Annotated in this window: 47 protein-coding genes; 21 read left to right on the forward strand and 26 right to left on the reverse strand. The window is 71.6% G+C overall.

What is annotated here, in order from left to right; all coding sequences use genetic code 11:
- Window positions 1–9: 9 nt before the first annotated feature.
- Window positions 10–465 carry a hypothetical protein gene (locus tag ASG05_RS03720; RefSeq protein WP_056257419.1) on the reverse strand — a complete coding sequence of 152 codons (456 nt, stop codon included), beginning with the start codon at window positions 463–465 and terminating at the stop codon, window positions 10–12.
- Window positions 466–634: 169 nt separating this feature from the next.
- Here ASG05_RS03720 and ASG05_RS03725 point away from each other — a divergent pair, with 169 nt between their 5' ends.
- Window positions 635–883, forward strand: a complete 249-nt coding sequence (locus ASG05_RS03725) for a WhiB family transcriptional regulator (protein WP_043594001.1) — start codon at window positions 635–637, stop codon at window positions 881–883.
- A 115-nt stretch (window positions 884–998) separates the two neighbouring features.
- Here the strand turns inward: ASG05_RS03725 and ASG05_RS03730 are convergent, their stop codons facing one another.
- Window positions 999–2,492 (reverse strand): sensor histidine kinase, encoded by a 1,494-nt coding sequence (locus tag ASG05_RS03730; protein ID WP_056257421.1) that lies wholly within the window; start codon window positions 2,490–2,492, stop codon window positions 999–1,001.
- A 164-nt stretch (window positions 2,493–2,656) separates the two neighbouring features.
- Between ASG05_RS03730 and ASG05_RS16805 the strand changes: the two genes are divergently transcribed.
- Complete coding sequence (locus ASG05_RS16805) at window positions 2,657–3,220, forward strand: Rv3235 family protein (protein WP_235491374.1); 564 nt, start codon at window positions 2,657–2,659, stop codon at window positions 3,218–3,220.
- 61 nt (window positions 3,221–3,281) lie between these two features.
- Here ASG05_RS16805 and secA read toward each other — a convergent pair whose 3' ends face one another.
- From secA to mtrA, 6 genes are all read right to left on the reverse strand, one after another.
- Entirely contained in the window at window positions 3,282–6,128 is a 2,847-nt protein-coding gene (gene secA, locus ASG05_RS03740; RefSeq protein ID WP_056257424.1) for a preprotein translocase subunit SecA, read from the reverse strand.
- Window positions 6,129–6,329: 201 nt separating this feature from the next.
- Window positions 6,330–7,034, reverse strand: coding sequence for a ribosome hibernation-promoting factor, HPF/YfiA family (gene hpf, locus ASG05_RS03745; protein WP_056257426.1), 705 nt, complete (start codon window positions 7,032–7,034; stop codon window positions 6,330–6,332).
- Window positions 7,035–7,256: 222 nt separating this feature from the next.
- Window positions 7,257–8,015: a phosphoribosyltransferase family protein gene (locus tag ASG05_RS03750; RefSeq protein ID WP_157490037.1), complete on the reverse strand. Its 759-nt coding sequence runs from the start codon at window positions 8,013–8,015 to the stop codon at window positions 7,257–7,259.
- 101 nt (window positions 8,016–8,116) lie between these two features.
- Complete coding sequence (locus ASG05_RS03755; RefSeq protein WP_162240625.1) at window positions 8,117–9,817, reverse strand: LpqB family beta-propeller domain-containing protein; 1,701 nt, start codon at window positions 9,815–9,817, stop codon at window positions 8,117–8,119.
- Complete coding sequence (gene mtrB, locus ASG05_RS03760) at window positions 9,810–11,564, reverse strand: MtrAB system histidine kinase MtrB (RefSeq protein WP_235491375.1); 1,755 nt, start codon at window positions 11,562–11,564, stop codon at window positions 9,810–9,812. Before mtrB ends, ASG05_RS03755 begins: the two co-directional genes overlap by 8 nt.
- A 16-nt stretch (window positions 11,565–11,580) precedes the next feature.
- Window positions 11,581–12,261 carry an MtrAB system response regulator MtrA gene (gene mtrA / locus ASG05_RS03765; protein ID WP_056257433.1) on the reverse strand — a complete coding sequence of 227 codons (681 nt, stop codon included), beginning with the start codon at window positions 12,259–12,261 and terminating at the stop codon, window positions 11,581–11,583.
- A 149-nt stretch (window positions 12,262–12,410) separates the two neighbouring features.
- Between mtrA and ASG05_RS03770 the strand changes: the two genes are divergently transcribed.
- From ASG05_RS03770 to ASG05_RS03790, 5 genes are all read left to right on the forward strand, one after another.
- Window positions 12,411–13,673, forward strand: coding sequence for a hypothetical protein (locus ASG05_RS03770; RefSeq protein ID WP_157490039.1), 1,263 nt, complete (start codon window positions 12,411–12,413; stop codon window positions 13,671–13,673).
- Complete coding sequence (locus ASG05_RS03775; protein ID WP_056257439.1) at window positions 13,670–14,326, forward strand: DUF4129 domain-containing protein; 657 nt, start codon at window positions 13,670–13,672, stop codon at window positions 14,324–14,326. Before ASG05_RS03770 ends, ASG05_RS03775 begins: the two co-directional genes overlap by 4 nt.
- A complete protein-coding gene (locus tag ASG05_RS03780) occupies window positions 14,323–15,519 on the forward strand; it encodes a DUF4350 domain-containing protein (RefSeq protein WP_056257442.1) in 1,197 nt (398 codons plus the stop codon). Before ASG05_RS03775 ends, ASG05_RS03780 begins: the two co-directional genes overlap by 4 nt.
- 76 nt (window positions 15,520–15,595) lie before the next feature.
- Entirely contained in the window at window positions 15,596–16,549 is a 954-nt protein-coding gene (locus ASG05_RS03785) for a MoxR family ATPase (protein WP_056257443.1), read from the forward strand.
- A 2-nt stretch (window positions 16,550–16,551) separates the two neighbouring features.
- On the forward strand, window positions 16,552–17,844 hold the full coding sequence (locus ASG05_RS03790) for a DUF58 domain-containing protein (RefSeq protein WP_056257445.1): 1,293 nt from the start codon (window positions 16,552–16,554) through the stop codon (window positions 17,842–17,844).
- Window positions 17,845–17,862: 18 nt separating this feature from the next.
- Here the strand turns inward: ASG05_RS03790 and ASG05_RS03795 are convergent, their stop codons facing one another.
- Window positions 17,863–18,858: a stage II sporulation protein M gene (locus ASG05_RS03795; RefSeq protein WP_056257447.1), complete on the reverse strand. Its 996-nt coding sequence runs from the start codon at window positions 18,856–18,858 to the stop codon at window positions 17,863–17,865.
- Window positions 18,859–18,876: 18 nt separating this feature from the next.
- On the opposite strand from ASG05_RS03795, the gene ASG05_RS03800 reads away from it, so the two are divergent.
- Complete coding sequence (locus tag ASG05_RS03800) at window positions 18,877–19,764, forward strand: RDD family protein (RefSeq protein ID WP_082486327.1); 888 nt, start codon at window positions 18,877–18,879, stop codon at window positions 19,762–19,764.
- A 4-nt stretch (window positions 19,765–19,768) separates the two neighbouring features.
- Here ASG05_RS03800 and ASG05_RS03805 read toward each other — a convergent pair whose 3' ends face one another.
- From ASG05_RS03805 to ASG05_RS03815, 3 genes are all read right to left on the reverse strand, one after another.
- Entirely contained in the window at window positions 19,769–20,083 is a 315-nt protein-coding gene (locus ASG05_RS03805) for a metal-sensitive transcriptional regulator (protein WP_056257451.1), read from the reverse strand.
- 92 nt (window positions 20,084–20,175) lie between these two features.
- Window positions 20,176–21,597 (reverse strand): phosphomannomutase/phosphoglucomutase, encoded by a 1,422-nt coding sequence (locus tag ASG05_RS03810; RefSeq protein WP_056257453.1) that lies wholly within the window; start codon window positions 21,595–21,597, stop codon window positions 20,176–20,178.
- Entirely contained in the window at window positions 21,587–21,799 is a 213-nt protein-coding gene (locus ASG05_RS03815) for a DUF3499 family protein (RefSeq protein WP_056257455.1), read from the reverse strand. Before ASG05_RS03815 ends, ASG05_RS03810 begins: the two co-directional genes overlap by 11 nt.
- 69 nt (window positions 21,800–21,868) lie before the next feature.
- Between ASG05_RS03815 and ASG05_RS03820 the strand changes: the two genes are divergently transcribed.
- Window positions 21,869–22,318 (forward strand): metallopeptidase family protein, encoded by a 450-nt coding sequence (locus tag ASG05_RS03820; protein ID WP_043594324.1) that lies wholly within the window; start codon window positions 21,869–21,871, stop codon window positions 22,316–22,318.
- A 67-nt stretch (window positions 22,319–22,385) separates the two neighbouring features.
- Here the strand turns inward: ASG05_RS03820 and ASG05_RS03825 are convergent, their stop codons facing one another.
- From ASG05_RS03825 to manA, 5 genes are all read right to left on the reverse strand, one after another.
- The gene (locus tag ASG05_RS03825) at window positions 22,386–23,801 is read right to left on the reverse strand and encodes a DUF5719 family protein (protein ID WP_157490040.1); all 1,416 of its coding nucleotides are present in this window, start codon (window positions 23,799–23,801) and stop codon (window positions 22,386–22,388) included.
- Entirely contained in the window at window positions 23,794–26,625 is a 2,832-nt protein-coding gene (locus tag ASG05_RS03830; RefSeq protein ID WP_056257461.1) for a glycosyltransferase family 2 protein, read from the reverse strand. Before ASG05_RS03830 ends, ASG05_RS03825 begins: the two co-directional genes overlap by 8 nt.
- A 223-nt stretch (window positions 26,626–26,848) precedes the next feature.
- A complete protein-coding gene (locus ASG05_RS03835) occupies window positions 26,849–27,181 on the reverse strand; it encodes a WhiB family transcriptional regulator (RefSeq protein ID WP_200936693.1) in 333 nt (110 codons plus the stop codon).
- A 184-nt stretch (window positions 27,182–27,365) separates the two neighbouring features.
- On the reverse strand, window positions 27,366–28,325 hold the full coding sequence (gene galE / locus ASG05_RS03840) for a UDP-glucose 4-epimerase GalE (RefSeq protein ID WP_056257463.1): 960 nt from the start codon (window positions 28,323–28,325) through the stop codon (window positions 27,366–27,368).
- Between the two features lie 64 nt (window positions 28,326–28,389).
- The gene (gene manA, locus ASG05_RS03845; RefSeq protein ID WP_056257468.1) at window positions 28,390–29,556 is read right to left on the reverse strand and encodes a mannose-6-phosphate isomerase, class I; all 1,167 of its coding nucleotides are present in this window, start codon (window positions 29,554–29,556) and stop codon (window positions 28,390–28,392) included.
- A gap of 155 nt (window positions 29,557–29,711) precedes the next feature.
- Between manA and ASG05_RS03850 the strand changes: the two genes are divergently transcribed.
- The 3 genes from ASG05_RS03850 (at window position 29,712) to ASG05_RS03860 (ending at window position 33,596) form a co-directional block, all read left to right on the forward strand.
- Window positions 29,712–30,908, forward strand: coding sequence for an acyl-CoA dehydrogenase family protein (locus ASG05_RS03850; protein WP_056257471.1), 1,197 nt, complete (start codon window positions 29,712–29,714; stop codon window positions 30,906–30,908).
- 64 nt (window positions 30,909–30,972) lie between these two features.
- Complete coding sequence (locus ASG05_RS03855; RefSeq protein ID WP_056257473.1) at window positions 30,973–32,292, forward strand: O-antigen ligase; 1,320 nt, start codon at window positions 30,973–30,975, stop codon at window positions 32,290–32,292.
- Window positions 32,289–33,596: an O-antigen ligase family protein gene (locus ASG05_RS03860; protein ID WP_056257483.1), complete on the forward strand. Its 1,308-nt coding sequence runs from the start codon at window positions 32,289–32,291 to the stop codon at window positions 33,594–33,596. The genes ASG05_RS03855 and ASG05_RS03860 overlap by 4 nt, the downstream gene beginning before the upstream one ends.
- 64 nt (window positions 33,597–33,660) lie before the next feature.
- Here ASG05_RS03860 and ASG05_RS03865 read toward each other — a convergent pair whose 3' ends face one another.
- On the reverse strand, window positions 33,661–34,485 hold the full coding sequence (locus ASG05_RS03865; protein WP_056257486.1) for a polyprenol monophosphomannose synthase: 825 nt from the start codon (window positions 34,483–34,485) through the stop codon (window positions 33,661–33,663).
- Window positions 34,486–34,643: 158 nt separating this feature from the next.
- On the opposite strand from ASG05_RS03865, the gene ASG05_RS03870 reads away from it, so the two are divergent.
- Both ASG05_RS03870 and ASG05_RS03875 read left to right on the forward strand, forming a co-directional pair.
- Window positions 34,644–35,381 carry a glycosyltransferase family 2 protein gene (locus ASG05_RS03870; RefSeq protein WP_056257489.1) on the forward strand — a complete coding sequence of 246 codons (738 nt, stop codon included), beginning with the start codon at window positions 34,644–34,646 and terminating at the stop codon, window positions 35,379–35,381.
- Complete coding sequence (locus ASG05_RS03875; RefSeq protein ID WP_056257491.1) at window positions 35,378–35,773, forward strand: DUF2304 domain-containing protein; 396 nt, start codon at window positions 35,378–35,380, stop codon at window positions 35,771–35,773. Before ASG05_RS03870 ends, ASG05_RS03875 begins: the two co-directional genes overlap by 4 nt.
- Window positions 35,774–35,823: 50 nt before the next feature.
- Here the strand turns inward: ASG05_RS03875 and ASG05_RS03880 are convergent, their stop codons facing one another.
- From ASG05_RS03880 to ASG05_RS03905, 6 genes are all read right to left on the reverse strand, one after another.
- Window positions 35,824–36,297 carry a GtrA family protein gene (locus ASG05_RS03880; protein WP_056257496.1) on the reverse strand — a complete coding sequence of 158 codons (474 nt, stop codon included), beginning with the start codon at window positions 36,295–36,297 and terminating at the stop codon, window positions 35,824–35,826.
- A 140-nt stretch (window positions 36,298–36,437) separates the two neighbouring features.
- Entirely contained in the window at window positions 36,438–38,921 is a 2,484-nt protein-coding gene (locus ASG05_RS03885; RefSeq protein WP_157490041.1) for a hypothetical protein, read from the reverse strand.
- Window positions 38,922–39,044: 123 nt separating this feature from the next.
- On the reverse strand, window positions 39,045–40,031 hold the full coding sequence (locus tag ASG05_RS03890) for a glycosyltransferase (RefSeq protein WP_056257503.1): 987 nt from the start codon (window positions 40,029–40,031) through the stop codon (window positions 39,045–39,047).
- A 133-nt stretch (window positions 40,032–40,164) separates the two neighbouring features.
- Entirely contained in the window at window positions 40,165–42,222 is a 2,058-nt protein-coding gene (locus ASG05_RS03895; RefSeq protein WP_056257505.1) for a hypothetical protein, read from the reverse strand.
- 61 nt (window positions 42,223–42,283) lie between these two features.
- Window positions 42,284–44,359 (reverse strand): hypothetical protein, encoded by a 2,076-nt coding sequence (locus ASG05_RS03900; protein WP_056257508.1) that lies wholly within the window; start codon window positions 44,357–44,359, stop codon window positions 42,284–42,286.
- Window positions 44,360–44,495: 136 nt separating this feature from the next.
- Entirely contained in the window at window positions 44,496–45,527 is a 1,032-nt protein-coding gene (locus tag ASG05_RS03905) for a glycosyltransferase family 2 protein (protein ID WP_056257510.1), read from the reverse strand.
- A gap of 98 nt (window positions 45,528–45,625) precedes the next feature.
- On the opposite strand from ASG05_RS03905, the gene ASG05_RS03910 reads away from it, so the two are divergent.
- The 7 genes from ASG05_RS03910 to ASG05_RS03940 all read left to right on the forward strand — a co-directional run bounded on the left by ASG05_RS03910 (window position 45,626) and on the right by ASG05_RS03940 (window position 54,539).
- Window positions 45,626–48,184, forward strand: coding sequence for a glycosyltransferase (locus ASG05_RS03910; RefSeq protein WP_056257513.1), 2,559 nt, complete (start codon window positions 45,626–45,628; stop codon window positions 48,182–48,184).
- Window positions 48,185–48,256: 72 nt separating this feature from the next.
- Window positions 48,257–49,162 carry an ABC transporter permease gene (locus tag ASG05_RS03915; protein WP_056257516.1) on the forward strand — a complete coding sequence of 302 codons (906 nt, stop codon included), beginning with the start codon at window positions 48,257–48,259 and terminating at the stop codon, window positions 49,160–49,162.
- Between the two features lie 26 nt (window positions 49,163–49,188).
- A complete protein-coding gene (locus ASG05_RS03920) occupies window positions 49,189–50,427 on the forward strand; it encodes an ABC transporter ATP-binding protein (protein WP_056257519.1) in 1,239 nt (412 codons plus the stop codon).
- Window positions 50,428–50,429: 2 nt separating this feature from the next.
- The gene (locus tag ASG05_RS03925; protein ID WP_056257522.1) at window positions 50,430–51,554 is read left to right on the forward strand and encodes a glycosyltransferase family 1 protein; all 1,125 of its coding nucleotides are present in this window, start codon (window positions 50,430–50,432) and stop codon (window positions 51,552–51,554) included.
- Window positions 51,551–52,405: a glycosyltransferase family 2 protein gene (locus tag ASG05_RS03930; RefSeq protein WP_082486444.1), complete on the forward strand. Its 855-nt coding sequence runs from the start codon at window positions 51,551–51,553 to the stop codon at window positions 52,403–52,405. The genes ASG05_RS03925 and ASG05_RS03930 overlap by 4 nt, the downstream gene beginning before the upstream one ends.
- Window positions 52,406–52,443: 38 nt before the next feature.
- A complete protein-coding gene (locus tag ASG05_RS03935; RefSeq protein ID WP_056257524.1) occupies window positions 52,444–53,595 on the forward strand; it encodes a glycosyltransferase family 2 protein in 1,152 nt (383 codons plus the stop codon).
- 29 nt (window positions 53,596–53,624) lie between these two features.
- On the forward strand, window positions 53,625–54,539 hold the full coding sequence (locus ASG05_RS03940) for a glycosyltransferase family 2 protein (RefSeq protein WP_157490042.1): 915 nt from the start codon (window positions 53,625–53,627) through the stop codon (window positions 54,537–54,539).
- 33 nt (window positions 54,540–54,572) lie between these two features.
- Here the strand turns inward: ASG05_RS03940 and rfbA are convergent, their stop codons facing one another.
- Complete coding sequence (rfbA, locus tag ASG05_RS03945; protein ID WP_056257531.1) at window positions 54,573–55,436, reverse strand: glucose-1-phosphate thymidylyltransferase RfbA; 864 nt, start codon at window positions 55,434–55,436, stop codon at window positions 54,573–54,575.
- On the reverse strand, window positions 55,433–56,050 hold the full coding sequence (locus tag ASG05_RS16535; protein WP_056258399.1) for a dTDP-4-dehydrorhamnose 3,5-epimerase family protein: 618 nt from the start codon (window positions 56,048–56,050) through the stop codon (window positions 55,433–55,435). Before ASG05_RS16535 ends, rfbA begins: the two co-directional genes overlap by 4 nt.
- Window positions 56,051–56,106 lie beyond the last annotated feature (56 nt).

Genomic DNA, 56,106 nt, shown 5'->3' on the forward strand with positions numbered 1-56,106 from the left:
CCTGGCGGGTCAGTAGACGTGGGGCTCCTGGTCGCGGGCCGAGGTGGCGGCGACGACCGACGGCACGAGCAGGAGGGCCACGACGGCGACGGCCGGCACGATGAGTGCGACGCCGATGGTCGGGTTGGCGAAGACCCCTTGCAGGCTGCCGATGCCGACGGCGAACTGCAGCACCTGCCAGACGATCGCGGCCCCGCGGATCCAGGCCCGGCCGCGCAGCGCTCCCAGCACGATCGAGGCGAGCCATGCGGTGGCGAGCAGCGTCAACACGACGATCGCGACGGCCGACGGGTACGAGTCGGGGCGGGCGACGAGCAGCTCGACGAGCAGGAAGACCGCGGTCGCCGCGATGAGCAGGAACTCGCCCACGAGCAGGACGATCACGACCCAGAGCAGGGCCGGTCGACGCGTCTCGGCAGACCGACCGGTCTCGTCTCGGGGGCCGTCGGTGCCTGCTGTCGTCACGTGTGAGCCTCCCGGAGATCCCTTGATTTGGCGGTATCAGTATGCGACCATATTCGAGGTCGAAGTGACGTGCACATTGCGGTGCGCGCCTCCCGAATTCTTTTCTTTCCCCACCACGAACCAGGCGCCTCGACGTGCCTGGTTCTGCATCTTTAAGGAGTACCCATCGATGGATTGGCGTGACAAAGCCGCTTGCCTGCAGGCTGACCCGGAGCTCTTCTTCCCCGTCGGCAACACCGGCCCCGCCGTCGACCAGATCGACAAGGCGAAGGCCGTGTGCGGACGCTGCACCGTCACCGAGACCTGCTTGCAGTACGCGCTCGAGACCTCGCAGGACTCGGGTGTCTGGGGTGGCCTGAGCGAAGACGAGCGCCGCGCCCTCAAGCGTCGTGCCGCTCGCGCGCGCCGCGCCAGCTGATCCACCGTCGCCCGGACCCCGGTCGGGCGACACCCGGCCTCGTGGCCGATGACGAAGCCCGGCACCTGATCCCAGGTGCCGGGCTTCGTCGCGTCCGGGCCGGGTCGAGACCGGCTCAGGGCTGGGTGAGCCAGCGGAACGGGATCTCGATGGTGACCTCGGTGCCGTTGCCGACGAGGGTGTGCCAGTCGATCGTGCCGCCGAGCTCGCCCTGGATCAACGTGCGGACGATCTGGGTGCCGAGGCCCGAGCCGACCTTGCCCTCGGGCAGCCCCACGCCGTTGTCACGCACCTTGACGGTGAGTTCTTCGGCACGGCGGTCGGCGACGATCTCGACCTCGCCGTCGCGACCGTCGAGCCCGTGCTCGACCGCGTTCGTGACGAGTTCGGTCAGGGCCAGGGCCAACGGCGTCGCGTACTCGCTCGGCAGGGCGCCGAAGCTGCCCGTCATGGTGGGCCGCACCGTGGTGTTGTGGCTCGACGCGACCTCGGCGATGAGCATGAGCACCCGGTCGAAGACGGTGTCGAAGTCGACGTTCTGGCTGAGCCCCTCCGACAGGGTGTCGTGCACGACGGCGATGGACTGCACCCGTCGCATGGCCTGCGTCAGCGCCTCGCGGGCGACGTCGGTGCGCGTGCGTCGAGCCTGGATGCGGAGCAGCGACGCGACCGTCTGCAGGTTGTTCTTGACGCGGTGGTGGATCTCGCGGATCGTCGCGTCCTTGGTGATCAGCTCGCGCTCCTGGTGGCGCAGCTCGGTCACGTCGCGGCAGAGCACGATCGCCCCGACGCGCTCGCCCCGGTCACGCAGGGGGATGGCCCGCAGCGACACGGTGACCCCTCGGGCCTCGATGTCGGTGCGCCACGGGGCCCGGCCCGTGACGACGAGGGGCAGCGACTCGTCGATGACGAGCTTGCCGGCGAGCAGCCCCGTCGTGACCTCGGCCAGCGACTCGCCTTCGAGCTCGCCGGCGAACCCCATCCGGTTGAAGGCCGACAGCCCGTTGGGGCTCGCGAAGGTCACCATGCCGTCGACGTCGAGACGCAGCAACCCGTCGGAGGCGCGGGGTGCGCCCCGTCGCGGACCCGTCGGTGCCCCGAGGTCGGGGAAGTCGCCGGCGGCGATCATCGCGAAGAGGTCGTTGGAGCACTGGTTGAAGGTCAGCTCTTGGCGGCTCGGGGTGCGGGCCTCGCTGAGGTTCGTGTGCCTCGTGATGATCGCGATCGGGGCGTCGGTGACGTCGGGACGGCTGGCCCCGAGGCGCCGCAGCACGGGGACGGCCCGGACGCGCGTCGGCGTCTCTTCGTACCAGTCGGGAGCGGCGGAGTCGACGATGCGGGTCGTGGTGAACGCCTGCTCGATCTGGTCACGCCACTCGGTGCGCACTTCCTGCCCGACGAAGTCGCGGTAGAAGAGCGTGGCCGAGCTGGACGGCCGGGCGTGCGCCACCGCGACGAAGCTGCCGGTCTGCGTGGGCACCCAGAGCACGATGTCGGCGAAGGCCAGGTCGGCGAGCAGCTGCCAGTCCCCCACCAGCAGGTGCAGCCACTCGACGTCCACCTCGCTCGAGAGGCCCTGGGCGAGAACGAGATCACTGAGCGTCGACACCCGTTCAGTCTAGGTCGACGGTCGGAGCCGTGACGCCCGCGGCCCCCGCGCAGCCGCGGCGCCAGGACGGGTTCTCCACAGACCGTCGAGTCGGTCTGGTTTCGCCATCTCACATGTCATATCTTCGGAACATGCCCGGATGATCGTGAACAGGAAGACTGCCGATGCCCTCGAACAACCACGCCCTCGCCCTCGTCGAGCCCCTCGTCGACCCCCTCGTCCCCGAGACGCCGTCGCGACCGCACCTCCGGCCCGTCCCGCCTCTCGAGAGCGCGCCCCGCCCGAGCGACGACGTCGCGCACGACGCCGCCGCCGACGCCGGGGCATCCGACGACGTCACCCCGGCCGCCGGTCGACGGGCGAACAGGGCACCGGCCTCGTCACCGTTCCCCGACGACCCCGCCTTGCTCGTCGAGAACCTCGTGCGGTGCGTCGTCGAGATCCTCGCCGGAGCCCGAGATCTCGACCAGGTCTCGCGCTGGGTCACCGAAGACGTCTACCGCACCCTGCACACCCGCGTCGTCCTGGCCGCCCGGGCCCGGTCGGCGCACGGGACCCGGGTGCAGCGTCCGGCCTTCACCGTCGGCGGCATCCGACTCAGCTCCCCGGTCGAGGGGGTCGTCGAGGCCGTCGTCGTCCTGCACGGACGGGCCCGCAGCCGGGCGGTCGCCGTCCGACTCGAGACCTACGACCGCCGCTGGCGGGCGACGGCCGTCCACGTGCTGTGAACGAGCGACGCGCCCCCGACCGGTGTCGGGGGCGCGTCGTCGTCGCGGGGTGGGTGTGGAGTCAACGACCCTTCTTGCCCGAGGCGCGTCGCTCGGCGCGGTTCACCGGGGCGTCACCGCCACCGGTCTTCTGCCCGAAGGCACCGACGGTGCCCTCGTCGGCCTCGCGTGCCGCCGGGCCGCCAGCGGCCCGTGCCGCGGCGATCTCGGGCGACGTCGACCGTTCGGCCTCGTCCTGCGCCTTCTGGGCCTTGGCGGTCGCGCCCTTCTCGAGCTGGCCGCGCTGGTTGCGGACCTCGACCTCACCGTCGATGTTCGGAGCCGAGTAGGCGAGCTGCGCCTGCGGCTGCTTCTCGGCTTCGAGGCCCTTGGCCGCGATGACGGGTGCCTCGGTGGCACCGACCTGCCCCTGCACCTCGACCTCGAGGTTGAAGAGGAAGCCCACGGTCTCTTCGCGGATCTGCCCCATCATGCTCTGGAAGAGCGCGTAGCCCTCGCGCTGGTACTCGACCAGCGGGTCGCGCTGGGCCATGGCCCGGAGGCCGATGCCGTCCTTCAGGTAGTCCATCTCGTAGAGGTGGTCGCGCCAGCGACGGTCGATGACCGAGAGCACGACGCGGCGCTCGAGCTCGCGCATCGCGGACTCGCCGAGGGCCTCGGTGCGGGCCTCGTAGGCGACCTTGGCGTCGGACAGGATCTCTTGACCGAGGAAGGCCCGCGTGGCCTTGCCCTTCGAGCCGGCCTCGGTGATGACCTCGTCGATGGTGATCGAGATCGGGTACAGGGTGCCGAGCTCGGTCCAGAGGGCGTCGAGGTCCCAGTCGTCGGGGCTGCCGTCGCCCGTGTGCTGGTCGATGACCTCGTTCACGACGTCCTCGAGGAACTTCTGGCTGCGGTCCTTCAGGTCGTCGCCCTCGAGGATGTGCCGACGGTCGCCGTAGATGGCCTCGCGCTGGCGGTTGAGGACGTCGTCGTACTTCAGGACGTTCTTGCGGATCTCGGCGTTGCGCGACTCGACCTGCGACTGCGCCGAACGGATCGCCCGCCCGACGATCTTGTTCTCGATGGCGAGGTCGTCGGGGACGTTGCCGCGGCCCATCAGCGATTCGGCGGCGCCCGAGTTGAACAGGCGCATCAGGTCGTCGGTCAGCGAGAGGTAGAACCGGCTCTCGCCCGGGTCGCCCTGGCGACCGGAGCGACCACGCAGCTGGTTGTCGATGCGCCGCGACTCGTGGCGTTCGGTTCCGAGGACGTAGAGACCGCCGGCCTCGATGACCTTCTCGGCCTCTTCTTGCACGGCGGCCTTCTTCGCGGTGAAGACGTCGTCCCAGGCGGCCTCGTACTCGTCGGGGGTGTCGACCGGGCTGAGACCCTTGGAGTTCATCTCGGCGACGGCGAGGAACTCGGCGTTGCCGCCGAGCATGATGTCGGTGCCACGGCCGGCCATGTTGGTGGCCACGGTCACGGCACCGGCCCGACCGGCCTGCGCCACGATCGCCGCCTCGCGCGCGTGGTTCTTGGCGTTCAGCACCTCGTGCTTGACGCCCTTCTTGGCGAGCAGGCGCGAGAGGTACTCGCTCTTCTCGACGCTCGTCGTGCCGACGAGAACGGGCTGACCCTTCTCGTGCCGCTCGACGATGTCTTCGACGACCTGGTCGAACTTGCTCGTCTCGTTCTTGTAGACGAGGTCGGTCTGGTCGAGGCGCTGCATCGGCCGGTTGGTCGGGATGGGCACGACGCCGAGCTTGTAGGTGCTCATGAACTCGGCGGCCTCGGTCTCGGCGGTGCCGGTCATGCCCGAGAGCTTCTTGTACAGCCGGAAGTAGTTCTGCAGCGTGACGGTCGCGAGGGTCTGGTTCTCGGCCTTGACCGACACCCCCTCTTTCGCCTCGATGGCCTGGTGGATGCCCTCGTTGTAGCGGCGGCCGCTGAGGATGCGGCCGGTGTGCTCGTCGACGATCAGCACCTCGCCGTTGATGACGACGTAGTCCTTGTCGCGCTTGAAGAGCGCGTCGGCCTTGATCGCGTTGTTCAGGAACGAGATGAGGGGGGTGTTCGCCGACTCGTAGAGGTTGTCGATGCCGAGGTAGTCCTCGACCTTCTCGATGCCGGGCTCGAGGACGCCCACCGTGCGCTTCTTCTCGTCGACCTCGTAGTCGGTGCCCGAGACGAGGCGACGCGCGATGGTCGCGAACTCGGTGAACCACCGGTTGGCTTCGCCGGACGACGGGCCCGAGATGATCAGGGGGGTGCGGGCCTCGTCGATGAGGATGGAGTCGACCTCGTCGACGACGGCGAAGAAGTGGCCGCGCTGCACCATGTCCTGGGCCTGCCAGGCCATGTTGTCGCGCAGGTAGTCGAAGCCGAACTCGTTGTTCGTGCCGTAGGTGATGTCGGCGGCGTACATCTCGCGACGCTCGGCCGGGGTCTGGCCCGACAGGATGCACCCGGTCGTCATGCCGAGGGCGCGGAAGACGCGACCCATGAGCTCGGACTGGTAGCTCGCGAGGAAGTCGTTGACCGTGATGACGTGGACGCCGCGCGAGGCGATGGCGTTGAGGTACGCCGCCGTGGTCGCCACGAGGGTCTTGCCCTCACCGGTCTTCATCTCGGCGATGTTGCCGAGGTGGAGGGCTGCCCCGCCCATCAGCTGCACGTCGAAGTGGCGGAGGCCGAGGGTGCGCTTGGACGCCTCGCGCACCGCGGCGAAGGCCTCGGGCAGCAGGTCGTCGAGCGACTCGCCCGAGGCGTAGCGCTCGCGCAGCTCGACGGTCTCGTTGCGCAGCTCGTCGTCGGTCAGGGTCGTGAAGTCGTCTTCGAGCTCGTTGACCGCCTTGGCGTAGGCCTTGAGCTTGCGCAGCGTGCGGCCCTCGCCGACGCGGAGGACCTTCTCGAGGACGTTGGCCACTGGTGTGCTCCCATGTGTTCGGTCGAACCCGCGGAACGCTCCGCGGTCTCGCTGAGGTGATCCGCATCGGAGCACCGAGATGTCGACGGTCCGTCCTGGACCGGCCCACGATCGTAGCAAGCGTAGTGGCCGACCCCCTGGGAGGCGGCAAGGACGTGCCCTGCGCCTCCCGGGGCGTCGACCACCGGGCGTGTCAGACGGTCAGCTCACGAGTCCCGCCCGCAGTGCCGTCGCGGCCTCTTGCAGGTCGGGCGAGTCCTGGTCGAGCCCGATCACGCCGTAGTCCCAGCCCTTCCGGCGGTAGACGACGCTCGGTCGCTCGGTCTCGGAGTCGATGAACAGGTAGAAGTCGTGCCCGACCAGCTCCATGTAGTAGAGCGCGTCGTCGACCGTCATGGGCGTCGACGCGAACACCTTGGTGCGGATGACCACGGGGCAGTAGTCGTCCTCGAACTCGTCGGCGGGGGCCTCGTCGCCCACCACCGGCACGGCCCCGGTGCGCACGAGGTCGAGCGTCTCGGCCGCGGCCGGCGTCACGCCCACCCCGCTGAAGTCGGCCGTCGAGGCCTCGCGCAGCGACGTCGGCCGGTGTTGCCCGCGATGGATCTTCTGTCGGTCCTTCGCCCGTCGCACCCGTTCGAGGAGGCGCCCGATCGCGAGGTCGAAAGCCGCGTACTTGTCGCCTGCCGTGGACTCGGCGCGCACGAGGGGGCCGGGGCCGACGAGCGTCAGCTCGACCCGGTCGTCGCCCGCCTGGCCGCCGGACTTCTCGTGGTGACGCGAGACCTTGACCTCGAGCGCCAGTGCCTTGGTGGCGAGGACGGCGACCTTGTCGGCCTTCTCGGTGGCGTACTCGCGGAAACGATCGGTGATGCCGACGTTTCGACCCGTGACGGAAATTTCCATGACGACCTCCTGTGGCTATCGACGTGCCGCCTGTCAGCCAGGCGGATGTCCTTTCACGCCTTTCGCCCCACCGTAGCCATGCGGACACCCCCGTGTCACGCATCGTTCACCCTGGCGCGGCGGATCGACAGGTGCGGCACGACCGCTGCCACCCTCCGCCGTGCCCGTCCGCCCCTCCCCCGTCGGCCCGTCGGCCCGTCGGCCCGTCGGCTCGTCGGCTCGTCACGCCGTCGACCCCGACCACGACGGCGTGGCGGCCAGACACGCCGCACCGACGACCACCGCACCCCGGGCCCTGACGGCACGACACGCCTCGAGCAGGGTGCCGCCCGTCGTCACGACGTCGTCGACCAGCACGACGTGCATGCCACCCAGGTCTCGCCGGCAGCGCAGGCTGCCCTCGCGGGCGCGCAGCCGCTGCTGTCGGTCGCGGCCCTTCTGGCCTCCCCCCGCCGTCGCCGTCGGCACGAGCACCCGCCGGCCGACGGTGAGGCCGAGCCGCCGCAGGACGAGGTCGACCGGGTCGTAGCCTCGCCGCCGTCGCCCCCGGCGGGACGGCGGGACGGGAACCACCAGCACGGGGAGGTCGGGCGGGGCGTCGGCGCCGGCGTCCGCCCTCTCGGCCTCGGCCGTCACGACCCGGGCGCAGGCCTCGAGGGCGGCCGCCAGGGCCGGGGCGAGCGCCTCGGCGAGGCGGACGCGGCCGCCGTTCTTGAACGCGAGCACGACGCCCCGCACCTCGAACGCGTAGGCGAGGCCGGCGAAGACGGGCAGCCCGTCGGGCAGGTCGACCCGGGTGACCTCGGGGACGAGACGGCGGCGGCAGTCGTCGCAGAGCGCGACGTCGGGCGCCCGGCAGCCCGCGCACGACACGGGAGAGACGACCGACAGTGCCTCGCGCGTCGCCCGCCCGAGCGCACTCCGCCAGGCGACCGCCGGTCGAGGGCGCGGGCCGAGGCGGGGGCGGGACGACTGAGGCACCCCGACAGCGTGACGTGCGCCGGCGGCCCTCACCGCGCCTCCCAGGGCCGACCGGGGACGACGGGTGGCCCGGCCGGCCTGGGGAGGAGCCGACGCCCTCGTCAGCGCTGGGTGGCCAGCAGGTCGGCCGTCAGCCCGGTCGCCTGCCAGCTGCTGCCGCGGGGCTCGAGGACGTCACCGTCGGCGCTCAGCACGAGCAGGCGGTCGAGCCCGTTGCCGCCGACGACGGCCACCGCCTCGCCCGACGGCCGCCCGGCGCTCGACGAGTCGCCGCCCACCTCGGACGTGGTCACGCGGGACGACTCGCCCACGGTGGTCAGCACGGCCACGGTGAGCTGGTCGGCCCAGGTCGCGTCGACCGGGGCGCCGTCCGGGGCGGACAGCTCGAGCGGTGGGCCCAGGCGGATCGGGACGCCGTCGGAGTCGCGCACGATCGCGGCCACGAGGAGGCGCGAGGCACCCTGGTCGTCGAGCAACAGCAGGGCGCGGGTCCCGTCGCGCGAGACGCGGAAGGTGATCGCCCTCGGCCCCGTCGGCAGCGACGTCGCCACCGGGTGCGCCGTGCCGTCGGACGAGTACGCCCTGAGGCTCGTCGGGTCGTCGGCGACGAGCGACCAGACGAAGCCCGCACCGTCGAGCGAGGGGGCCACGAGTCCCGACCGACCGTCGACCAGGCGCGCACCGCCCGAGGCCGAGACGGCGTACGCACCCGACGCCGTGCCCACGGCGGCGGAGCCCTGGTCGGAGGCCAGTTCGATCGACCGGGGGCGCAGGTCCTCGATCGCCGCCGACAGCCCCGGCAGCTGACTCGTGGCACTCGCCGTGGCGAAGCCCAGCACCCCGTCGGCCAGCACGAGGGGCCGGGCGTCGACCGCGGGGTCGCGGACCGGTGCGGGCTGTTGCATCGCCGGGACCGACAACGGGGCACCCTCGACGCTCAGCTCGACGGCGGTCACGGTCGCCAACGTCGAGAAGCTCGCGAGCAGCTGCGCCTGCATGCGGGCCCGCGCGTCGGGGGTGGCCTCGAGGGCGTCGGCGGTGAGGTCGACCCTGGCCGTGCCGTCGTCGACCGTGATGGCCGTCAGCGACAGCTGGGTGCCCTCGGGGAAGGCCGAGACGACGGCGCCCTGCAGCCAGTCGGAGGGGCCGTCGAGCAGCGCGGTGGCGAGGCGCGTGCTGGTCGACGACCTCGCGAGGAACCACCGCTCGTCGGGCACGAGGTAGGTGAAGGTCGGGTCGTAGAAGTAGGCGGCGTGCGCCCGGAAGACCGAGTCGAAGGTGGCCGGTGAGAGGACGATGCCGTCCGGGGCGTCGCTGATGCGCCACTCGTCGCCCTCTTCGACGAACGAGAACGCGAGGGTCGTCGTCGTGGACGACGTGGCCGGGGTGTAGTGCCCCGCCGAGTCGACGGTCGCCGACCCCACGAAGGCGTAGTCGAGGGTGGACGCACCGACCCGCGTGGTGGACCCCACGCCGGGGCGGATGGTCACGCTCGCCCGGGGCTCCCACTCGTCGGCGAACCCGGCGCTGAGGAACTCCCGGGCGACGCCGTAGTTGTCCTGCGAGCCCGTCCCTGCCGAGAGGAAGTCCCGCAGCAGTCGCTCCTGCGAGCTGCCCGCGACCGGGCCGTTGGGCCGGAACACGAAGTCGCTCACGACGTCGTCGCTCACGACGTCGCCCTGCTGCACCTGACCGCCGTCGGGGATGCCGACGCAACCGGTCAGCGCGACGAGGGCGACCACGAGGAACGCGAGGGCCGCCGAGGCACGGCCCGCCCGCCGGGCCGGTCGGCGCTCAGACATCGGCACCCCTCGTCGTCGCCGTCGAGACGGCATCCGTCTCGGAGGTCGGCACCGAACCCGTCCAGGGCTCGCCGGTCACGGGCACGGTCGTCTCGCCCCGACGGTCCGGCGGCACCACCGGCAGGGGCGAGCCCTCGAGGCGACCGCCGGCCACCCGGGGCAGGGTGACGACGAAGCGACTGCCCGACCCCGGCTCCGACCACACCTCGAGCCGCCCGCCGTGCAGGGCGGCGTCCTCGAGGCTGATGGCCAGTCCGAGACCCGTCCCCCCGATCGTGCGTCGACGCGACGGGTCCGCCCGCCAGAACCGGTCGAACACCCGCGCCGCGTCGTCGGGGCTCATGCCCACGCCGTGGTCGCGCACGGCCACCGCCACCGCCGAGGCGTCGCTGTCGACCTCGACCTCGATCGGGCGCCCCTCGCCGTGCTCGATGGCGTTGCCGAGGAGGTTGCGGAGGATGCGCCGCAGTCGGCGGGGGTCGACCTCGGCCTCGAAGTACCCACCGCTGGCGACGACCGACACGACGCTGCCGGACTCGGCCGCCAGCGGACCGAACTCGTCGACGCCGTCCTCGACCAGCCGCACGACCGTGACCGGCTCGGTCTCGAGCTCGACGGCCCCGGCGTCGAACCGCGAGATCTCGAGCAGATCGGCCAGCAGCAGCTCGAAGCGGTCGACCTGCGTGTGCAGCAGCTCGGCCGTCCGGGCGGCCGACGGCGTGAACGAGGTGCGCTGGTCGTAGAGCACGTCGCCCGCCAGGCGGATCGTGGTGAGCGGCGTGCGGAGTTCGTGCGAGACGTCGCTGACGAACCGTTGCTGGACGCGCGAGAGCTCGGCCAGCTGCGAGATCTGGCGCTGCATGGCGTCGGCCATGCCGTTGAACGACCGCCCCAGGGTCGCGACGACGTCCTGACCCTTCTCGGGGATGCGCTCCTCGAGGTGGCCGGCCGCGATCTTCTGGCTCGTCTCGGCCGCGGTGCGGATGGGCCCGACGACGAGACGCACCACGAGGTACGTGATGGCCCCGATCAGCAGCACGAGCGCGAGCGACCCGATGCCGAGCGTCCGCTGCATCAGGTCGAGGGTGGCCTGCGCGTCGCTGAGGTCGTAGACGAGGTAGAGCTCGTACTGGCCCGCGGTGGGCACCTGGAGGGTCGACCCGACCGCGATGCCGGGAGACCCGCCGCCCTGCGACGTCGGCGGCAACGACACCGACTGCGTCGAGAGGCGGCCGTCGTCCGTGGCCACGGCCTCGCGCAGGGCCGGCGAGATGACGGAGTCCGGGAAGTCGGGGCTGGCGATGTTCTGGATCGTCTGCGGGCTGTTCTGCCCCGGGGTGCGCAAGATGGCGATGCTCGTGCCGCCGGGGCTCGAGGTCGACCCGAGGATGGCCGTCTGCGCCTCGTTCTGCAGCGCGTCGAGCTCGACCTGGTTGGCGTCCTCGGTCGCGGTCGCCGAGTCGAAGATGCTCTGCGCCAGCAACGTCGCCCGGACGCTCTCGGCCTCGACCTGTTCGCGACGCTGGTCGTAGAGGCTCGTGCCGATCGTCACCGAGATGAGCGTGCCGATGATCGTCACGGCCACGGTCGAGAGCACCACGGTGAGCGCCACCGTGCGGAACGACAGGGACGACCGCCAGAACCCGACGACCCGGGTCGGCCAGGTGCGCCACGCGGGCGGCCGCCAGGCCGCCACCCCGCCCGACCGCAGGGGCCGGCCCTGCTCGGGCCTCTCCGCCGCGGACACGAGCGTCACCGCCGGGCTACGAGCCCGCGCCGGCGCGGTAGCCCACGCCCCGCACGGTCGTGACGATGCGCGGCGCGTCGGGGTCGTGCTCGACCTTGGCCCGCAGCCGCTGCACGTGGACGTTCACGAGACGCGTGTCGGCCTTGTAGTGGTAACCCCAGACCTGCTCGAGCAGCATCTCTCGCGTGAAGACCTGCTGCGGCTTCGAGGCGAGCGCGAGCAGCAGCTCGAACTCGAGGGGGGTCAGGGCGATGGGCGTGTCACCTCGTCGCACCTCGTGGGCGGCGACGTCGAGGCGCAGGTCGCCGACCGTGAGCACGTCGTTGGTGGGCTCGGTGGCCGGACGAAGCCGGGTGCGGATGCGGGCGACGAGCTCTTTCGGGTTGAACGGCTTGACGACGTAGTCGTCGGCCCCGCTCTCGAGCCCCCTGACCACGTCGGCGGTGTCGCCCTTGGCGGTCAGCATGATGATCGGGACGCCGCTCTCGGCACGGATGAGGCGACAGACCTCGATGCCGTCGAGGCCGGGCAGCATGAGGTCGAGCAGCACGAGGTCGGGCGTGGCCTCGTGGAACGCCTCGAGGGCGCCGCTGCCGTCACCGCAGAAGTGGGGGTCGAACTCGTCGGCGCGAAGGACGATGCCGATCATCTCGGCGAGCGCCGGGTCGTCGTCGACCACGAGGATGCGCGGGTTCATGTTCTCCGTCGGGGCTGGGCCGCTCGGGAGGCGGCACGTCAGGACAGATTAGTCCAGGAGGCGCTCGTCGGCTGGCAGCGCTGCGTCCGGTGTGGAAACATGAACGCACCCGTGAGGACGACCTCACGGTCAGGACGACCAGGGGGACCATGAGCGATCCGAACGCCTGGAGCACGCCAGGAGGCGACGCGTCGCCTCCGCGCTGGGGTGAGCGGGTCGCACCGCCGACTCCTGGCTCGGGGCCCTCCGGTCCGCTGCCCGGTGGTCCGCTGCCCGGCGGCCCGTTCTCCGCCGGACCGGCGTCCGCTCCGCCGCCGCCCTCGGCGGGCCTGCCCCAGCCGGCCGGCTGGACGCCCCCGCCCAAGCCGGGGCTCGTGCCGCTGCGTCCCCTGACGTTCGGCGAGATCCTCGGCGCCTCGTTCCAGGTCTTCCGGCGCAACCCGCGCACCACCTTCGGGACGGCGCTGCTGTCGCAGGTCGTGCTGCTGGTGGTGACCGTGCTGATCACCGGCGGCAGCGCCTTCCTCGCCTTCGGCCGCGTCGAGCAGGCCCTGCCCCGTGATCGCGACGCGGTCCTCGCCGGGGCCGTCGCCATCGTGGCCGCCTCGGCCCTCGTGCCGATCGCCCTCCAGGTGGTCGTCACGGCCCTGCTGCAGGGCCTGTTCGTCCTCGAGACGGCCCGTCAGACGCTCGGCGAGAAGCTGCGGCTCGGGGGGCTCTGGGCCCTGGCCAAGGGTCGCCTCGGCACCCTCGTCGCCTGGTCCGCCCTGCTCACCGCCGCGTACGTCGTCGCCCTGGCGCTCGTCGCCGGGGTCGTCGTCGTGGGCGTCGCCGTCGGCACGGGTCCGAGCATCGGCATCGGCATCGGCGTCGCGGTCCTGCTCGGCCTGGGACTCCTCGTCCTCGGGGTGTGGGTGACCGTGAAGACCAGCCTCGTGCCGAGTGCGATCGTCCTCGAACGGTTGGCCCTGCGCGCCGCGGTGAGGCGCTCGTGGTCGCTGACCCGCACCTCCTTCTGGCGGACCTTCGGCGTGATCGCGCTCGTGTTCTTGATGGTGCAGATCGCGTCGCAGGTCGTCGCGACGCCCTTCTCGGTGCTGTTCAGCGTCCTGACCGGCACGCTCGCCCCCACCGGCGACGTCACCGACCCGACCTTCGTCGCGTTGACCGCCGGCACCTACGCTGTGACCCTCGGCATCACGGCGGTCATCGGCGCCATCGGCTCGGTGCTGCAGGCGGCGTCGGCCGGTCTCGTCTACGTCGACCGTCGCATCCGCACCGAAGGGCTCGACCTCGAGCTGGTGCGCTACGTCGAACGCGGTGGACGCACCGCCGACGGGCAGCCGGACCCCTACCGCACGCCCGACGCCCCGGTCGTCCCGACGAGGGCCCCGGAAGCACCGCGCTGGTGACCGGGCTGCCCTTCGCCGCCGGGCCGCCGCTGAGCCCCGGCGCCGACGACGCGCGACGCGACGTCCTCCGCGAGCTCACGAAGCCCGAGTACGTGGCCGCGCAACCGTCGTGGCTCGACCGTGCGGCGCAGGCGTTCTGGGACTGGCTCGGCTCGATCCGCTTCGGGGGCACCGAGGGCGCCCCGGCCGTCGCGTTGATCGTCCTGCTGGCGGTCGTCGTGGTGGTCGTGGTCGTCGTGCTGCTCGTCTACGGCGTGCCGCGGCTCAACCGGCGGTCGACCCGCGCCCCGGTCCTCTTCGGCGACGACGACGTGCGCGACAGCGAAGCGATGCGCGCCGCCGCCCGTGCCGCAGCCGCCCAGGGCGACCTCACCCTCGCCGTGGCCGAGTCGTTCCGGGCGATCGCCCGCGCGCTCGACGAACGGGGCGACGTGGCGGTCTCGCCCGGCACGACCGCGAACGACGTGGCGCGGCGGGCCGGTGACGCGTTCCCCGACCTGCGTGACGCGTTCGCCGAGGCCGCGTCGGCCTTCGACGGCGTCCGCTACCTCGACCGGCCGGGCACCGACGAGGCCTACCGCGCCGTCGTCGACCTCGACCGACGCGTCACGACGTCTCGACGGGTCACCGCGTCTCGACGGGTCGAGGCGTGACGACCACGGCACCCGACGGTGCGACCGGCACGGTCACGACGCCCACGCTCGGGGCCACCCTGCGACGCGCCCGGTTCTGGGTCGCCCTCGCCGTCGTGCTGGCGCTCGGGGTCGCGGCCGCCCTCGTCGTCGGGTCGGGTTCGGGTGAGGGGCGCCCCCTCGGGCCCGCCAACGCCGCCCCCGGCGGGGCGAAGGCGCTCGTCGAGGTGCTCGGCCGCGAGGGTGTGGACGTGACGGTGACGACGGGCTTCGAGGCGACCCTCGACCGGCTCGGCGGCACGGGCGACCCCGGCGGCGGAACGGTGGTCGTGGACGACGCCGACGGGTTCCTGGTCGCCGACCAGTGGCGCCGGCTCGCCACCGAGGCCTCCCACCTCGTCCTGCTCGCACCCGGTCCCACGGCGCTCGAGAGCCTGACCGACGACGTCCGCGCGACCGCCCAGGTGTCCGACGGGACGGCGTCCCCCTCGTGCGCGCTGCCCGCCCTGCGACAGGCGTCCCGCGTCGACGTCACGGGTGTGGCGTACGACTCCGACCGGTCGGGAGCCGTCCGCTGCCTGCCGAGCGACGACGGCTACGGCCTGGTCGAGGTCGAGGACGGCGACACGAGGGTGACGGTCGTGGGAGCGACGGGCGCACTCAGCAACGGCTCGATCGCGTCGGACGACGACGCGGCCTTCGCGCTCGCCCTGCTGGGCGAGTCCTCCGAACTGACCTGGTACCTGCCCTCCGCCGACGACCTGCCCCAGGGTTCCGGGACGCTCGCGACGCTGACGCCCTCGTGGGTCACCCCGTCGCTCGTCGTGCTGCTGCTCGCCGGCGTCGCCGCCATGGTCTGGCGCGGCCGACGGCTCGGCGCCCTCGTCGTCGAACGACTGCCGGTGACCGTCCGGGCGTCCGAGACCACCGAGGGCCGGGCCCGGCTGTACGAGAGGTCGGGGCAGCGTGGTCACGCCCTCGACCAGCTCCGCATCGGCACGCTGGGGCGCCTCGCCCGGGTGACGGGCCTGTCGTCGACCGCCTCGGTCGACGAGATCGTCGCGCGCGTCGCCGCGCTGACGGCCGCCGACCCGAGGGGCCTCCGCCACGTCCTGGTCGACGCCGATCCGGTCGACGACCGAGAGCTGGTGGCCCTCAGCGACAGCCTGCTCGACCTCGAACGCGCGGTGCGCCGGGCGGTGGCTCCGTCGTGACCCGCCCCGCGCCTCCTGCGCCCGCCCCCGCCGCCCTCGTCCCCGCACCGATCCCCCACCCGGAGAAGACCACCAGATGAGTTCAGAACTGCAGCAGACCTTCGCCCGCGTGCGCACCGAGGTGGGCAAGGCGGTCGTGGCCCAGGACGGCGCCGTCACGGGCCTCATCGTCACCCTGCTGGCGCAGGGGCACGCCCTGCTCGAGGGCGTCCCCGGGGTCGCGAAGACCCTGCTCGTCCGGGCCCTCAGCCACTCGCTGTCGCTCGACACCGCCCGGGTCCAGTTCACCCCCGACCTGATGCCCGGCGACATCACCGGGTCGCTCGTCTACGACGCGAAGTCGGGCGAGTTCGAGTTCCGGGCGGGCCCGGTGTTCACGAACGTCCTGCTCGCCGACGAGATCAACCGCACGCCGCCCAAGACCCAGTCCGCCCTGCTCGAGGCGATGGAGGAGCGCCAGGTCTCGGTCGACGGCGTCAGCCGCCCCCTGCCGACGCCGTTCCTCGTCGCCGCGACCATGAACCCCGTCGAGTACGAGGGCACCTACACGCTGCCCGAAGCCCAGCTGGACCGCTTCCTGATGAAGCTCACCCTCGACCTGCCGCCCCGCGACGCCGAGGTCGAGGTGCTCTCGCGTCACGCCGCGGGCTTCTCGCCGCGCGACCTCCGGGCCGCGGGGGTCACCCCCGTGCTCGGCCCCGACGACCTGGCCCGCGCCCAGGCCGAGGTGGCCCGGGTCGGGGCCTCCCCCGACGTCCTGGCCTACATGGTCGACCTGGCGCGTGCGACGCGCGAGAGCCCGTCGGTCAAGATCGGCGTCAGCCCCCGGGGGTCGACGGCCCTGCTCGCGGCGTCGAAGGCGTGGGCCTGGCTGACCGGCTTCGACCACGTCACCCCCGACCACGTGCAGGCCATGGCGCTGCCCGTGCTGCGACACCGCCTGCAGCTGCGCCCCGAGGCCGAGCTCGAGGGCGTCGACGCCGACGGCATCGTGCGTTCGGTGCTGCAGCAGGTCCGGGTGCCGCTCTAGCCATGGCGATCACCGGGTGGTTCGTCGCGCTCGTCGCGCTGGGGGTCGTGCCCGTCGTCGCGACGGGCAGCGGCTGGGCGATCGTGGGGTGGCTGGGGGTCGTCGTCGTCCTCACGGTGCTCGACGTGGCCCTCGCCGCGTCCCCGCGTGCCCTCTCGCTGCGCCGTGAGCTGCCCGGCGCCGTCCGCCTGGGCGAGAGCGCACCGGCCCGGTTGATCGTCGTCAACGAGGGCCGACGCACGCTCCGCGGCCTGCTGCGCGACGCGTGGCAGCCGTCGGCCGGTGCCACGCCGACCCGCCGCCGCGTGACGTTGCGACCCGGCCGCGCGACGACCCTCACCGCCACGCTCACCCCGTTCCGACGAGGCGAGCGCCGTGCCGGCGGGGTCACCGTCCGCACGATCGGCCCGCTCCGGCTCGCCGGGCGCCAGGCGACGCACGACGTGCCGGGTGCGGTGCGGGTGCTGCCGCGCTTCTCGTCCCGCAAGCACCTGCCGTCGCGGCTGGCCCGCCTGCGCGAGCTCGACGGACGCACGAGCGTGATGATCCGGGGACAGGGCACCGAGTTCGACAGCCTGCGCGAGTACGTGCGCGGTGACGACGTCCGCTCGATCGACTGGCGGGCGACGGCTCGCCGCGACGACCTCGTCGTCCGCACGTGGCGCCCCGAGCGCGACCGCCGCGTCGTCGTCGTGGTCGACACCGGGCGCACCTCGGCGGCCCGCATCGACGACGAGCCCCGCCTCGACACCGCGTTCGAGTCCGCCCTGCTGCTCGGGGCCCTCGCCTCCCGGGCCGGCGACCGCGTCGACTTGGTGCTCTTCGACCGACGCGTCCGGGGTCGGGTGCAGGGCACGACCGGACCCGCCCTGCTCTCGTCGATGGTCGAGACCATGGCCCCCGTCGAACCCGAACTCGTCGAGACCGACTGGGCCGCCGTACCCGCCCTGGTCCGGTCGATGACCTCGCGGCGGGCGTTGGTCGTGCTCGCCACGACGGTGGACAGCCCGGGCGCCTCGCGCTCGCTGCTGGCGGCCATCCCCCAGCTGACGCGCCAGCACCTCGTCGTGGTGGCGTCGGTCACCGACCCCGCGCTCGACGAGACCGTCCTGCGGCGGGCTGACCGCGACGAGGTCTACCGGGCCGCCGCCGCCGAGCGGGCCCGCCTCGACCAGCGCCGCGTCGCCGCGGCCCTCCGCCAGGTCGGCGCCGACGTCGTCACCGGCGCACCGGCCGACCTGCCGCCGGCCCTCGCCGACCGCTACCTGGCGCTGAAGGCGGCCGGCCGGCTCTGATCGCGCCGACGCCTCGGGTCAGTCGGCGACGAGCTGGGTCGCCCCCGCCTCGAACTCGTCGAGGTCGCCGGTCTGGCCGGCCCGGTGGGCCCGGCCCCCGAGCACCCACTGGTAGGCCAGGAATGCCAGCAGGGCCACCGTCCCGATGCCGATCTTGATCGGCCACGGCCACGCCTGCCGCGTGACGAACCCCTCGATGACCCCCGAGACCAGCAGCGACAGCATCAGGCCGACGGCGATCGTCACGAGCGCCCGACCGTCTTCCGCCAACGCCTGACCGCGGGTGCGAGCACCGGGCGCGACCCACGACCAGAAGATCATCAGGCCAGCCGCCCCGGCGACGAAGATGCTGTAGAGCTCGAGCTGGCCGTGGGGCGCGATGTACAGGAAGAACTGGTCGAGTCGACCCTGGTCGGCCATCAGTCCGGCCGAGATGCCGACGTTCATCGCGTTGCTGAGGATGGCGTACGGCACCCACACCCCGGTGATGCCGAACGCGACGCACTGGGCCGCGATGTAGGCGTTGTTCGTCCAGACCTGGCCGGTGAACGAGGTCGACGCGCTCTCGGAGTAGTAGTTCACGAAGTCCTGCTCGGCGAACTGACGCCGGAACTCCTCGCTGCCGAACGACGCGAGCAGGGCCGGCGTGTTCGCCGCCCACGTGGCGAACACCGCCGCGACGACGACGGTCACGAGCGTCAGCACGAGCGACAGCCACCGCACCCGGTAGAGGGCGGCCGGGAGCTGCGCGACGAAGAACGTGGGCAGCTGGGCGAGCAGGTTGCGTCCCGCGCCCGTGAACCTCAGGCGGGCCCTCGACAGCGACATCGACAACCGGTCGGCGGGCACCGAGTCGCCCGTGGCGGTCTTGAGCGCCGACAGCTGACCCGCGCCCGACTGGTAGAGCCGCACGAGCTCGTCGGCCTCGGGGCCGCTCAGCCGCCGCCGTCGGGCGAGACGGTCGAGCTCGGCCCAGTCGTGACCGTGGGCGGCGGCATAGGCGTCGATGTCCATTCTGCTTAGATGATAGGCATGTCCCGCACCAAGGCACGAGGCGCCTCCCCGGTGGTGCTGCGGCCCGACCAGGTCGAGGCCTTCACGGCGGGTGGCGACGAACTCGTCACGGGCGAAGCCGTCGCCCTCGACCTCCGACCGACGAGCTTCGTGCTGCGGGCTGCGGGCGTGCTGATCGACTACGTCGCCTACGCGCTGCTGCTCGTGGGCGCGCTGGTGCTCGTCTCGCTGCTCAACGACGCCGGGGTGCTCGACGACGCGCTCTCCCAGGCGTTCCTCGTGGCGTCGATCGCCGTCTGCTTCATCGTCGTGCCGACGGTCGTCGAGACCGCGAGCCACGGGCGGTCCCTCGGCAAGCTGGCCGTGGGTGCCCGCATCGTGCGCACCGACGGAGGCGCGATCGGCCTGCGTCACGCCCTCACCCGCGCGCTGGTGGGGTTGCTCGAGATCGTCTTCACGAGCGGCGGCCTGGCCGTCGTGGTCGCGTTGCTGAACGGGTCGTCGCGACGCCTCGGCGACCTCATGGCGGGCACGTACAGCCGCAACGAACGCGTGCCGCGGGCGACGCACGTCGTCTACGGCGTGCCCGCGCACCTGCAGGGGTGGGCCGAGGTCGCCGACGTGGCGCGCCTCCCGGACGGCCTGGCACGCCGCATCGCGTCCTTCCTGCAGCAGGCACCCCAGCTCTCGCCGGCCAGCCGTCGCCGCATCGCCGACGAACTGGCGGCCGAGACCGTGCCCTTCGTCTCTCCGGTGCCGTCCGGAGAGCCCGAGTTCCTGCTCGCTGGCGTCTCGGCGGTGCGTCGTCAGCGCGAGTCCGCGGCCCTGGCCCGTGAGGCGACGCTGCTCGACCGGCTCACGCCGGCCCTCACCGAGACCGTGCCGGGGTTCCCCCGCCGTCGCTAGCGCGTCACGACCGCACGAGTCGGGCGATCGCCGCCGACGCCTCGCGCAGCTTGGCGTCCGCCACGTCGCCGCCCTCACGGGCGGCCTGGGCGACGCAGTGGGCGAGGTGGTCCTCGAGCAACTGCAGGGCCACGGTCTCGAGAGCACGGGTCGCGGCGCTGACCTGGGTCAGCACGTCGATGCAGTACGTGTCGTCCTCGACCATCCGCTGGATGCCCCGCACCTGGCCCTCGGCGCGACGCAGCCGCTTGACGATCTGCTCCTTGTCGCCGCTGTAGCCGACGTGCGCCGTCGACGCGAGCTCACCGTGTTCCGCCACCCGCGCCTCCTGACCGTGTCGTGACCTCGCGCCAGGATACCCCGTGGGGGTACACCCCGTCGCGGCGCGGCACCCCGACGGGGCGCGCGGGGTCAGCCGCGGATCAGGCCCAGCACGTGGTCGCGGACGCGCTCCATGCCGGCAGGGGTCGCCGCCTCGGCGTTCAGGCGCAGCAACGGCTCGGTGTTGGACGGACGCACGTTGAACCACCAGAAGCCGTCGTCGGACGAGCCGCTGACCGTCAGGCCGTCGAGCTCGTCGAAGTCGCCGACGCCCGTGTAGGCCTCGACGATGCGGGCGTAGGCCGCCGGGACGTCGGTGACCGTCGAGTTGATCTCGCCGCTCGCCGCGTAGGGCGTGTACCGGTCGGTGAGCGTCGACAGCGGTTCGGACTGCGAGCCGAACTCGGCCAGCACGTGCATCGCCGCGAGCATGCCGTTGTCGGCGCTCCAGAAGTCGCGGAAGTAGTAGTGGGCCGAGTGCTCGCCCCCGAAGATGGCCCCGGTCGCCCGCATCTCGTCCTTGATGAGCGAGTGGCCGACGCGCGTGCGCACCGGCGTCGCCCCGGCGGCCTCGATCGCCTCGGGCACGGCGCGTGAGGTGATCAGGTTGTGGATCACCGCGATCTCGGCGTCGGGTTCGGCCGCCTTGACGCGGGCGATCTCGCGGACCGCGACGATGGCCGCCACGGCCGACGGCGTGACGGCCTCGCCCTTCTCGTCGACGACGAAGCAGCGGTCGGCGTCGCCGTCGAAGGCGAGCCCGAGGTCGGCGCCGTGCTCGAGGACGGCCTTCTGCAAGTCGACGAGGTTGGCCGGGTCGAGCGGGTTGGCCTCGTGGTTGGGGAACGTTCCGTCGAGCTCGAAGTACAGCGGGACGATCTCGATCGGCAGCTTCGGCAGGCCTGCGGCCTCGCCGAGGACCGCCGGGACGGTCAGGCCGCCCATGCCGTTCCCCGCGTCGACGACGACCCTGATCGGCCGGATGCCCGACAGGTCGACGAGGCCACGCAGGTACGCCGCGTAGTCGGGCAGGGAGTCGTGCTCTCGCACGGTGCCGGGCTCGTCGACGGCGTCGATGCCGTCGGCCAGGAACGAGGAGGCGCGGTCACGGATCGAGGACAGCCCGGTGTCGAGGCTGATGCCCTGGGCACCGGCCCGACTCATCTTGATGCCGTTGTAGGTGGCCGGGTTGTGGCTGGCGGTGAACATGGCGGCGGGGGCGTCGAGCGAGCCGGAGGCGAAGTACGACTCGTCGGTCGAGCACAGGCCGAGGGCGACGACGTTCGCCCCGCGGGCACGGGCACCGCGCGCGAAGGCGTCGGCGAAGCCCGGCGACGAGTCGCGCATGTCGTGGCCGACGACCAGGTCGCGGCCCGCGGCGTCGATCTCGTCGGCGAAGGCCGCACCGAACGCTTCGATCACGGTCTCGGTCAGCTGGCTGCCGACGAGGCCGCGGACGTCGTAGGTCTTGACGAAAGCGGTCAGGTCGACGGGCTCGTTCTCAGTGGTCATGCCCCAAAACTACCCGGCGGAGCACCTGCCAACCCTGAGGCACCGAGAGCGAGCTCGCATGGCGGTCGCAGAGGTCGTACCCGTGGGGCTCGACCCGGCCGCTGAGGGGGCCCACGACGACCATCGAGTCGGCGTACACGTAGGTCAGCGTCGCGACGGCCTCGTCGTGGCACGTCACCTTGCTGCAGGGTCGACCGTTCATCTGCCGGACAGACTACCGCGAGGTCCCGCCGGGCCGACCCGCGCCTCCTGACGGGCCTACGATGGGCGGATGAGCAAGGCCCGCCGCGCACGCGTCACCGACCGGTCCCGCCGGCGGGACCGCCACGGGCGGGGCCTCCGATCGTCGGCCGCCGGGCCGCACCTGCCCTTCTTGCGGACGCGGGTCGACCTCTTCGACGACATCGTCGCCGCGACCGCCGACTACCTGCGCGAGGCGTGGCCCGACGAGCTCGCCGACACGTCGTTCGAGGTCGCCGGCCTGCCCGCCGAACCGGACCGCACGCGGGTCGAGCGATGGTCGGTCGACCGGGCCGCGGGCCGGGTCGTGCTGTACCGCCTGCCGATCGAGCGCCTGGCGCCGTCGCACGACCGTCGCGGCGCCGCCGAGGACGAGTGGAACCACCGCGTCCTCGTCGAGGGGTACGTGTTCCGGGCCGTGGCGGACCTGCTCGGCAAGGACCCCTGGGAGCTCGCGCCGGACCGCTGGCGCGACGGCTAGGCCGCCGGACCCGGTCGCCTCGGGCTCAGGGGCGGACGGTCAGGGGTGGACGGTCAGGGGTCGACGGTCAGGGGTAGACGGTCACCGGCGTCGACGCCGCCAAGGGAGACGTGACGGGCCAGGCGGCGATCGCCGCGGCGGCCGAGAAGCTGACGCCCGCTCGCAGGCCGTCGGCGTCCTCGAGGCGGACGCCGTCGCCCTCGGCCACGTCGAAGCCGACCGTCGACCCCCCGGGCACCTCGACGTCCCGCTCGTCGACGTCACCGACCGTGACGCGCGCCGTGACGGCGTCCTGCCCCGGGTTGACGAGCCAGAACCTGGCCCCGTCGCCCGCGGGCACGACGGTCTCGGTGTCGCCCGACAGGCGCGGGGACGACGCCGCCCAGCTGAGGTCGACCCCGCCCGCGTCCGAGGCGACCGTCGACGTCCTGGCGGCCACGGCCACCGCGGCGGAGGACCGCACGGTGGCGGTGTAGACCCCGTCGTCGAGGCCGTCGATCGGGACGTCGGTGACGCGTCCGCCCTCGACCCGGGTCTCGAAGGTGGTGCCGGTGCCGTCGTCGGTCGCCAGCGAGACCGACAGCTGGGCGGCGTCCTGGCCCGGCACGAGGACGCGCAGCACCGACTGCAGGTCGGAGGACGAGGGGTCGGCCAGCGCGCCCTCGAGGTTCGCGGAGTCGCGCACGACGATCCCCGGGACGACGGATTCGCGTGCGGGCGCGGCCGACCCGGTCACGATGTCCACCCCACCCGGCTCGAGGGTGCGGACGACGCTCTGCTGCAGGGTCGCGACGATCTGGCCCCCGCGACTCGACACGTGCACCGCGGGCGAGACGAGTCCCGTCGCGAAGCCCGAGAGGGGCACCACCTTCTGGCTGCGGGGTGCGACGACGATGCCGTCGATGCCCGGGCCCTGGACCTCACCGGTCTCGGACCGGATGTCGAGGTCGACCGTGGCGTTCACGTCGCTGGGGTTCACGAGGCTGATCAGCGAGACGCGGCCGGTCTCGGTCGAGCCGCCGATCAACCAGGTCGAGCTGGTGGGTTCGGTGCACGGCGCCGAGGCGAAGCCCCGCAGGTCGCCGTCGTCGACCGACTGGCTCTGGGCGGCCGCGACGAGCGGCACGTCGTCGCCCTCGACGGGGGCGGTCGCCACCGAGGGGCGAGAGTCGCTGCCGTCGGCGCCGGCGAGCACGTCGACGTCGACGTCGCCCCCGCTCGACCGACGGACGACGTCGGCGCGACCGACCGAGCTGGCGGTCGTCGCCTGCTGCCCCTCGGCGTCCGAGAGCTGCAGCAGAGAGCCGGTGCAGACCCGCTGCTGGTCGACGGGCACGGGTGTCACCAGTTGCCCGGCAGGCACCGTCTCGAAGCGGGGCAACGGCAGCGCCGTCGCACCACCGACGACCGCGGCGGCGACGGCGAGGCCGGCGACGCCGACCGCCACGCGTCCCGTGGTCGAGAAGACCGATCGCTTATTCATCTCGCTCCTCGTCGAAGGTGGTGGCGGGCTGCTCGGCCTCGGGCGTCCCGGCCCGCGAGCGGCGTCGGCGGGGCGACGTCGGGATCGCGAGCAGCAGGGCCGAACCGAAGACGAGGCCCCAGCTGATCAGGACGATCGGGCGGAGCGGCCCGGCACCGGGGTGCGCCTCGCGCTCGTCGCCCGCCTCGACGTACCGCCAGAGCAGGCCGTTCGAGGTGTCGCCGACCGGCAGGAAGAGCGCGTCGGCGTCGAGCGCTTCACCAGCACGCTGACCGAGGCGGTCGGCGTCGCCGTCGTCGTCCGTCGCCGAGAGCAGCACGAAGCCGACGCCGAGCCGTCGGAGGTCGTCGGTCGGGTCGAAACCGCTGCGGCTGACGAGGTTGCCGGCCAGGACGGTGAGGTCCTCGTTCACCGAGGTGAGGCGTTGGGCGGTCGAATCGAGCGTCGACTGGTCGTCGAGGGTCGCCCCCTGACCGTGCTCCAGCGAGACGGCGAGCGACCCGTCGGGCTGGGGCGTCAGCACGAGGGTCCCGACGTCGGGGGTCGCCTCGGCCTCGGCGGTGACGTACGCCGAGAGGATGCGACCCGACGAGGGGCGCACGTCGGCGACCGGCCCGAACGAGGCGACGACGGTGGGCGCGGCGGCGGCGACGGCGAGCACCGCGACCAGGGCTCCCGCCGGAGGCGCGGCCCGCGGCAGCCGGTCGAGGGTCACGGCCGCGGCCCCGACGAGTCCGAGCAGGTACAGGCTGAGGCCGCCGCCCGCCCAGATCGTCGTCGTGTCGCTGCCGACGCCCGTGACCGACACGTGGGTGGCGGCGACGGCGGTGAGGTAGCCCAGCAGGGCCAGGGCGAGCGCGGGCACGGCACGGCGCTGCGAGCCGACGAACGGTGAGGCCACCGCGAGCAGGGCCAGGGGGGCGATCGCCACGGCGACCACGACGGCGAGGGTGGCGGACGAGAAGCCCGTGCCGGCGATCAGGGCCGTCCAGCCGTTCAAGCCCGTCTCGGGCGAGGTCAGCAGCAACTGCAGCGGCGACGCGGGGTCGGAGCGGGTCGGCACGCCCGGGTCGGCGAAGACGGCCCACCAGGTGCCCCGCTGCAGCTGGGCGACGACGAGGGGGGCGAAGAGCGCCACGGCAGGCAGCGGCACCGCGACGAGGCGGTGGGTGCCCCGGGGACGGCTGACGATCGAACCGAGCCAGCCGACGAGCAGCGCGGGGATCAGAGACGGAGAGGCGGCCGCGACGACCGCGAACAGCAGGGACGCGGTGGCTCCGGCCGTCCACGACCTCGCGGCCCCGATCATGGCCCAGACGAGGAACGGAAGCGTCACGTGGGCGAGGACCGCGCCCAGGTGCCCGGACTGCAGGCCCGAGAGCAACGGGGACGACAGGGCGTACACGGCGGCGGCGACGGCAGGCACCCAGGTGCGACGGGTGACGCGCCGCGTGGCGAACCAGGCGCCGAGGGCGGTGAGGGGCAGGGCGACGACGTAGACGCCCACGATCGCCGTCGACGGGGACCAGAACGTGAGCGTGCCGAGGACGGCGACGAGGGCCGTGAACGGGTCGGACGGCCCCGTGAAGCCGGTGCCGATCTCGCGCCAGCCGTAGCCGACCGACGACCACAGCTGACCCACCGAGGTGCTGAGCGGCAGCAGTCCCCCGCCGGTCACCGCCGGGTTGCCGAGCAGCGGCAGGAACGCGACGACGCCGACGACGGCCGCGACCAGCACGACCCAGAGACCGCCGGAGTGGACGAAGCTGGCGCGCGGGTCGGGCGCGTCCTCGACGGACGCGACCTGCGCGTCGCGCTCGGTCACGCGCCGCTCGCGCAACAGCGAGCGCGACGCCCGGAGGGGCTCGACCGAGGCCCAGCCGACGGTCCTCGTCCGGGCGAGTGCCCGTCGCGCGGATCGGACGTGCGAGCCGCCGAACGCAGCCCGGAAGGCGGTCGCGAACTCGCCGACGACGGCGCCGGGGTTCTTCGTCAGGAGGTGCCAGACGCTCCGGACGATCGCGAGCGGCACGAGGCTCAGCCAGTGCAGCGGGAGCAGGACCGCCGCCGACCAGGTCAGTCGCCGGTGCAGCTGGGCGGCTCGGTGCAGGCGGGCCGCGCGGGCGTGCCCGACGGGACCGTGGCCGAATTCTTCCGGCGGGCCCGCGCTGTCGACCTTGGCGTCGGGCACGAGCACGACGCGGTGGCCGGCGAGCCGGGCTCGGATCGAGAAGTCGAGGGCGGCGTCCACGTGCGGCAGGGCGGGGTCGAAGCCGCCCAGGGCGTTCCAGACCGTGCGCCGGACGAGCATGCCGCCGGCCGCGACCCCCAGCACGTCGTCGATGACGTCGTGCTGACCCTGGTCGAGCTCGTTCTCGACCCGGGCGAGCGAGGCACCGTACCGGGTGATCGTCTCGCCGAACTCGGCGATGACGCCGGGCCGCCCCCAGCTCATCAGCTTGGGACCCGCGATCGCCACCGAGGGCGAGACCTCGACGGTCGACATGAGGTGTTCGAGCGCCTCGGGTGCCGGCGCGTTGTCGTGACCGAGCAACCAGACCCAGTCGTCGGGTGAACCGTCACCCGGGTCCGAGAGCCGGATGCCGTGGGCTGCGGCCGCGCCGAGGGTCTTCGCGTCGGGGAGCGAGGCCAGCTGCGCCGCACCACTCAGCGAGAGGCGACCGGCGGCGGAGTCCTTGCCCCCCGTGTCGACCACCACCAACGCCTCGGGCGGACGCGTCTGACGCGACAGTCCGTCGAGGGTTCGGTCGAGGTAGGTCGCTCCACCAGGGGCGACGAGGATCGCTGTGACTCTCGGCTGCATGACTCGAGCAGCCTAGGTCGCACCGACGCGGGCACCGGCTCGGCGCGCCGACGCGACGGGCGAGACGTCGCGACCCGCGCCTCCTCGTCGCTCGTGCCCCGAGGCGGCCGGCGCCCCCGCGCCGCCGGCCCGTCACGCGGCGACGGCACCGATCCACGAGGGTCGGTGCCGTCGAGGTCGGTGCCGTCGGGGTCGGTGCCGTCGGGGACCGAGGAGGCGCGGGTCAGGCCCGCTTGCGGAGCTTGCGACGCTCGCGCTCGGACAGTCCACCCCAGATGCCGAAGCGCTCGTCGTTCTGGAGGGCGTACTCGAGGCACTGGGCCCGCACGTCGCACGAGGCGCAGATCTTCTTGGCGTCGCGGGTGGAGCCGCCCTTCTCGGGGAAGAAGGCCTCGGGGTCGGTCTGGGCACAGAGCGAGTCGACCTGCCAGGCCAGCTGGTTCTCGTCGTCGGTGGTGGTCGTGGTGCGTGACGCCGGCGAGCCGGGGACGCCCAGCTGGATCGGGTCGACGTGCCAGTCGTCCGGGACCCCGGCGCGGTTCTCGTGGATGCCCACAGCGCATCTCCCCTCGTGTCGATCGCCCGTGAATGTACGCGACAAGGTAATTACACCGGTGTCATTACCCATCCGTCAAGTCGAGGGCCAATAAACCCTGCACCCCCCGATCAGGGGCAAGGCGGCCTCGGCGTGTCGGGGGACGTTTCGAGCGGAACGGGTGACTTCGGCCCTCGGCGCTGGATCACACGCGCGGCGCGGCCTGCCAGGCGCTGGTCACCATCTCGAGCAGGGTGTGGCGCATCTCCCAGTCGAGGTCGCGGGCCGCCAGGCTGCCGTCGGCGACGATGCGATCGGGGTCGCCGGGGCGGCGGGGCGCGATCTCGGGCGTGAAGTCGATGCCGGTGCCCTCGCGCATGGCGGTCATGATCTCGGCCACCGAGACGCCGCCACCCGAGCCGAGGTTGTAGGCGGGCTCGACGGGCTCGCCCGCGTCCAGTCGACGGGCCGCCGCCACGTGCGAGACCGCCAGGTCGGCGACATGGACGTAGTCCCGGACGCAGGTGCCGTCGGGGGTGTCGTAGTCGTCGCCGTTGATGCGCGGGACGCGCCCCTCGGCGAGCGCCGCGAACACCAGGGGGAACAGGTTGTGCGGGCTGGCGTCCCAGAGGTCGGGTCGGCCCGAGCCGACGACGTTGAAGTACCGCAGGCTCGTGTGGCGCAGGCCCTCGGCCACGGCCTGGTCGCGCAGCAGCCACTCGCCGATCAGCTTGCTCTCGCCGTAGGGCGACGCGGGGGCCTTGGGGGTGTCCTCGGTGACGAGCTCGGTCGGCGGGGTGCCGTAGACGGCTGCGCTCGACGAGAAGACGACGCGGTCGACGCCCCGGCTCGACATGGCCTCGAGCAGGCGCGCGGTACCGGTGACGTTCTGCTCGTAGGTGTGCAGCGGTCGCTGGACCGACACCCCGGCGTACTTGTAGCCCGCGACGTGGACGACGCCGGTCACGCCGTGCTCGTCGATGGTGCGTTCGATCAGCTCGCGGTCGAGGATCGACCCCCGGACGAACGGCACCCCGTCGGGCACGAAGCCCTCGAGGCCCGACGAAAGGTCGTCGAGCACCACCGCGTCGATGCCCGCCCCCGTGAACTCGCGGACGACGTGTGAACCGATGTACCCGGCACCGCCGGTGACCAACCAAGACATGGGGCCAACCTATCGGGTGACCGCCGGCCGCCCGGCGCCCGCCGCCGAGGGCCTGGGGTCGGCCTCAGGCCGGCGTAGCCACGTAGGCGGTCCCGCCACCCGTCATCGCGAGCCGGACCTCGTCGGGAGTGACGAAGGCGGACTCGCCCCGGCCGAGCCGGATCGTGCCGTCCTGACCCTTGACGTGGACCTCGCCCTCGACGACCAGGACGATGCTCGGGCCGCCGATCTCGACCACGGCCCCCTGACGGGCCGCGTCGACCCGCAGCAGGGCGAAGCCCGTCCCCGCGGGGGCGAAGCGCTGGACGCCGCGGGCCACCTCGACGGGTTCGAGGCGCGGCACCGGGAGGGGGTCGAAGTCGAGCACCTTCAGCAGCTCGGGCACGTCGACGTGCTTCGGCGTGAGGCCGCCCCGCAGGACGTTGTCGGACGGCGACATCAGCTCGACCCCGAAGCCGCCCAGGTACGCGTGCACGTTGCCGGCGGGGAGGAACAGGGCCTCGCCCCGGCGCAACGTCACCCGGTTGAGCAGCAGCGACAGCGCGACGCCCGGGTCGCCCGGGTAGCGCTCGGCGAGGTCGACCACCGTGGCGATGCCCGCGCTGCCGGACCGGTGGGCGGCGGCGAGCTCGCTGACCGCCGCGATCGTGGCGGCGGACTCGTCGGAGCCCTCGAACAGGAACGCGAGGGTCGCCCGGAGGGAGTCGCCCAGGTGGCCGCGGAGGCGGCCCAGGCGCCCCGACCCGCCGTCGAGCAGGTCGACGTCGACCAGGGTCTCGGCCGGCTCGCGGAACCCGCAGAGGGCGTCGAAGGTGTCGCTGAGGGCCACGATGATCTCGGGCTTCGCCGAGGCGTCCTTGTAGTTGCGCTCGGGGGCGTCGAGGGGGACCCCGGCGTCGTTCTCGCGGGCGAAGCCCTCGCGGGCCTGCTCGGGGGTCGGGTGGGCCTGGATCGACAGCGGACCGTCGGCCGCCAGCAGCTTGAGCAGGAAGGGCAGCACGTCGCGATCGCGACCGAGGGCCCGGGCCGGCTCTGCGGCGAACCAGTCGGCGAGCGTGTCGGCCCCGCCGACGACCGCCGGCGCGACGACCACGCTCGGCGACCCCGGGTGGGCCCCGAGCCACAGCTCGGCCTCGGGGCGGCCGCTCGGCCGACGTCCGAGGAGTTCGGCGATGGCCGTCGTCGAACCCCAGGCGTAGTCGCGGGGCGTGTTGGTGATGGCGAGGAACATCGTTCTCCTTGCTCGGCGGAGCTCGTGCTTGGTCGCCCCCTACAAAACGGTCCGGTCGACGACGTCGGGGCGTTGATCAAAGCTACCAACCCCTTGGTGCCGGACGGGCGGCTGCCTAGGCTCCTGTCGTCCCGACACGAAGCAATGGAGCACGGATGTCATCAGCGACCCTCACCTCGTTCACCTCGCTCGTCAGCGACTTCTACGGTTACGAAGACCTGCTCTCCGACCGTGAGAAGGGCGTGCTGGCCGACCTCCGCCGGTACCTCGAGACCGAGGTGAAGCCCGGCGTGAACCGGCACTGGGCGGATGCCACCTTCCCGCACGAGATCGTCAAGGGCCTCGCCGGGCTCGGTCTGTTCGGCATGCCGTGGGAAGAGACGCGGCCGTTCGAGAACTCGGCCGTCTTCCGCGGGTGGGTCGCCCTCGAGCTCGCCAGGGTCGACGCGTCCGTCGCGACCTTCGTCGGCGTGCAGAACGGCCTGGCGATGGGGTCGATCGGCGTCGGGGGCTCGGCCGAGCAGCGCGCCGAGTGGCTGCCGCGCATGGCGAGCGGCGACCTCGTCGGAGCCTTCGGCCTGACCGAACCGCTCTCGGGGTCCGACTCGGCCCAGGGCCTCCGCACGATCGCGACCCGCGACGGCGACGACTGGGTGCTGAACGGCTCGAAGCGGTGGATCGGCAACGCGACCTTCAGCGACATCACGATCATCTGGGCGAAGAGCGCCGAAGACGGGCAGGTCAAGGGCTTCATCGTCCCGACCGACACCGCCGGCTACACGGCGACCAAGATCGAGGACAAGCAGAGCCTCCGCATCGTGCAGAACGCCGACATCACCCTCGAGGACGTGCGCGTGCCCGAGAGCCACCGCCTGCAGCAGGCCGACTCGTTCCGCAGCACCGCGGCCGTGCTCCGCCTGACCCGTGCCGAGGTGGCCTGGGCGGCGGTCGGCAACTCGATCGGCGCCTACGAGGCCGCCCTGGCCTACGCGAACGAGCGCGTGCAGTTCGGCAAGCCCATCGCCAAGCACCAGCTCGTCCAAGACCTGCTGGTCAAGTGCATCGGCAACATCACCGCCTCGATCGGCATGGTGGTGCGGTGCTCGCAGATGCTCGACGAGGGCACCCAGCGCGACGAGCACGCCTCATTGGCGAAGGCCTTCACGACCGCCCGCATGCGAGAGACCGTCGGCTACGCCCGCGAGGTCATGGGCGGCAACGGCATCGTGCTCGACTACGACGTGGCCCGCTTCTTCGCCGACGCCGAGGCCCTCTACAGCTACGAGGGCACCCGCGAGATGAACACGCTGATCGTCGGCCGCAGCATCACCGGGCAGGCCGCGTTCGTCTGAGCCGTCCGGCGGGGCGGCCCCTGGTCGCCCCGCCGCGCCTCCCCCGTCGTCTAGCCTGGTGCCCATGACCTCGACGCTGCCCGCGCGGACCGCCCGAGTGGCGCCGGCTCGCGGCGCCACGACGTACGCGACGCTCGCGTTCCTCGTGCTCTTCGGAGGCGACGTCCTGCGCAACGGCACGGGCTGGTGGGGCTGGGGCGCGGCCTGCGTGGCGTTGGTCGTCGCGGCCGTCGTCCTCGTCGTGCGGCACCCGCCCCGGGTGCGGACGCTGCCGCGCCTCCTCGTCCTCTACCTGGCGTTCGCGGTCGCGTCCCTCGCCTGGTCGCAGTACCCGGGCGGTTCGGCCGTCGGCGTCGTCACGACCCTCATGACCAGCGTGGGCGCCCTCGCGGTCACCGTCGTGGCCCCGTGGCCGGCCATCGTGACCGCCCTGGGTCGGGCACTGCGCATCCACGTCGTGGCGTCGCTCCTGTTCGAGCTCGTCGTCGGGCTGTTCGTCCGCCAGCCCGTCTGCCCCGTCTACCTCGACTGCACCGGGCAGCCGGCCGCCTTCTTCTGGTCGCGCGACGTGCTGTTCGAGGGCGGTCGCATCCAGGGGCTGCAGGGCAACAGCAACATCCTCGCCGTGATCGCCCTGCTCGCCCTCGTCGTGACCGGCGTCCAGGCGGCGGACCGCTCGATCACCCGCGGCTCGACCGTCGTCGGCGTCGCGGCGTCCGTGCTCGCCCTGCTGCTCACCCGGTCCGCCACCGTCGCCGCGGTCGCGGTCGCGGTGGGTCTCGTGCTGCTGCTCGTCGTGGCGACCCGCCGCCGCGAACCCGGCCGCCGCGCCCCCGTCTACGGCGTGGCCGCGCTCGTCGTGGTCGCCGCCGGCGCGGCCGTCGCCCTCGCCCGCGGTCCGCTGCTCGCCCTGGCCGGCAAGAGCGCCGACCTGACCGGTCGCACCGACATCTGGTCGGCGGTCCACGACCTCGGGGTGCAGCACCCCGTCGTGGGCTGGGGCTGGGTCGGCTACTGGTTCCCGTTCGTCGAGCCCTTCACCGACCTCGCCGAACGCAACGGAGTGGTGTACCTGCAGGCCCACGACGCCTACCTCGACGTGTGGTTCCAGCTGGGCTGGATCGGCCTCGTGCTCTTCGGCCTGACGATCGTCGGGGTCGTCGTGCGCTCGTGGTGGTGGGCCGTCGACCGCCGCGTGCTGTCGCGCGAGGTCGTGGCCCCGTGGACCGCCCACGACCTGCTGCCGCTGCTGCTCGTCACGGCCCTGCTCGTCCACGGGCTCACCGAGTCGCGGCTGATCGTCGAATGGGGCTGGGCCACGTTCGTCGTGATCGTGCTCGTCACCCGTCGTGACCCCTTCGGCTGGACGGGCCACGACCGGTGAGTTCGGGCTTCGACCGCAGCCGTGACCCCCTCCGCCGGTACCTGTCGGCCTGGATCGGCTTCTCGGCCGGTGGGCACTTCTCCCAGGCGCTGTCGGTGGCGATCGTGCTCTACGCGTTCTCGACGCAGTCCGTCAGGGCCCTCATGGGCTGGCCCGGGTCCCTCGCCGTCCTGGGCACCCTGGTCGTCCTCGCGGCCCTGTCGCTCGTCGGCGGCCGGCACCACATCGAGTGGCACGGCATCCTTCCCGTGTCGCTCATCGCCTTGTTCGGCTTCATGGGCCTCAGCGTCTTCTGGAGCGAGTACACCTGGGTCTCGATCGGCGGGGTCGCCTACGCCGTCGGGTTCGGCGCCCTGGGGCTCTACCTCGCCCTGGGACGCGACCTCGTGCAGGTGGTCCGCGCGTTCGGTGACGCGCTGCGCATCCTGCTCGTCGCGTCGCTGTCGCTCGAGGTGCTCAGCGGCCTGCTGATCGACCAGCCGATCGCGTTCCTCGGCATCCAGGGCAACCTCGCCGCCGGCGGACCGATCCAGGGCATCTCGGGCACCCGCAACTACCTGGGGTTCCTCGCGACGCTGGCGATCATCACCTTCGCCGTCGAGTTCCTCACCCGGTCGGTCCCGAGGCGGCAGGCCGTGGCCTCCGGCGTGCTCGCGCTGGCGGCGCTGGTCTTCGCCCGCTCACCCGCGACGGCGATCGCCGTCATCGTCCTGATCGTGGCGGGCGTGGCGCTCAACGCCCTCCGCCGGGCCCCCGAGTCGCGGCGGCCGCTCATGCAGTCGGTCTTCGCGGTGATCGTGGTGCTGGGGGGCGCCTTGGCCTACGCGGGTCGGTCGCGCCTCCTCGACGCGGTCGACGCGACGAACGACCTCTCGGTGCGGTCGCTGCTCTGGGCGCGCATCCGCGAGCTGGCGGCGGTGCACGACATCGTCGGCTGGGGGTTCGTCGGCCAGTGGCCGACCGAGATCTTCCCGTACTCGACGATCATCGCCCCGAGCGGACGCCCGCACGAGACCGGGCTCAACGCGTTCTTCGACATCTGGCTGCAGCTCGGGCTCGTCGGGGGGCTCTTGCTCGTCGTGGCCGGCACCTTGGCGTTCGTGCGCAGCTGGATCACGGCGTCGGGTCACCCCATCGTGGCCTACGTCTGGCCGGCCCTCGTGCTCGTGCTGATCGGAGTGACCGCCTTCGCCGAGAGCTTCGTGCTGTTCGAGGGCGGTCTGATGACCTTCGTCGCCATCGCCACCATCGCCGCCCGCAAGCGGTCGTGGCGGTCACGGTTGCCCCGATCGGCACGACCGTAGGAGGCGCGGGTCGGGTGGTCGACCCCTGGGCCCGTCGGTCGGCGGTCGCGTCGACCACCGCGCCTCAGTCCTCGACGACCCAGCTCGGCCCGGGCCGCTTGCCGAGAAGCGTGCGCAGTCGCCGCTGGAGGCCCCACACCGTCACGCGGAGCATGGCTTCGACGACGATGGCCTGGCTCATCTTCGACTCGCCGAACTCGCGTTCTCTGAACTCGATGGGCACCTCGACCACGCGGCCGCCCCCGTCGAGGACGCGCAGGGTCATGTCGACCTGGAAGCAGTAGCCCTTCGAGTCGATGCCGGTGAGGTCCATCGCCTCGAGCGACTCACGCGTGTAGGCGCGGAACCCCGCCGTGACGTCCTTGAGGCGCAGGCCGAGGGCGAGCCGGGCGTAGAGGTTGCCGCCACGGCTGAGGACCTGGCGGGAGACCGGCCAGTTGACGACCGAACCACCGGGCACCCAGCGCGAACCGATGGCGAGGCTGGGCGACCCCGGGGCCGCGGCGGTCACCAGGGCGATCATCTCGGGCAGCTTCTCGGGCGGGTGCGAACCGTCGGCGTCCATCTCGATGACGACGTCGTACCCCCGCTCGAGTCCCCACCCGAAGCCCGCCACGTAGGCCGAGCCGAGCCCGAGCTTGCCGGTGCGGTGCACCACGCTGATGCGCTCGTCGTCGGCTGCCATCGTCTCGGCGAGCCGGCCGGTGCCGTCGGGGCTGCCGTCGTCGACCACCAGCACGTGGACGTCGGGGACCGCGGCGAACAGGCGGCCGAGGATGATGGGCAGGTTCTCGACCTCGTCGTAGGTGGGGAGGACGACGAGGCCGCCGGCGCCGGTGTGGTCCTTCGAGGGACGGGAGGAGGCGCCGGGCGTCGTGCGCTGGTCCATGGGGTGCTCCGTTCGTGCGAGATCGGCCTGAGCACGATCGTGACCCATCGACCTTAGACCGCCGCGGGTCGGACACCGCCGCACGTCGACCCCGACCGCCGGACTGACGCGCCGCCCGGCGGATCGATCGCGGTCGGCCGTCGAGCTACGATTGGCCCATGCCCACCGTTCTCGAGCAGACGCTCATCGTCATGCCCGCCTTCAACGAAGAAGCAGCAGTGGGCGACGTGGTCCGCGAGGTCCTCGCGGCCCTCCCGGGCGTGGCCTGCCTCGTCGTCAGCGACGGCTCGAAGGACGCGACGGTCGAGCGGGCCCAGAACGCCGGGGCACGAGTCCTCGAGCTGCCCTTCAACCTCGGGGTCGGCGGCGCCATGCGCGCCGGCTTCCGCTACGCCCGCCGTCAGGGCTTCCACAACGTCGTCCAGATCGACTCCGACGGGCAGCACAACCCGACCAGCGTGCCCCGGCTGCTCGCCGAACTGGCCGACCACGACGTCGTGATCGGTGCCCGGTTCGCCGGCGAGGGCGACTACGAGGTCCGCGGTCCGCGGCGTTGGGCGATGAAGTTCCTGAGCCTGAGCCTCAGCCGCATCGCCCACACGCCGCTCACCGACACGACCTCCGGGTACCGCGGCGCCGGACCGCGCGCCGTCGAGCTGTTCGCCGACAACTACCCCGCCGAGTACCTGGGTGACACCGTCGAGTCGCTCGTCATCGCCGCCCGGCACGGGCTCACCATCAAACAGGTCCCCGTGTCGATGCGCCCCCGAGCGGGTGGAGTCGCCTCCCACAACCCGGCCAAGGCCGCCCTGTACCTCGCCCGGGCGGGCATGGCCCTGGTGATCGCGTTGATTCGGCCGATCAACGCGCCGGCCGGACAGGTCGTGCCGGCATGACCGTCGCCAGCTACATCTTCAGCATCGTCGCCAGCCTGCTCGCGCTCGGGGTCGTCGTCGATCGGTTGCGCCGTCGTCGGCTCCGTGAACGGCACGCCGTGTGGTGGCTCGTCGCGGGCGTCGTCGCCCTGCTCATCAGCGTGTTCCCGCAGATCACGGCGTGGGCCGCCGACCTCGTGGGGGTCGAGCAGCCCGCGAACCTGGCCTTCTTCGCCAGCATCGTCGTGATCTTCCTGGTCTGCGTCCAGTTCAGCGCCGAGCTCACCGACCTCGAGGACAAGGTGCGGACCCTCGCCGAGGAAGCCGCGATGAACGACCTCCGGTTGCGTGACCTCGAGGGCCGGACGGGGCCCGCGTCCGGCTCGACGGAGGCCTCCCGCCACCACGGCTGAGCGCGTCCCGGCCTCCGTGCCGGTGCCACCACGGAGCCCCGGCGGCGTCGTCACCGAGCGTGCGGCGCCTCGTCGACGGTGTCGCCGTCCGGTCGGACCTCGTCGGGCCGGCTGGCGTCCGCGAAGACCCAGAACTTGTAGGCGGCGTAGTTCCACAGCGTCGTGAGGGCCGTGCTCACGAACTTCCCCACCACGTAGCCCGGGCCGAGGCGGTCGAACAGCTCGATGACGAGGATCGTCGCGAGCGAGTTGACGAGCACCAGCACCGCGTACTTCCAGAGCGAGTGCCAGGACGACCGGTTCGACCGGAAGGTCAGGAACCTCTGCAGCACGTAGCTCACCAGGAGGCCCGCCCAGAAGGCCACGGCGCCGGCCACGCCGAGGGGCCAGCCCAGGCCGTCGCGCCCGAGGATCAGCAGGCCGAGGTCGACGACGAAGGCGATGCCGCCCACCGCGAGGTAGACGAACGGCCCGTAGAGCGCGCTGGACCGGAAGCGGGCCACGAGCGGTGCGGGGCCCGTCACGAGCGGACCACCGATCGGGGCGGCGCGGGACTCAGCGGCATCGGTCGAACTGCTCTCGGGTGATCGGTGGGGACGGGGTCTGGACGACGGCGGGACCGTGGCGCCCCGAAGAGGTTACCGTGCCGCCCCGGCGTCCGAGCTCAGACGACCCGGCAGCCGAGCGTGGTGTTCTCCCCCTTGGACGAGTCGATGCCGTAGGTGCAGACGGTCGATCCGGGCGCGGCCGTGATCGTGGTCGAGAAGCCGTGGGCGGCACCCCAGCCGGGGTAGGCCCGGGCGATGTCGCCCCGGGTCGCGCCGGCCCTGACGACTCCCGCCCCTCGTCCGTCCACGTAGACGGCGACGTCGACGGAGTCGGCCGTGTCGGGGTCGAGGGCCCAGCCCCGCAGGTCGACCGTGGCGCCCTGACGGACGGCGGAGTCGAACGACCCGACCGGGCGGGGGTCGAGGGTGTAAGACCGGCAGCCGAGGTTCGGTGATCCCTTGCCGGCGTCGTCGATCCCGTACGCGCAGACCTGGTACGTGCCGGCAGGGCGGGCGACGGTGGCAGTCCACCCTCGAGCCGAACCGTAGCCGGGATACGCGCGACCGACGTCCGAGCGGGTGCCGTCGGCGACCACCTGGGTGCCGGCGGCCCCGGCGTACACGTGGACGCCGACCGGGTCGAGCGTGTCCCTGTCGAGGGCCCAACCGGAGGCGCTGAGACCGCCGGGCGTCCTCACGACCGAATCCACGGAGCCCACGGGCAGGCCGTCGTCCATCACGATGTCCTGGCAGCCGATCAGGGCGTTCTGCCCTCCCCTGACGTTGATGCCGTAGGCACAGACCGAGTGACGGCCGGGAGACAGGGCGACGGTCGTCCGGAACCCGGTCCCGAGCTGGGCTCCGGTCGCGGCCCGGACGTCCGGGCGGGCGCCGTCGGCCTTGGTGACGCCGATCGCGCGCCCGGTCGTGCTGTCGTAGAGGTGCACGTCGATGGAGTCCTGGGTGTCGGCGTCGCGCGCCCACCCGGCCACCTCGACGCCACCGGGGACGCGACGGACGGTGTCGAGGGCCCCCTTGGGGTCGTTGCCCGGCGTGGGGGTCATGACGATCGGCGTCTTCGCGAAGGCGAGCGCTCCGCCCCCGGAGGGGTGCCGGAGGACGACCTCGACGTTGTAGGAGCCGGGTGCGCGCTGGTCGAGGGCGAACGTCACGGCGCTGCCGCCCTGGGCGACGGGGACGTTCGTGGCGATCGTCTCGAAGGGCGTCCCGGGTGCCCCCCGTCCGACCTTGACGTCGGCCACGGTGCCCGGCACCCAGGCGTCGTCGTGGAACCGCACCTGGGTCGAGCCCTGGGCGGTCGGGTCGGCCCGGAGCGCGAACGACTTCAGCCGCCAGGTGTTGCGGCCCCGGTCTTCGTTGGGGTCGAAGCGCAGGAACTCGACGGTGCGGCCCGACCAGCCCAGGCGCGGCGCGGAGGACGTCGGGTCGACCGGGTCCCCCTTCGAGAGGTCGATGTCGATCCGGCGGGCGTTCGCGCCGGAGTAGGTGACGATGTCCTCGCCCTCCTGGAAGTTCGACGCGCCGTTGGCGATCCAGATCAGCCGGGCCACCTTGCCTCCGCCGACCGAGTCGGCCAGGGAGAAGGGGCCGTCGTACTCGAGCTCGAACGACAGGTGGTGGTACTTGTCACCGGAGAACGGCGTGACCGGGAAGACCACCTCGGGGTCGTTGACCACCGGAGGGGCGTTCACGGCGGTCATGCCCGACGTCCCGTAGCCGGTGACCTGCGCGTTGAGGACCCGGATGCCCGACGTCCCGGAGGCGCGGGTGAAGTCGTAGGACGAACCGCGTTGGTCGGCGGCGAGGTCACGACCTTCGGCGATGCTCGGGCTGTCGACGACCGGACGCGGGAGCGCCTCGACGGAGTACGTGTCGTAGACGCCGGGAGGGAAGGCCGCGTGGGCGGTGGTCGGCGAGTAGAGGCGCATCCAGTCGACCGACACGGACATCGTCTGCGTCAGCGACTGGGTGACGCTCGGGACGACCCGGAGGTTGACCATCCGCGACGACGTCCACGGGACCTTCCCGGCCACGATCGACGTCTTGTCGAGGGCGAGGTCGTAGACCTGGTTGCCGGGTCGCAGGGGGAAGGTGATGCCGCCACCGCACTGCTCGGCCTGTTCGCCGCAGTTGAACCAGACGATCGCGCCGGTGCCGCTGCTCGGCTGGTCCATGCGGAACGACAGACGCGTGTAGCGCGAGGTGTCGATGCTCTCGGCGGTGCCGTCACGCCCGTACGAGACGGCCCCCGAGACCGACGGGACCGGCGTGAACCAGTCACCGCCGCGGACGCCCAGCGAGAGCTTGCCCCCGGACACGGAGATCGACTGCGCCCGAGCGGCGTCGGTGTTCTGGTCGGCGGCGTTGGAGTAGTCCCAGGGGTCCTGATGGACCTCGGACGCGAAGTCCGGTGCCTCGACCTCGACCGGGACGGCCGCGTCGGCGGACGGGACCGCGTCGGGGACGAACGTGGAGACGACGGGCACGAGGAAGCCGAGGAGGAGTGCCCAGCCCGTCGTGACGGCGACCGTGCGGATGCGCACCCTGCGGCGCGCCTCCCCGGTTCGGGAGTTCGTCAAGGACGTCATGCTGCCTCGCATCCCGGAGCGACCCCTGCCACCCCCGTCGTGGGCCAAGCCTAGCGTCCGGTCGCCCGTCCGACTGCGCCCCGGACGGGGGGCGCGCGGCGACCGGGGACAGCTTCAGGAGGCGTCGGCGCGCGAGCCCTCGGGGTCGAGGTGGGCCGACCCCACCCGGCGGCCCGGTGCCGAGTAGGCGAGGTACGACAGCCGGGACGTCTCGCGGCGCGCCCGGGTCACGCCGTCGAGGACCAGCCCCACCGACCAGGTGAGCACGCCGACGATGGTGAGGGACGCGGCCAGCAGGGCCGTCGGGAACCTCGGCACCAGACCGGTCTCGGCGAACTCCGCCACGACGGGCAGGCCGAGAGCGAGCGCCACCAGCACGAAGAGGCCGCCGATGACGCCGTGGAACAGCAACGGACGCTCGTACCGGATGAGGTGACCGATGAGGTTGAGGATCTTGAACCCGTCCTTGACCGTGTTGAGCTTGCTCTCGCTGCCCTCCGGACGGTCGCGGAAGCCCACCTCGAACTCGGTCTGCGGCAGCCGGAGCGTCGCGCTGTGGATCGTGAGCTCGGTCTCGACCTCGAACTCCCTCGACAGGGCGGGGAACGACTTGACGAAGCGCCGGGAGAAGACGCGGTAGCCGCTCAGCATGTCGGTGACGGGCAGTCCGAACAGACGACTGACCAGGCGGTTGAAGGCCTTGTTGCCCGCCTCGTGACCCGGCCGGTAGGCCGACGTGGCCTGTTCGTCCTTCCGGACCCCGAGGACGTGGTCGTACGGCCCCCGGAGCAGCGTCTCGATCATCTCGGGGGCCGCCTCGGCCTCGTAGGTGTCGTCGCCGTCGATGAGGAGGTAGACGTCCGCGTCGATGTCGCCGAACGCGCGACGGATGACGTTGCCCTTGCCCTTGAGGTCCTCGTAGCGCACGATGGCGCCCGCCTCGCGAGCGATCTCGTCCGTGCCGTCCGTGCTGCGGTTGTCGTACACGTAGACGTGCATGCCGGGGACGGCACGTCGGAGGTCCGTGACGACCTTGGCGACCGACGCGGCCTCGTTGTGGCAGGGGACGATGGCGGCGATGACGAGATCGTCAGGGGTCACGATGGGGTCCTTCGGAACGTCACGGGCGTGGAGGGCGGGGCGGTGGCTCCGCCCGGCAGAGAAGATATCAGGTCACCGCGGCTCGCCCGGCGGGCACGGCTGCCGGAGCAGGGCTGGGGCAGGGGACTCGGCATCAGCGTGCCCGAGCGTCGTCGACCTCGTAGATCCACAGCGTCTGCGTCCCCTGCGTGACGGTGTCCAGCGTGCGGAGACAGGTGGTGTCGAGGGCTTGGTCGGCGAGCACGTAGTCGACGTGCTCCTCGGCGAACTCGGAACACCCGTCGAACGTGACCTGGATCTGGTCGCGGACCGGGTTGGTCACCTCGGGCTCACCCGAGCCCGGAGCCCAGAAGACGTTGGCGAGCCGGTTCCAGGCGTCGGCATCGCTCGAGTCCGGGTCGATCTCGTCCCACATCTCCTCGGGCGGGTAGGTCTGGACCCCGTTGTACGCACGGACCCCCGACTCCAGCAACATCGCGGTGGTCACGTAGCCCCCCACGCCGACCCAGGTGGAATCCGGAGCGGCCTTCTCGAGCGCGACGACGTCACGGCCGGCTTCGGTGTCCGTCAACTCGAACACGCCGCGGTAGAGCGGGTTCACCCCGGCACCGACGACGACCGCGGCGACGGCCAGCATGGCCGCGGCCGTGGTCAGGCGGCGACGAGCCAACGCGACCGGCACGAGCACCACGAGCAGGCAGACCACCATCCACCACCGGGAGCCCGTCAACAGCTCGGTCGACTCGAAGTGGAACGTGGCCCAGGCGACGGCGATCGGCCCGAGCGACACGGCCCCCGCGAGCAACGCCACCGCCCACGGCAGGCGAGTGCCCTCGCGGTCGAGACGGTGGCCCAGGTAGGCCACCGACACGACGTTCAGGAGGTCGAACCCGATCCTGAGCCGGCTCGCGGTCGTGCGGTCGATGAAGAGGGTGTGGGCCAGGGAGTCCCACCCGGGCACGAACAGGAACAGGACGAAGAACGCCTGGACCGCGAACAGCGCCACGAGGACAGGGTCCACGGACGCGGCCCGCCGCCGATCGTGGAGGACCAGCCAGGCGACGACGACGAGGGCGGGCAGGGACACCATCAACGGTGCGGCGGACTCGGACGCGTTCGACCCGAGGACTCCGGGCGAGACGGTCTGGACCGCCTGCTGGAAGGGAGCGCTCCAGGCCTGCACGAACTGCGGGAACCCCGTGGTGCCGGTCGGCTCGAGCCGCTGACCGGGATACACGGTCGAGAGCACGGACTCCAGGGTGCCGAGGCGGGTGACGATCCAGACGCCCAGGACGCCCGCGGCGACGACGACGGCCACGAGGAGGGGCGCGAGCCGTCCTGCGACCTCCCGGAACGGCGTCCCGCCCCGGATCGTCGCGACGATGAAGCCCACGCCGACGAAGGCCACGACGTAGGCGGACGGGATCATGAACGGGACGTAGATGCTCATCGTCATGGTGACGGTGAGGTAGGCCGCTGCCGCCGACACCGCCACCCGCACCCATCGCCGGTGGGTCCTGAGCGACCAGACGACCGCGGTCAGGGCCGTGAACGCCCAGGCCACGGGCCACAGCGTGATCGGCAGGAACCACCACTGCAGCACGGGCGAGAAGACCACCGCGAAGGCGAGCAGGGCCGCCGTCACGGGACGACGTGGAAGGAGCGTGACGACGAACGCGTAGCACGACACGAGGACGGCGACGGCCGGCAGCCACCACCTCCAGGCCATGCCCTGGTCCACGGACGCCACGAAGAAACCCCAGACGTGGGGTCTGAAGAGGGTCGACCAGTCGAGCACGGGCAGGTCGTTCTGGATGGTCGCGTCCATCCCCCCGGGCAGGGTCTGGTTCACCTGGGGGAACCCCTGCGCGACCTGGGAGAGTATCCAGCTCGACTGGACGAGCCACTCGTCGCTTCGGACGCCTCGCGGCATCCCGGCGAGCAGATCCGGGTCGGACCCCGTGCCGAACGAGCCCCAGAAGATCCCGCTCGACGTCCCCGAGACACCGAGGAACACAGCCACGGCCGCGACGAGCACCACCACGACGGGGAAGGCCAGCAGCACGGCGAGACGAGGCAGGCCCGACTCGCGGGGCCGGAGCCGCTCCTCGAGGGCGACGGACCACCGTGCCGACAGCCCCGCCCCCGCGGTCGTTCGTCGCGCGGGCAGGGCTGTCGTGCGGGGCGTCAAGGGCGTGTCCTCGTGGAGCGGGGCCGTGTGAGGCCGAACGGTCGGGCGGTCTGCCGTCGTCCTACGGCACCACCACGGTACGGCAGGACAGGGTCTCGTTCTCCCCACCACCGGTGTCGAGCGCGTAGACGCAGACCTGGTGCGAGCCCGACGCCGCGGCGACGAGCGACTGGAACCCGTGGGACGCCCCGGCGGCGGGGTAGGCCCGGGCGACGTCCGACCTCGGCTGGTCGGCTCGGACGGCCGTCGCCCGTCCGTCCACGTAGACGTGGACGGACGTCGGCGACGTGGCGGTGTCGGGGTCGAAGGCCCAGCCGCGCAAGCGGATGCCCCCGGCCTCCGCCGTCATGTCGTCCACGCTGCCGAGCGGCTTCGCGTTGGTCGGGGGGACGACGACCGTCCGGCAGCCGAGCAGCGCGTTGGCGCCGGACCCCGCCCCGTTGATGCCGTACGCGCAGACCTGGTGCGACCCCGGGGCCGCGGTCCACGATCCCGAGAACCCGTGCGGGGCACCGTAGGCGGGGTAGACGCGGCCGATGTCGCTGCGGGGCTGATCCGCGGTGAGCGCGCGCCCCACGCCGTCGACGTACACGTGCGCGGGGACCGGAGCCGTGGTGTCTCCGTCGATGACCCAACCGGAGACGGAGACCCGGCCGGGAGCGACGGTGACCGTGTCGAGAGAACCCACGGGGTCGCCGCCGACGACACGGACGGAGTCGCACGACAGGGTGGTGTTGGCGCCCTTGCCCGTGTTGATGGCGTAGAGGCACACCTGGTGGACCCCCGGGGAGGCCGGGAGGGTGCGGGCGAAGCCGTGGGCCGATCCGAGCCCCGGGTAGGCACGGGCGACGTCCGGACGGTCGGCTTCCGCACGCAGGGGGTAGCCGACGCCGTCGACGTAGGCGTGGACCTGGATCGACGAGGGCGTCTCGGGGTCGAGCGCCCAGCCGCGCACGTTGACCCCCCCGGGGACGGCCAGCACCGCGTCGGCGGAGCCGACCGGCGAACCGGACCTGACGACGAGGTCCCGACAGGTCAGCTCCTTGGCCGAACCGGCGTCGACGCCGATGGCGTAGACGCAGACGCGCTGCGCGCCGGGTGCGGCGGCGATCGTGTAGTCGAAGCCGTGGGCGGCTCCCTTGCCGGGATACGCCGCGGCCACGTCGGGCCGGGACAGGTTCGCGTTGAGGGGCGTGCCGGCCGAGCCGACGTAGACGTGCACCTGGATCGACGCGGACGACGTGAGGTCGACCGCCCACCCGCGCAGCGACACGCTCTCGATGCCGGCGGTCAGGCTGTCCACCGAGCCGACCGGTCGCTGGTCGCCCGTGGGCGATCCGAACCACGAGTTGAAGTAGACCCAGAAGTTGCGGTTGCCGTAGGCGGAGCACCCGTCGCCCGTCCCGTTCAGGTTCGCGAGGGCTGCCGCGTTCGGGGTGTACGGGGTGTAGTAGTACAGGTTCGCCGTCGCCTGGTTGCGGATGAAGACGGTCTTCGAGCCGCAGGCGGCCGAGGGGTTGAACTGGACCGTGCGGTTGCCGCCCGGGGCGTACTGCTGGAAGTAGTTGCTCGTGCCGGCGGGGTTCGCGTAGCGCTTGAACTGCCACGCGGCACGGTAGATCTGGTTGTAGACGCCGGCGTAGGTCGGGTCACAACCGCCGTTCGCCGAGTCGGGGCAGGCGTAGCCCATGGCCCGCTCGACGCGTGCGTCCGACGGACCGCGCGCGGCCGAACCCGAGATGAGGCCCTGCTCCTTCTGGAGCGTGACGAGGAGGACCTGCGGGTTGATGCCACAGGCCGCCCCGACCTTGGCGATGATGCGCGCGACCGACTCGGACGAGGCGCCCTGGTAGGCCCCGCACATGGCGTCCGCACCCCGTGACGACGTGTCCGTCCGCTTCACGTTCATGCAGTTGCTGTTCGTGCACGATCCGATCTGCGCGTCGAGGAACTGCTGGATCTGCCCCTCGTTCATCGCCCCGCCGTTGAAGAAGACCTGGTCGGACACGATGTTGCCGGGGTCGAAGTCGGCCCCCGAGAGCGCCTGCGCCGGCTGGGCCCCGCCGGTCAGCCCCACGCCGACGAGGACGGTGGCGACCAGGGCCGCCGATGTGACGAGTGCGGTGATTCTTCTCACGAGGCGCCTCCCTGTGGCGTCGACGGGTCGTGACACGGTCGTGCACGGCCGTCGCCCCGGCGGTGACCCGGGACGTCGGCAGACCCCGGACGAGCCTAGGTCACGACATGACCGGAGGGGACCCCCTGCTCGAGGGTCACCGCGTCAGGACGGTCCGTTCGACCCGCCGCCGCGCGTCCGCCGGGACCGCGTCCCGTCGCCGGAGCGACACCGCGCGCAGGACGAGTCGGGGCAGATCCGGCAGGAGGCGCGCCCACTGCGATCGGGAGAGCTGGGACCGCCCGACGGGCGCGACGTCGGCCACGGCCCGGAGGGCCACGCGGGCGATCACGCGGAGGACCATCTCGAGCGACCCGTTGCGGAGCACGACGGCCAGGCGGTTCCGCATGCTCTGGTACTTGATGAAGGGACTCCCGCTGCTCGAACTGCCCGCGTGGCGGTGCACCGCGACGGCACCGGGCGCTGACCCGATCTCCCAGCCGGCGAGTCGGAGGCGCCACGAGACGTCCAGGTCCTCGTAGTACATGAAGAGCGACCCGTCGAAGCCACCGATCCGGTCGAGTGCCTCCCGTCTCACGAAGCACGCGCCTCCCGAGAACCCGAAGAGGGGCTGCGGCCACTCCGATCCGGACGTCACCGGTTCGAGCCAGCCCCGGTCGAAGCCGTTGCCCCAGCGGTCGACCGCGATGCCCTCGCCGTTCAGGAGGCGCACGCCCGTCGGCAGGACGCTCCTGACCCAGCCCCGACCGTCCAGCCCCGTGAGGGAGTCGGCGTGCGGACCCGAGGGGTCCGGGGCGAAGGACCCGTCGAGCTCGACCCGGGCCGCGACGGCCGCCGTGCCGGCGCCGGCGGACCCGAGCGCCTCGAGGCCGCGGGAGACGAAGTCGGGTGCGGCGACCGCGTCGTTGTTGAGCAGGACGACGACGTCACCCGACGACGCGTCGATGCCGGCCTGGACTCCCCCGGCGAAACCCGTGTTGCCGGACAGCGGCACGACGAGGACGTCGGGGAAGTCCCGCTCGTACGCCTCGACGTCGGCGGCGTCGGCCTCGTTGACGACGAGGACGACGTCGATCTCACCGGCGACGCACTGCGGGGCGAGGGAGCCGAGGCAACGGCGGGTCAGTTCGGGACGCTTCCAGTCGACGACGACGACGCTCGCTTTCACCAGGCCATCCTGACAGCCCGGAGCGCTGGTACCGACATGGTTATAGTTGGTGCTGCCCTCGGGCACCTCGACCGGCCGATCACTTGGGAGCACACGTCTTGACCGTCACCACCACCGGCACCGTCTCTGTCGTCATCATCAACTACCGAGGCACGGACGACACGCTCGAGTGCGTCGCGCAGCTCAACGAGGTCGACTGGCCGACGAAGCAGCTCGAGATCGTGGTGGTCGAGAACGGCTCCGGTGACGACAGCGAAGAGCGCCTCCGCGCCGCGCTGGGCGACCAGGAGAACGTCCGTCTCGTCGTGTCGGACGAGAACCTCGGCTTCACCGGCGGCAGCAACCTCGGTGCCCGGACGGCCACGGGTGACTTCGTCGCGTTCCTCAACAACGACGCGAAACCCCACCGCGACTGGATCCGCGAGGGCATCGCCGCGTTCTCGGCGAGCCCCCGCATCGGGGCCGTGGCCAGCAAGGTCCTCGACTGGGACGGCAAGGCCATCGACTTCGTCGAATCCGGGCTGTCCTGGTTCGGCATGGGCTACAAGAACCACACGAACGAGCAGGACGACGGTCGCTTCGACCAGCAGCGCGACCTCCTCTTCGGGACGGGTTCCGCACTCTTCGTGCGTCGTCCGCTCTTCCTCGACATCGGCGGCTTCGACGAGGACATGTTCATGTTCTACGACGACGTCGACCTCGGCTGGCGCCTCAACCTCTACGGCTACCGCGTCCGCTTCGCACCGGACTCGATCGTGTACCACAAGCACCACGGCTCGATGAAGAGCTTCGGCGAGCACCGCGAGATGTACCTGCTCGAGCGCAACGCGCTCCACATGCTCTACAAGAACCTGTCCGAGGACAGCCTCGGCACGCTCCTGCCGGCCGCGTTCGCCCTCCTGGCACGCCGTGCCGTCGCCAAGGGCAAGCTCGACTCCGAGTCGTACGACCTGCGGCGCTTCACCGGCGAAGCCGACGAACACGACGAGACCACCCCCGTCCACAAAGACACGGTCGCGGGCTTGTTCGCACTCGACCAGTTCGTCGCCGACCTGCCGAAGCTGAAGAAGCGTCGCGACGAGATCCAGTCGCGTCGGGTGAAGACCGACAAAGAGGTGTTCCGCCTCTTCGGCAACATCTTCCACCCCCTGTTCGGCGACGACTACTTCCTCGACGGCTTCACCAAGATCCAGGACGCCTTCGGGGTCAACCGCCCGATGATGCGCAAGCGCGTCCTCGTCATCACGGGTGACGCCCTCGGCGAGAAGATGGCCGGGCCGGGCATGCGGGCCTGGAAGATCTCCGAGGCCCTGTCCGAGCACAACGACGTCCGGCTCGTCACCTGGAACGTCGCGAACCGCGCCTCCGAGAACTTCGAGGTCGAGCGGGTCCGCCTCCAGGACGAGCGCGCGATGAAGGTCCACGAGGAGTGGGCCGACGTCATCTTCTTCCAGGGCTTCGCGTTGCGACACTTCCTGACGCTCCAGCGCTCCCACAAGGTGATGGTCGTCGACCTCTACGACCCGATGCACCTCGAGCAGCTCGAGCAGGGTCGCGAGATGGGTGACGCCGCCTGGCGCAACCAGGTGCTCGTCACGACCGAGGTCGTCAACGAACAGCTCCAGAGGGGCGACTACTTCCTCTGTGCCTCGGAGCGTCAGAGGCTCTTCTGGATGGGCCAACTGGCCGCCGTCGGCCGCATCAACCCCGACACCTACGCAGCCGACGAGAACCTGCGCGACCTGATCTCCATCGCGCCGTTCGGCATGGACAGCACTCCCCCGCAGCACACCCGCAAGGCGATCCGGGGCGTCGTCCCGGGCATCGGCGACGACGACAAGGTCGTCATCTGGGGTGGCGGCATCTACAACTGGTTCGACACCCCGACCCTCGTGCGCGCCATCGGCGTCCTGGCCGAGCGTCGACCGAACGTCCGCCTGTTCTTCCTCGGCGTGGCCCACCCGAACCCGGATGTCCCCGAGATGGCGATCGTCTCCAAGACGCGCGAGATCTCGGAGCAGCTCGGGCTGACGGGCAAGAACGTCTTCTTCAACGAGAACTGGGTCGCCCTCGACGACCGACAGAACTACCTGCTCGAGGCCGACGCCGGGGTCAGCACGCACTTCGACCACGTCGAGACCACGTTCTCGTTCCGCACGCGCATCCTGGACTACATGTGGGCCAACCTCCCCATCGTCACGACGAGGGGCGACAGCTTCGGCGACCTCGTCGCCGCCGAGGGGCTCGGCGTGGCTGTGACCGAACGCGACGTCGACGGCCTCGCGGACGCGCTCGAGTCCATGCTGTTCGACGACGACGCCATCGCGCTCGCCAAGGAGAACGTCGCACGCGTCGCGGCCGACTTCACGTGGGAGAAGGCCCTGGCCCCTCTCATCGAGTTCTGCCACGATCCGCACGTCGCACCCGACCGGGCGCACGTGACCGCCGAGGCGGGGCGTCACTCCGGAGGCGTCGTGATCCCGTCCATCGAGAAGTCCCCCGAGCAGCGGTTCCACGAGATCGCCAACAGCCGTCACGGCGTCCGACGGGACGTCCTGCTCGCCCGTCACTACCTCACCTCCGGCGGTGTCGGCGAGTTGCGCGGCAAGGTCGTCACGCGCCTCAACACGATGCGGGACAGCAAGAACGGGCGGTGACGGCCCCGGCCTCGCCCTCACCCCGAGTCGCCCGAGGTATAGTTTCCTGTTCTCCGACAAGCGAGGTAGGCCATGAGCAGCACAGTCACTGAGAGATTCGCGAGGCTTCGCGACGAGCCGATGGTCCCGGCAGGGCGGCCCGCCGGCGGCACCTGGGGCTCCGTCCGTGAGGTCTTCCAGCAGCGACAGCTGCTCGACCTGCTCATCCGACGCGACCTCAAGTCGCGGTACAAGGACAGCGCGCTCGGTTTCGCCTGGACGCTCATCAGGCCCCTCGTGCAGCTGGGCATCTACTGGCTGATCCTCGGGCAGATCCTCGGTTCGGCACGGGCCATCCCTGAGTTCGCCATCTACATCTTCGCCGGCCTGACCCTCTACGGCCTCTTCAGCGAGATCGTCTCGGGCGCCACCGGCTCGGTGGTCGCCAACGCCGGACTGCTGAAGAAGGTGTACGTCCCGCGAGAGATCTACCCGCTGTCGGCCGTCGGCGGCGCCCTGTTCAACTTCGCCATCCAGCTCGTCATCCTGCTCATCGCCACGCTCGCGTTCCGGTCCTTCCCGACGTTCGAGAACCTCGCGTTCTTCGTCCCGGCGACCCTCGTGATCCTCGTGTGGGGCACGGCCCTGGGCATCCTGTTGTCCGCGCTGAACGTCTACCTGCGGGACATGGCCTACCTGGTCGAGGTGCTGATGATGCTGCTCATGTGGGCATCCCCCATCGTCTACTCCTGGCAGATGGTGTTCTCGCGCGCCACCGGCGGCCCCTGGGAGTGGGTCCTCCCGATCTACACCAACAACCCCATCACGCTCGGCATCCTCGGTTTCCACCGGGCGTTCTGGACCGCCGGCGGCCCGGATCAGTACCCCGACCACCTCATGCTCCGCATGGGCATCGCGATCCTCGCCGGCCTCGTCGCCCTGTTCTTCTGCCAGCGGGTCTTCGCCCGCCTCCAGGGCAACTTCGCGCAGGAGATCTGAGTCGTGCACCGAGAAAGGCCCCTGTCATGACCACCGACAACATCCTCGCGGTCGACGACGTCGAATTCGCCGACGCCCCGACCGTCGTCAGCGTGAAGAACGTCTCGAAGCGCTTCGTCATCCGTCGAGACAACTCGTTGAAGGAGCGCATCGTGACGCTCGGCCGAGCCGGCCGTCGTCACAGCGAGGACTTCTGGGCGTTGAAGGACGTCACCCTCGACATCCCCGCCGGGACGACCATCGGCCTCCTGGGCCCCAACGGTTCGGGCAAGTCGACCCTCCTCAAGGTCATCGGCGGCATCCTCGAACCCACCACGGGTGAGGTCAGTCGTCGTGGCCGACTGGCGGCGCTCATCGAGCTCGGAGCCGGATTCCACCCCGACCTGACCGGGCGTGAGAACGTCTTCCTGAACGCCGCCATCCTCGGCATCACGCAAGAAGAGGCCGAGGCGAAGTTCGACGACATCCTGCTGTTCAGCGGCATCGGTGACTTCATCGACACGCAGGTGAAGTTCTACTCGTCGGGCATGTACGTCAGGCTCGCCTTCGCGGTGGCCATCCACACGGACCCCGACGTCCTCCTCGTCGACGAGGTCCTGGCCGTCGGAGACGAGCAGTTCCAGAAGAAGTGCCTCGACAAGATCCGCGAGTTCCAGCAAGAGGGGCGCACGATCGTCCTGGTCAGCCACTCCCTCGGCCAGGTCCAGGAGTTGTGCGACAGCGCCGTCGTCCTGCACCACGGCGAGGTCATGTTCCAGGGCTCCGCGCGCCACGCCGTCAAGAACTTCCGCGAGATCCTCGAGGGTCGTCGTGTCGCCGAGGCCGAGGCCGCCAACCCCGAGGCCGACGCCACGCCGGGGACCGTCGACAAGGTCGAGATCGCCGCACCCGGTCGTGCCCCCGGCGAAGAGCTGCGCCCCGGTGACGACCTGGTCATCCGCATGACGCTGTCGCACACCACTCCCCTCGAGGAGTGGCACTCGGGCTTCAAGATCGAGAACCAGCACGGTCACCTGGTGTACGGGACCGACAGCCGGAAGATAGGCCTGGTCCACCAGCCCCTCCACGGGACGACCGTGGTCGAGTACAGGCTCGACGACATCCAGTTCGGCGGCGGGCCCTACTTCATCCACTGCTTCCTGGCGTCGAAGACGGGTCAGCACATCGCGATCCTGCGTGAGGCCGCCCGCTTCGTCATGGTCGACGACGATCGTCATGCCGGCATGACCCGGGTGGCGACCGCCGGCCGCGAACTCGCCGTCTGACGGTGGTCACACTCCCCGTCCTGATCGACGCCACATCGATTCCGCGAGACCGCGGTGGTGTCGCGCGGTACATCTCGGGGTTGCTCACCGGGCTCGAGGACGAGGGCTACTCCGTCACCGTGATCGCCAAGGGTTCCGACCTCGGGTGGTTGTCCGACCGGGCACCCGGTCACGTGTACCGGGGTGCGCCTCGGCTCGTCGACCTCCGACCCGTGCGGCTGCTCTGGGAGCAGATCGCCCTACCCGGACACCTCCGTCGCAGCCGCGCCACCACGCTCCACAGCCCTCATTACACCTTCCCCCTCGTCGCGTCGAAGCGATGCGTGGTGACGCTGCACGATGCGACCTTCTTCAGCGACCCGCGGTCTCACGGTCGGCTCAAGCGGACCTTCTTCCGCCTGTGGACCGGCGCGGCGCGGCGCCTGTCCCGGGCGACGGTCACGCCGAGTGCCGCCACCGCCGACGAGGTCTCGCGATTCGTCCGGTCGGGCGTCCCCAACACGGTCGCCCACCTCGGCGTCGATCCTGACGTCTTCCGTCCGCCGACGGCCGACGCGATCTCGGCCTTCCGCCGCAGACACGGCATCGACGGCGAGACCTCGTGGATCGCGTTCCTCGGGACGGTCGAACCCCGCAAGAGCGTGGCCGCCCTCATCCGGGCTCATCGAGCGGCGTCGGCTCGGGAGTCCGACGTACCGCCGTTGTTGGTCTCGGGCTCGCTCGGGTGGGATGCCGAAGCGGTCCGCCTCCTCACCGAGGCCGGAGACCGGCCGGGGACGTCACTTCGCTACCTGGGCTACCTCGACCTCGACGAGCTCGCTGCGTTCCTCGGCGGGAGCAGCCTCGTGGTGTACCCGTCGATCGGCGAAGGATTCGGGCTCCCCGTGCTCGAGGCGATGTCGTGCGGCTCCGCGGTCCTCACGACCCCGCGCCTGGCCATCCCCGAGGTCGGGGGCGACGCCGTGGCCTACACGCAGCCGTTCGCCGACGCGATCGAGGAGGACCTGCTCGAGCTCCTCGCCGACGGCGACCGGCGAGACCGTCTGGCGCAGGACGCGGTGGTCCGTGCCGCCGACTTCACGTGGGCGGCCTGTGCCGCCGCACACCGAGGGGCCTGGTCACGATGAGCGACGACGACCGGCTCGCGATCGTCACCGTCACCTACAACTCGGGCCGCTACCTCGACGACTTCCTCGCGTCCACCCGCCAGGCCAGCGCGTCCGACGTTCCCGTCGTCGTGGTCGACAACGGTTCGTCGGACGAACGATCCCTCCGCGACGTCGCCGCGAGGTACGGTGCTCGGTTCGTGCCCATGGGCCGCAACGCCGGGTACGGCGCCGCGGTCAACCGGGCCGTCGCCGAACTCGCGGTCCGGCCCGACTGGGTCCTCGTGTCGAACCCGGACGTGGTCCTGTCGGCCGGCAGCCTCGACCGACTCCGAGCGACGGCCGAAGAGGACTCCGACACGGGTTCGGTCGGGCCTGCCGTCATCGAGACGGACGGCTCGATCTACCCGTCAGCTCGTCGCATCCCCTCGCTGCGAACGGGCCTCGGCCACGCCCTCTTCGCCAACCTCTGGCCGGACAACCCCTGGACGAAGCTGTACCACGCCGACGACCGCCCGCAGGTGCGTCGTTCCGTCGGCTGGTTGTCCGGTGCCTGCCTCCTCGTCCGAGGCGACGTCTTCACCCGACTCGGCGGCTTCGACGAGCGCTACTTCATGTACTTCGAGGACGTCGATCTCGGGTGGCGCATCGGGCGGGCCGGGTTGGCCAACGTCTACGACCCGGCGATCTCCGTCGTGCACGTCGGGGCCCACGCCACCAACGACTCGTCGCGTGAGATGCGACGTGCCCATCACCGGAGCGCTTACCTGTTCCTCTCCACCCGATACCACGGCTGGCACCTCCTCCCTCTACGACTCGTGTTGAGGGCGGGCTTGACCCTCCGCTCGATGCTGCCGTCCCGCGGCCTCTGACGTCGTCGACCCCAGCCGCGCAGAAAGGCACCACCACCATGACCCTCGCCGTCACGCTCATGATCCGCGACGAAGCGGACATCCTTCCCGAGTGGCTCGCATACCACGTCGCACAGGGTGTCGACGTCCTGATCGTCACGGACAACGGTTCGACCGACGGCACGACCGAGATCCTCGAGGCGTTCGCCGCCACCGCCGAGATCACGGTGGACCTCCGCCACGATCCCGTCCACCGGAAGCAGCAGAGTCCGGTCGTGACCGGGATGGCTCGAGATGCGTACCTCCTGCACCAGGCGGACTGGGTGATCAACGCCGACGCGGACGAGTTCCTCATCGCCAGGGACCGTGGGTTGACGTTGAGCGAGGTCTTCTCCCGACTCGACCCGGCGGTCCGCGCCTTCGTCGTCCCCGTCGTCAACATGGTCGGGCCCTTGGCGGAACGAGGTGGCGGCCTCGAGCGGCTCGTCTGGCGCGACGAGCGGTCCGCCGAGGACCTCGACACCATCGGGCTCATCTCCCATCCGAGCGGCAATGCGATCCACGTGGGCGACCCCGACGTCCGGGTCGTGCAGGGCAACCACCTGGTCACCCTCGCCCAGGGGGCCGTCCCGCCCGAAGAGCTCGCTCTCGAGGTCCTGCACTTCCCCTGGCGCTCCTGGTCGCAGTATTCGCACCGGGTCGACATCTCCGGGCGTGCCTACGAGGCGAACCCCGACGCCACTCCCAGCCCGGCACACCACGGAATGCGGGACTTCCGGCGCCTCCGTGACGGGTCCCTCAAGGCGTACTGGGCGCTCCGGGGCGTGACGCAGGCCGAGGCCGAGGCCGGACCGTTCCGTCACGACGACTCCCTGGCACGCCTGTTCTCGCAGGAGGACGCCTTCCCGACGGTGCCCGACGAACTGCTCTCTCCCGGCGAGGTCGAGGGGCTGCGCGGAGCCGGGCTCGGTCTCGTGCGCCGCGACGCCGCCCTGGCCCGCACGGAGGCCTCGCTCGCCGCCGCTGTCGAGAACGTCCGCCTCCTCGAGAACACCGTCGAGCACGTGACGGCACGATCGACCGCGCTCGAGGGGCTCGCCAACGACCGCGAGAGGACCGTCCAGGCCCTGTCGTCGCGGAAGGCCGTCCGGTGGGCCGACGCCGTGGGCACCCGCGCGAGGCGCCTCAGGACGGGCCTGCACCTCCGATGATCGGCGTCCTGCGGCCCCACGCGCGGCGCGTGGCTCGACGGTTGCGGGTCGAACCCGCCTACGACCGGGGCCTGGCGTTCGCCCGTCGCCTCACGGAACGACGGCGGGACCTCGCCTGGCGACGACTCGTGGGCGACGTCCTCACGAACGGCATCGTCGTGCCGACCTCCGGCGCCTGGGCCCGTCCCGGTGACCCCCGGGCCCAGATCGTCGTCTGCCTGTGGAACCGACCCCAGCGACTCGAGGCCGTGCTGGACATGCTCGACGGCCAGGACTGGCCTGCCGGGGCGCGGCTGATGCTGTGGAACAACAACCCCGACGATCGCGACCACTACGACCGGGTCCTGGCCGCACGGGCACTCGGGGACGGATGCCTCGCCAGCGTCGACATCCACCACAGCGAGGACAACCTCGGGGGTCTCGCCCGGTTCGTGGTCGCCCGGCTGGCGCGCAACGGCGGCTACGACGGACCGGTGATCATGCTCGACGACGACCAGGACGTGTCGCCGACCTTCGTCTCGGACCTCGCGAGGGACTACGCGCCCCGGTCGGTCGTGGCCTGGTGGGCCTTCGGACTCCACGGGTCGTACTGGAGGCGGGCCGAACTCCCCCCGGGGGCGACGGCCGACCACGCCGGGACGGGCGGGACGGTGTACGACTCCGCGCTCGTCGACGACGACCGGTTCTTCGCGGCGTTGCCCCGGAAGTACGCGTTCTTGGAGGACCAGTGGATGACCTTCATGGCCCGGCTGGCCGGCTGGCGCGTCGTGAAGGCCGACACGGCCATCTCGTTGGTCCTGGAGGAGAGCAACCAGTACCACGCGCTCAAGCCCCTCAAGGACGAGTTCTACCAGTACCAACTCGCACGAGGATCTCGCATCGTGGGCGCGGCGCGGCGACGCACCCCCTCGTGGAAGGAGGGGCGCATCACCGGTTCACGGTGACGCACCCCTCCGGTTCACGGTGGTGCCTCGGGTTCACGCCGAGAGGAGCGCCTTGAGGTAGATGCCGTATCCGCTCTTGGCGAGGGGGGCGGCCAGGGCCGCCAGGTGCTCGTCGTCGATCCAGCCGTTGCGCCAGGCGATCTCTTCGATGCACCCGATCTTGTGTCCCTGACGGTCCTCGATGACTCGCACGTACTCGGACGCCTGCATCATCGATTCGAAGGTGCCGGTGTCGAGCCAGGCCGTCCCGCGGTCGAGGACCTCGACCTGCAGTTCACCGGCCTGGAGGTAGCGCTCGTTGACCGTCGAGATCTCGAGTTCGCCCCGGTCGCTGGGCTCGATCGTCTTGGCGATCTCGACGACCTTGTTGTCGTAGAAGTACAGACCGGGCACGGCGTAGTTGCTCTTGGGCGCCGCGGGCTTCTCCTCGATGGAGATGGCCTTGAACGCCTCGTCGAACTCGACGACGCCGTAGGCCTTCGCATCGGCCACGTGGTACGCGAAGATCGTGGCACCGGCCACGTCCGCGTTCTTCTTCAGGCTCGTGCCCAGCCCCACGCCGTGGAAGATGTTGTCGCCCAAGACGAGCGCGACGCTGTCGTCGCCGATGAAGTCCTCGCCGATGACGAACGCCTGGGCCAACCCGTCAGGAGAAGGCTGGACCGCGTACTGGATGTCCATGCCGAGCTGTGAGCCGTCGCCGAGGAGGGCACGGAACTGCTCGTTGTACTCGGGCGTCGTGATGACCAGGACCTCGTTGATGCCCGCCATCATGAGGGTCGACAGGGGGTAGTAGACCATCGGCTTGTCGTAGATGGGCATGAGCTGCTTGGAGATGCCCTTGGTGATGGGCCAGAGGCGGGTGCCGGAACCGCCGGCGAGGATGATGCCCTTCATGCGTCGGTCGCTTTCGTGTCGAGGGTCGCGTAGTACGCCCGCATGTCGTCCCAGGTGGGCAGGAGGCCGGCGGCGGCGGCGTCGGACAGGCCGGGAGCATCGGTGTCCTTCGGAGACAGCAGAGCCGTTCCGGCCTCGGGCGGGAAGACCAGGCCGATCTCGGGGTCGAGCGGGTCGATGCCGTGCTCTTTGCCGGCGTCGAAGGTGTCGGTCACGAGGTAGCTCACCGTGGCCTCGTCCGTGAGGGCGACGAACGCGTGGCCGAGCCCCTCGGCCAGGTAGATGGCACGACGGTCGGTGCCGTCGAGGAGCACGGAGTCCCACTGACCGAACGTCGGCGAACCGACCCGGATGTCGACGACGTAGTCGAGGACCGCGCCGTGCGTGGCGGTGACGTACTTGGCCTGGCCGCGGGGCACGTCGGCGAAGTGGATGCCCCGGACCACCCCACGCTTCGACACGGACGTGTTCGCCTGGCGGAGGTCGATCGGGTGGCCGACGACGTCCGCCAGCTTGTCGAACCGGTACCACTCGAGGAACACCCCCCGGTCGTCACCGAACTGCTTCGGCGTGATCTCGTAGCTGTCAGGGATCTTCAGTTCGCGGATCTGCACCTCGGAAGAGTACCAAGCCCTCGGCCCGAGGTCCGCCCGCGGCACGGGGTCGGATC

Origin of the sequence: Frigoribacterium sp. Leaf186 (assembly GCF_001423905.1) — a bacterium.
In the GTDB taxonomy this organism is placed as follows: domain Bacteria; phylum Actinomycetota; class Actinomycetes; order Actinomycetales; family Microbacteriaceae; genus Frigoribacterium.

Bases quoted from the DNA above. Each gene is read 5' to 3' on its own strand.
- rfbA (WP_056257531.1), bottom strand. From the start codon at position 55,436: ATGAAGGGCATCATCCTCGCCGGCGGTTCCGGCACCCGCCTCTGGCCC.
- ASG05_RS03785 (WP_056257443.1), top strand. From the start codon at position 15,596: ATGAGTTCAGAACTGCAGCAGACCTTCGCCCGCGTGCGCACCGAGGTG.
- ASG05_RS03755 (WP_162240625.1), bottom strand. From the start codon at position 9,817: ATGTCTGAGCGCCGACCGGCCCGGCGGGCGGGCCGTGCCTCGGCGGCC.
- ASG05_RS03770 (WP_157490039.1), top strand. From the start codon at position 12,411: ATGAGCGATCCGAACGCCTGGAGCACGCCAGGAGGCGACGCGTCGCCT.
- ASG05_RS03935 (WP_056257524.1), top strand. From the start codon at position 52,444: ATGACCCTCGCCGTCACGCTCATGATCCGCGACGAAGCGGACATCCTT.
- ASG05_RS03790 (WP_056257445.1), top strand. From the start codon at position 16,552: ATGGCGATCACCGGGTGGTTCGTCGCGCTCGTCGCGCTGGGGGTCGTG.
- hpf (WP_056257426.1), bottom strand. From the start codon at position 7,034: ATGGAAATTTCCGTCACGGGTCGAAACGTCGGCATCACCGATCGTTTC.
- ASG05_RS03930 (WP_082486444.1), top strand. From the start codon at position 51,551: ATGAGCGACGACGACCGGCTCGCGATCGTCACCGTCACCTACAACTCG.
- ASG05_RS03875 (WP_056257491.1), top strand. From the start codon at position 35,378: ATGACCGTCGCCAGCTACATCTTCAGCATCGTCGCCAGCCTGCTCGCG.
- ASG05_RS16805 (WP_235491374.1), top strand. From the start codon at position 2,657: ATGCCCTCGAACAACCACGCCCTCGCCCTCGTCGAGCCCCTCGTCGAC.
- ASG05_RS03830 (WP_056257461.1), bottom strand. From the start codon at position 26,625: ATGCAGCCGAGAGTCACAGCGATCCTCGTCGCCCCTGGTGGAGCGACC.
- manA (WP_056257468.1), bottom strand. From the start codon at position 29,556: ATGTTCCTCGCCATCACCAACACGCCCCGCGACTACGCCTGGGGTTCG.
- ASG05_RS03820 (WP_043594324.1), top strand. From the start codon at position 21,869: ATGAGCAAGGCCCGCCGCGCACGCGTCACCGACCGGTCCCGCCGGCGG.
- ASG05_RS03915 (WP_056257516.1), top strand. From the start codon at position 48,257: ATGAGCAGCACAGTCACTGAGAGATTCGCGAGGCTTCGCGACGAGCCG.
- mtrA (WP_056257433.1), bottom strand. From the start codon at position 12,261: ATGAACCCGCGCATCCTCGTGGTCGACGACGACCCGGCGCTCGCCGAG.
- ASG05_RS03800 (WP_082486327.1), top strand. From the start codon at position 18,877: ATGTCCCGCACCAAGGCACGAGGCGCCTCCCCGGTGGTGCTGCGGCCC.
- ASG05_RS03825 (WP_157490040.1), bottom strand. From the start codon at position 23,801: ATGAATAAGCGATCGGTCTTCTCGACCACGGGACGCGTGGCGGTCGGC.
- ASG05_RS03865 (WP_056257486.1), bottom strand. From the start codon at position 34,485: ATGGACCAGCGCACGACGCCCGGCGCCTCCTCCCGTCCCTCGAAGGAC.
- ASG05_RS03810 (WP_056257453.1), bottom strand. From the start codon at position 21,597: ATGACCACTGAGAACGAGCCCGTCGACCTGACCGCTTTCGTCAAGACC.
- galE (WP_056257463.1), bottom strand. From the start codon at position 28,325: ATGTCTTGGTTGGTCACCGGCGGTGCCGGGTACATCGGTTCACACGTC.
- ASG05_RS03725 (WP_043594001.1), top strand. From the start codon at position 635: ATGGATTGGCGTGACAAAGCCGCTTGCCTGCAGGCTGACCCGGAGCTC.
- ASG05_RS03795 (WP_056257447.1), bottom strand. From the start codon at position 18,858: ATGGACATCGACGCCTATGCCGCCGCCCACGGTCACGACTGGGCCGAG.
- ASG05_RS03855 (WP_056257473.1), top strand. From the start codon at position 30,973: ATGACCTCGACGCTGCCCGCGCGGACCGCCCGAGTGGCGCCGGCTCGC.
- ASG05_RS03850 (WP_056257471.1), top strand. From the start codon at position 29,712: ATGTCATCAGCGACCCTCACCTCGTTCACCTCGCTCGTCAGCGACTTC.
- ASG05_RS03870 (WP_056257489.1), top strand. From the start codon at position 34,644: ATGCCCACCGTTCTCGAGCAGACGCTCATCGTCATGCCCGCCTTCAAC.
- ASG05_RS03815 (WP_056257455.1), bottom strand. From the start codon at position 21,799: ATGAACGGTCGACCCTGCAGCAAGGTGACGTGCCACGACGAGGCCGTC.
- ASG05_RS03920 (WP_056257519.1), top strand. From the start codon at position 49,189: ATGACCACCGACAACATCCTCGCGGTCGACGACGTCGAATTCGCCGAC.